Annotated in this window: 44 protein-coding genes and 1 pseudogene; 25 read left to right on the top strand and 20 right to left on the bottom strand. The window is 66.4% G+C overall.

Annotated elements, in window-relative coordinates:
- From LIG30_RS23080 to LIG30_RS23040, 10 genes are all read right to left on the bottom strand, one after another.
- Positions 1-479, bottom strand: a 479-nt coding sequence (locus LIG30_RS23080; protein WP_235510374.1) for a porin, incomplete at its 3' end; no start/stop codon positions are given.
- A 218-nt stretch (positions 480-697) separates the two neighbouring features.
- Positions 698-1,522, bottom strand: coding sequence for an ABC transporter permease (locus tag LIG30_RS23075; RefSeq protein ID WP_038715827.1), 825 nt, complete (start codon positions 1,520-1,522; stop codon positions 698-700).
- A complete protein-coding gene (locus LIG30_RS23070) occupies positions 1,515-2,705 on the bottom strand; it encodes an ABC transporter substrate-binding protein (protein WP_038715826.1) in 1,191 nt (396 codons plus the stop codon). The genes LIG30_RS23075 and LIG30_RS23070 overlap by 8 nt, the downstream gene beginning before the upstream one ends.
- Positions 2,706-2,732: 27 nt before the next feature.
- The gene (locus tag LIG30_RS23065; RefSeq protein ID WP_051995151.1) at positions 2,733-3,527 is read right to left on the bottom strand and encodes an ABC transporter ATP-binding protein; all 795 of its coding nucleotides are present in this window, start codon (positions 3,525-3,527) and stop codon (positions 2,733-2,735) included.
- Entirely contained in the window at positions 3,524-4,648 is a 1,125-nt protein-coding gene (locus LIG30_RS23060; protein WP_083494150.1) for an acyl-CoA dehydrogenase family protein, read from the bottom strand. The genes LIG30_RS23065 and LIG30_RS23060 overlap by 4 nt, the downstream gene beginning before the upstream one ends.
- Positions 4,645-5,211 carry a carboxymuconolactone decarboxylase family protein gene (locus LIG30_RS23055; RefSeq protein WP_038715825.1) on the bottom strand — a complete coding sequence of 189 codons (567 nt, stop codon included), beginning with the start codon at positions 5,209-5,211 and terminating at the stop codon, positions 4,645-4,647. Before LIG30_RS23055 ends, LIG30_RS23060 begins: the two co-directional genes overlap by 4 nt.
- A 127-nt stretch (positions 5,212-5,338) precedes the next feature.
- Positions 5,339-6,292 (bottom strand): AraC family transcriptional regulator, encoded by a 954-nt coding sequence (locus tag LIG30_RS23050; RefSeq protein WP_038715823.1) that lies wholly within the window; start codon positions 6,290-6,292, stop codon positions 5,339-5,341.
- 182 nt (positions 6,293-6,474) lie between these two features.
- Complete coding sequence (locus LIG30_RS23045) at positions 6,475-8,616, bottom strand: Agd3-related carbohydrate deacetylase (RefSeq protein ID WP_235510373.1); 2,142 nt, start codon at positions 8,614-8,616, stop codon at positions 6,475-6,477.
- A gap of 67 nt (positions 8,617-8,683) precedes the next feature.
- Entirely contained in the window at positions 8,684-8,938 is a 255-nt protein-coding gene (locus LIG30_RS26695; protein WP_152986207.1) for a hypothetical protein, read from the bottom strand.
- A 403-nt stretch (positions 8,939-9,341) separates the two neighbouring features.
- Complete coding sequence (locus LIG30_RS23040; protein WP_235510372.1) at positions 9,342-11,078, bottom strand: GGDEF domain-containing protein; 1,737 nt, start codon at positions 11,076-11,078, stop codon at positions 9,342-9,344.
- On the opposite strand from LIG30_RS23040, the gene LIG30_RS26935 reads away from it, so the two are divergent.
- Positions 11,077-11,220, top strand: a complete 144-nt coding sequence (locus LIG30_RS26935) for a hypothetical protein (protein WP_162491952.1) — start codon at positions 11,077-11,079, stop codon at positions 11,218-11,220. The two genes, LIG30_RS23040 and LIG30_RS26935, sit on opposite strands and share 2 nt — an antisense overlap.
- A 134-nt stretch (positions 11,221-11,354) precedes the next feature.
- On the opposite strand, the gene LIG30_RS23035 is transcribed toward LIG30_RS26935, so the two are convergent.
- Entirely contained in the window at positions 11,355-12,101 is a 747-nt protein-coding gene (locus tag LIG30_RS23035; protein ID WP_083494149.1) for a TetR/AcrR family transcriptional regulator, read from the bottom strand.
- A 174-nt stretch (positions 12,102-12,275) separates the two neighbouring features.
- Here LIG30_RS23035 and LIG30_RS23030 point away from each other — a divergent pair, with 174 nt between their 5' ends.
- The 4 genes from LIG30_RS23030 (at position 12,276) to LIG30_RS23015 (ending at position 17,968) form a co-directional block, all read left to right on the top strand.
- Positions 12,276-13,457 (top strand): isovaleryl-CoA dehydrogenase, encoded by a 1,182-nt coding sequence (locus tag LIG30_RS23030; RefSeq protein ID WP_038715819.1) that lies wholly within the window; start codon positions 12,276-12,278, stop codon positions 13,455-13,457.
- A gap of 18 nt (positions 13,458-13,475) precedes the next feature.
- Complete coding sequence (locus LIG30_RS23025) at positions 13,476-15,083, top strand: carboxyl transferase domain-containing protein (protein WP_038715817.1); 1,608 nt, start codon at positions 13,476-13,478, stop codon at positions 15,081-15,083.
- Positions 15,084-15,094: 11 nt separating this feature from the next.
- A complete protein-coding gene (locus tag LIG30_RS23020) occupies positions 15,095-15,880 on the top strand; it encodes an enoyl-CoA hydratase/isomerase family protein (RefSeq protein WP_038715816.1) in 786 nt (261 codons plus the stop codon).
- A gap of 84 nt (positions 15,881-15,964) precedes the next feature.
- The gene (locus LIG30_RS23015) at positions 15,965-17,968 is read left to right on the top strand and encodes an acetyl-CoA carboxylase biotin carboxylase subunit (RefSeq protein WP_038715815.1); all 2,004 of its coding nucleotides are present in this window, start codon (positions 15,965-15,967) and stop codon (positions 17,966-17,968) included.
- A gap of 89 nt (positions 17,969-18,057) precedes the next feature.
- On the opposite strand, the gene LIG30_RS23010 is transcribed toward LIG30_RS23015, so the two are convergent.
- The 3 genes from LIG30_RS23010 to LIG30_RS23000 form a co-directional block, all read right to left on the bottom strand.
- Positions 18,058-18,960 (bottom strand): hypothetical protein, encoded by a 903-nt coding sequence (locus tag LIG30_RS23010; protein ID WP_038715814.1) that lies wholly within the window; start codon positions 18,958-18,960, stop codon positions 18,058-18,060.
- A gap of 111 nt (positions 18,961-19,071) precedes the next feature.
- Positions 19,072-19,287 carry a hypothetical protein gene (locus LIG30_RS23005; protein WP_038715812.1) on the bottom strand — a complete coding sequence of 72 codons (216 nt, stop codon included), beginning with the start codon at positions 19,285-19,287 and terminating at the stop codon, positions 19,072-19,074.
- 207 nt (positions 19,288-19,494) lie between these two features.
- Complete coding sequence (locus tag LIG30_RS23000) at positions 19,495-20,145, bottom strand: NADPH-dependent FMN reductase (RefSeq protein ID WP_038715809.1); 651 nt, start codon at positions 20,143-20,145, stop codon at positions 19,495-19,497.
- A gap of 371 nt (positions 20,146-20,516) precedes the next feature.
- Between LIG30_RS23000 and LIG30_RS22995 the strand changes: the two genes are divergently transcribed.
- The 4 genes from LIG30_RS22995 (at position 20,517) to LIG30_RS22985 (ending at position 23,421) form a co-directional block, all read left to right on the top strand.
- On the top strand, positions 20,517-20,903 hold the full coding sequence (locus LIG30_RS22995) for a hypothetical protein (protein ID WP_235510371.1): 387 nt from the start codon (positions 20,517-20,519) through the stop codon (positions 20,901-20,903).
- 136 nt (positions 20,904-21,039) lie between these two features.
- The gene (locus tag LIG30_RS26690; RefSeq protein ID WP_152986206.1) at positions 21,040-21,711 is read left to right on the top strand and encodes a hypothetical protein; all 672 of its coding nucleotides are present in this window, start codon (positions 21,040-21,042) and stop codon (positions 21,709-21,711) included.
- A gap of 445 nt (positions 21,712-22,156) precedes the next feature.
- Positions 22,157-22,417, top strand: a complete 261-nt coding sequence (locus LIG30_RS27050) for a DUF6228 family protein (protein WP_200929731.1) — start codon at positions 22,157-22,159, stop codon at positions 22,415-22,417.
- Positions 22,417-23,421 (top strand): AraC family transcriptional regulator, encoded by a 1,005-nt coding sequence (locus LIG30_RS22985; protein ID WP_038715805.1) that lies wholly within the window; start codon positions 22,417-22,419, stop codon positions 23,419-23,421. Before LIG30_RS27050 ends, LIG30_RS22985 begins: the two co-directional genes overlap by 1 nt.
- 602 nt (positions 23,422-24,023) lie before the next feature.
- Here the strand turns inward: LIG30_RS22985 and LIG30_RS25710 are convergent.
- A complete protein-coding gene (locus LIG30_RS25710; RefSeq protein ID WP_083494148.1) occupies positions 24,024-24,998 on the bottom strand; it encodes a GlxA family transcriptional regulator in 975 nt (324 codons plus the stop codon).
- Between the two features lie 122 nt (positions 24,999-25,120).
- Here LIG30_RS25710 and LIG30_RS25705 point away from each other — a divergent pair, with 122 nt between their 5' ends.
- Positions 25,121-25,801, top strand: a complete 681-nt coding sequence (locus LIG30_RS25705) for a DJ-1/PfpI family protein (RefSeq protein WP_038715802.1) — start codon at positions 25,121-25,123, stop codon at positions 25,799-25,801.
- A 55-nt stretch (positions 25,802-25,856) separates the two neighbouring features.
- On the opposite strand, the gene LIG30_RS22970 is transcribed toward LIG30_RS25705, so the two are convergent.
- Complete coding sequence (locus LIG30_RS22970; protein WP_038715801.1) at positions 25,857-26,279, bottom strand: hypothetical protein; 423 nt, start codon at positions 26,277-26,279, stop codon at positions 25,857-25,859.
- Positions 26,280-26,528: 249 nt separating this feature from the next.
- Here LIG30_RS22970 and LIG30_RS22965 point away from each other — a divergent pair, with 249 nt between their 5' ends.
- Together LIG30_RS22965 and LIG30_RS22960 are read left to right on the top strand one after the other, a co-directional pair.
- Entirely contained in the window at positions 26,529-28,115 is a 1,587-nt protein-coding gene (locus LIG30_RS22965; protein ID WP_038715798.1) for an alpha/beta hydrolase family protein, read from the top strand.
- 294 nt (positions 28,116-28,409) lie between these two features.
- Entirely contained in the window at positions 28,410-30,155 is a 1,746-nt protein-coding gene (locus LIG30_RS22960) for a tetratricopeptide repeat protein (protein ID WP_038715797.1), read from the top strand.
- Between the two features lie 228 nt (positions 30,156-30,383).
- Here the strand turns inward: LIG30_RS22960 and LIG30_RS22955 are convergent, their stop codons facing one another.
- Positions 30,384-31,340 (bottom strand): LysR substrate-binding domain-containing protein, encoded by a 957-nt coding sequence (locus LIG30_RS22955; RefSeq protein ID WP_051995150.1) that lies wholly within the window; start codon positions 31,338-31,340, stop codon positions 30,384-30,386.
- A 177-nt stretch (positions 31,341-31,517) separates the two neighbouring features.
- Between LIG30_RS22955 and LIG30_RS22950 the strand changes: the two genes are divergently transcribed.
- Positions 31,518-33,296, top strand: coding sequence for an FAD-dependent monooxygenase (locus LIG30_RS22950; protein ID WP_038715796.1), 1,779 nt, complete (start codon positions 31,518-31,520; stop codon positions 33,294-33,296).
- A 65-nt stretch (positions 33,297-33,361) separates the two neighbouring features.
- Here LIG30_RS22950 and LIG30_RS22945 read toward each other — a convergent pair whose 3' ends face one another.
- Positions 33,362-34,702 carry a DUF3999 domain-containing protein gene (locus LIG30_RS22945; RefSeq protein ID WP_038715793.1) on the bottom strand — a complete coding sequence of 447 codons (1,341 nt, stop codon included), beginning with the start codon at positions 34,700-34,702 and terminating at the stop codon, positions 33,362-33,364.
- On the bottom strand, positions 34,699-37,650 hold the full coding sequence (locus LIG30_RS22940; protein ID WP_038715791.1) for a DUF2339 domain-containing protein: 2,952 nt from the start codon (positions 37,648-37,650) through the stop codon (positions 34,699-34,701). Before LIG30_RS22940 ends, LIG30_RS22945 begins: the two co-directional genes overlap by 4 nt.
- A 595-nt stretch (positions 37,651-38,245) precedes the next feature.
- Between LIG30_RS22940 and LIG30_RS22935 the strand changes: the two genes are divergently transcribed.
- From LIG30_RS22935 to LIG30_RS22895, 9 genes and pseudogenes are all read left to right on the top strand, one after another.
- The gene (locus LIG30_RS22935; RefSeq protein ID WP_038715788.1) at positions 38,246-38,686 is read left to right on the top strand and encodes a DcrB-related protein; all 441 of its coding nucleotides are present in this window, start codon (positions 38,246-38,248) and stop codon (positions 38,684-38,686) included.
- A gap of 326 nt (positions 38,687-39,012) precedes the next feature.
- Positions 39,013-40,304, top strand: a pseudogene (locus LIG30_RS22930) (quaternary amine ABC transporter ATP-binding protein); the annotation flags it as partial.
- Positions 40,297-41,193, top strand: coding sequence for a choline ABC transporter permease subunit (gene choW, locus LIG30_RS22925; protein ID WP_038715785.1), 897 nt, complete (start codon positions 40,297-40,299; stop codon positions 41,191-41,193). The pseudogene LIG30_RS22930 and the gene choW, both read left to right, overlap by 8 nt.
- Before the next feature lie 108 nt (positions 41,194-41,301).
- Positions 41,302-42,294 (top strand): GlxA family transcriptional regulator, encoded by a 993-nt coding sequence (locus tag LIG30_RS22920; protein ID WP_038715784.1) that lies wholly within the window; start codon positions 41,302-41,304, stop codon positions 42,292-42,294.
- 106 nt (positions 42,295-42,400) lie between these two features.
- Entirely contained in the window at positions 42,401-43,351 is a 951-nt protein-coding gene (locus tag LIG30_RS22915; RefSeq protein ID WP_038715782.1) for a choline ABC transporter substrate-binding protein, read from the top strand.
- Between the two features lie 662 nt (positions 43,352-44,013).
- Positions 44,014-44,256: a hypothetical protein gene (locus tag LIG30_RS22910; protein ID WP_038715781.1), complete on the top strand. Its 243-nt coding sequence runs from the start codon at positions 44,014-44,016 to the stop codon at positions 44,254-44,256.
- A gap of 91 nt (positions 44,257-44,347) precedes the next feature.
- Positions 44,348-44,809 carry an AMP-binding protein gene (locus tag LIG30_RS22905; protein ID WP_152986205.1) on the top strand — a complete coding sequence of 154 codons (462 nt, stop codon included), beginning with the start codon at positions 44,348-44,350 and terminating at the stop codon, positions 44,807-44,809.
- Between the two features lie 18 nt (positions 44,810-44,827).
- Entirely contained in the window at positions 44,828-45,268 is a 441-nt protein-coding gene (locus tag LIG30_RS22900; RefSeq protein ID WP_051995148.1) for a hypothetical protein, read from the top strand.
- Between the two features lie 117 nt (positions 45,269-45,385).
- Positions 45,386-45,727: a hypothetical protein gene (locus tag LIG30_RS22895; RefSeq protein ID WP_152986204.1), complete on the top strand. Its 342-nt coding sequence runs from the start codon at positions 45,386-45,388 to the stop codon at positions 45,725-45,727.
- 23 nt (positions 45,728-45,750) lie between these two features.
- Here LIG30_RS22895 and LIG30_RS22890 read toward each other — a convergent pair whose 3' ends face one another.
- Positions 45,751-46,281 carry a hypothetical protein gene (locus LIG30_RS22890; RefSeq protein ID WP_038715777.1) on the bottom strand — a complete coding sequence of 177 codons (531 nt, stop codon included), beginning with the start codon at positions 46,279-46,281 and terminating at the stop codon, positions 45,751-45,753.
- A 7-nt stretch (positions 46,282-46,288) separates the two neighbouring features.
- Here LIG30_RS22890 and LIG30_RS27380 point away from each other — a divergent pair, with 7 nt between their 5' ends.
- The 3 genes from LIG30_RS27380 to LIG30_RS22875 all read left to right on the top strand — a co-directional run.
- Positions 46,289-46,621: a hypothetical protein gene (locus LIG30_RS27380; RefSeq protein WP_152986203.1), complete on the top strand. Its 333-nt coding sequence runs from the start codon at positions 46,289-46,291 to the stop codon at positions 46,619-46,621.
- Positions 46,622-46,831: 210 nt separating this feature from the next.
- Complete coding sequence (locus LIG30_RS22880) at positions 46,832-47,557, top strand: response regulator (RefSeq protein ID WP_038715775.1); 726 nt, start codon at positions 46,832-46,834, stop codon at positions 47,555-47,557.
- 7 nt (positions 47,558-47,564) lie between these two features.
- Positions 47,565-48,464, top strand: a 900-nt coding sequence (locus LIG30_RS22875; protein WP_038715772.1) for a HAMP domain-containing protein, incomplete at its 3' end; no start/stop codon positions are given.

Below are 48,464 nucleotides of genomic sequence, written 5' to 3'. Positions count from 1 at the left end.
GAGTCGTCGTTGTCGAACGGGTGCATCGCGAGGTTGCCGCCCCAGCCGGGCCCCGATGCGCCGAGCGGCGTCACGAAGTTGATGATGAAGTCGTACTGGCGGCCGAACGTGACCGCGCCGTACTGCGACGACGAGAGGCCGACGTACGCCTGCCGGCCGAACAGGTCGCCACCGTTGTTGAAGGTGCCGTTGTTCACCGAGAAGCCGTTTTCGAGGGTGAAGACGGCCGCCAGCCCGCCGCCGAGATCCTCGTTGCCGCGAATGCCCCAGCGCGAGCTGCTCAGGTTGCCGGAGTTCATTGCCCAGCCGCTCGAGCCGGGTGCCTTGCCGGTGCTGGTCTGGTTGTTCGCGTAAGTGATCGACGCATCGATCAGCCCGTACAGCGTGACGCTGCTCTGCGCATGACCGGTCCCTGCGTGCAGTGCGCCCGCCAGCAGCACCGCAATGCCCTTCCCCGTATGTTTGATCGTTGGTTTCATTGGTTCTGTTTTCATTTGACGACAAAAAATCAGCTCATCCGGCAGTCGTGCCATCGCAAGCGCATGGCCTTCAATCTAATGGGGTGGGGTGACGGCGGTCAACGAACGGATTCTGTTATCTATATGATCCGTTTGCAGGAACGGAATGCGTTGCGCGTTCGAAGGCCTGCGAGCGAACCCGGCTCGCATCGCCCGCCCGTTATGAGCGTGAACAGGCGCTAAGCCGCATCGCGTTGTGCGCCGACGAGCCGATAGACGCTGCGCGCCGCATGATCGAGCAGGAAGCCGAGCAGGCCGATCACGACGATCACGGCCATCAGCTCCGAATAGGCGAGCCGGTCGCGCGTGTCGAGGATCAGGTAGCCGAGCCCCGAGCTGACGCCCAGCATCTCGGCGGGCACCAGCACGATCCACGACACGCCGATCGCGAGCCGGATTCCGGTCAGCACGTGCGCGGCAATGCCGGGCAGGTACACGTGCCAGAGCATTTCCATGCGCGTGGCGGACAGGCTCGCGCCGAGCTGCAGCCAGCGCCGGTCGATCTGCTGGACACCGCTCGCCGTGCTCATCACGACCGGCCAGACGGCCGCGAACGCGAGCAGGAAATAGACGGGCGGGTCGCCGACGCCGAGCGACATCACGGCGACCGGCATCCACGACATCGGCGAGATCATGCGCAGGAATTGCAGCGCGGGAGACAGCAAGGTGTCGATCGCCTTTACGCTTCCGATCAGGAATCCGAATGGAATGCCGATTGCCATCGCACATGCGAGCCCGACGCCGATGCGCCGCAGGCTGGCGCCGACGTGCACGAGCAGCCGGTCCTCGGTGACGAGCACGGGCAGCGTCGCGAGTGCGCGCGCCGGCGCGAACTGCGCGGCGAGCGCGTTGTGCGGCGCGAGTGCGGCGATGCCGAGCCACCAGAGCGCGACGGCGGCGGCAAGCCCCGCCGCACCGAGCGCCAGGCCGGCGGCGCGACCCCGCCGGGTGCGGCCGTCGCCGGTGGCGGGCGGGACGGATGAGCGGGCGGACAGGTCAGACAACGATGGTCTCCGTGCGCACATACGTGTCGGGCAGGCCGAAGGCCTTCATGCCGCCGACCGCGGCGATGCTGGCCTTCACGAAGCGGTCGTCGACGAGGTCGCGCGCGACGAACGCCGGGTCGAGCGCGGCCAGGAACGGCGCACTGCCGTCCACCTGCGTGGCCTTCAGGCGGGTCACGAGCGCCTCGGTGTAGGACGGGTACGGATACGGCTGGAAGTCGATCCGCTTCGCATGCCACTGCGGATGCAGGACCGCGCGGTCGCCGAGGTAACGCGCATCGTCGGCCGGCGACGGCGCGAGCACGCTCGACAGCAGCGCGCCCGCATGCGGCGTGTAATGCTGCTCGCCGGTTTTCGACAGCAATTGCGCGGCGTCCTGCGGATGCGTGCGTGTCCACAGCTGGGCCTTGACGATCGCATCGACCACCTTTTGCGACCATGCCGGGCGCTGGGTCAGGTCACGCTCGTGCATGAACACGACGCAGCAGGCGTGATTGCGCCACACATCGCCGGTGAAGCGGAAGATCCTGCCGACCTTCAGCGCTTCGGCCGCCGCGTTGAACGGCTCCGCGACGATATAGCCCGCGATCTGCTTCGCGGCCAGCGCGGGCGGCATGTCGGCGGGCGGCATCACGATGAGGCGCACCTCGTTCGCGCCGAGCGCGCCCTCCTTCTTCAGCACGGGCGTGAGACCCTGCGCGCGCAGCATGTCCTGCACGACGACGTTGTGAATCGAATACCAGAACGGCACGGCGACGGTCTTGCCGCCGAGATCGGCGAGCTTCGCGATCTCCGGCGCGACGGTCAGCGCGGAGCCGTTCACGTGATTCCAGGCGACCACCCTGGCCGGCGCGCGGCTGCCGTAGCGTGCCCAGATCGTCATCGGCGCGAGCAGGTGGACGACGTTGACCTGCCCGGACAGGAACGCCTCGACGAGTTGCGCCCAGCTGCGAAGCAGCGCCGGTTTCTCGACCGCGAGGCCGGCCTCCTGGAAGTAGCCGTTGTGATGGGCGACGAGCAGCGGCGCCGCGTCGGTGATCGGCAGATAGCCGATCCGCACCGGCGCGTCGGGCTCGTTCGCGGCGCGGGCATTCAGCGCGCCGAGCAGCGGCGCCGCGCCCGCGGCAGTGAAAATCGACGCGAGTTTCAGCCACTCGCGTCGGGTCATGGGGAGCTGGCACATGGGGCGGGCATCCTGGTGGGTTGAACTTCAGGCGGAAGGCGGCGTGCGCGCCATCGAATCGTGGAGCGCCGTCGCGACGCGCACGCGCAGCGCGCCGAGGCGTTCGAGCTGCGTGTCCCGTGGCGCCGGCACGTCGACGGTCAGCTCGGCCGCGAGCCGGCCGCCGTGGCCGAGCACGACGACCCGGTCGGAGACGAGCAGCGCCTCGTCGATGTCGTGCGTGACGAGCAGGGTCGCGGCCTGCGTGTCGCGCACGATCCGGACGAGCAGGCGCTGCATGTCGGCGCGGGTCACTTCGTCGAGCGCGCCGAACGGCTCGTCGAGCAGCAGCGTGCGGGGCTGGCGGGCGAGGCAGCGCGACAGCGCCGCGCGCTGCGCCATGCCACCCGACAGCTGGCGCGGAAACAGATGGCCCGCATGCGCGAGGCCGACGGCGGCCAGCGCCGACGCGACGCGCGCCTGGCGTTCGTGCCGCGGCAGTTTCGGCTGGCGCGCGAACCCGAGGCCGAACGCCGCATTGCGTTCGACCGACAGCCACGGCAGCAGGCACGGGTCCTGGAACGCGAGCGCGACATCGGGCCGGGGCCCGGCGAGCGGCGTGCCGTCGACGTGAATAGCGCCGGCGGACGGCCGCTGCAGCCCGGCGACGATGCGCAGGAGCGTCGATTTGCCCGCGCCGCTCGCGCCGAGCAGCGACACGATCTCGCCCGGCCGCACCGCGAGGTTCACGCCGTCGAGCACCGTGCGTTGCGGCCAGCGCAGGCCGACGCCGCGCAGCAGCACGCGCGGCGCGGCCGCATCGGGGCGGGCGTCGGCACTCATGCTGATTTGCCGCGCCGGTATTGCGCGAGCTGATGGTTGAGCTGCACGACGATCGGCACGAAGGCTGCCTCGCGCGCGCGCCGGGCCACGTCGTCGCGGCCCGCGCCGCGCAGGTAGCCAAGGCCGCCCGCAGCCTGCACGTCGAGCTGCGACGCGGCCGCGACGATGCGCGCCAGCCCGATCCGGATATCGAACTGTGCCGCGGGCGACGCGACGAACGCGCCGCTTGCGACGCCTTCATAGAGCTGCCCTGTCAGCGTGTCGAGCGCGCGCCGCAGCGCGTTCGCGTCGCCGGCGAGCGCGTCGCGTATCGACGCGCTGCCGGTGTCGACCGAATCCAGCGCGCGGCGCGCGAGGCCGATCGACATCCCGCATTGCAGGCCGAGAAACGCGGGGCGTGCGTGTGCAAGGAACGCGCGCGCATCGGGCGCGATCTGCCAGCCGGCGTCGAGCACCGTGCCGTCGAGGTTCAGCGCCGCCGTGCTGCTCGCGCGCAGCGCGATCAGGTCGAGGTCGTCGCCGCGCGTCACGCCCGCGGCGTCGTGCGGAATCGCGAAGATCGCCGGCGGCGCGGCGTCGCCCTGATCGAATGCCGCCGCGACGACGAATCCTTCGCGGCGCAGATTGGTGATCCACGGCAACGCGCCGCTCAGCGCGAAGCGGGTGCGAGCCGCGTCGAGAGGCTCGGCGCGCATCTGCAGCGATTCGATGTTCGACAGGTACTTCATCGCGTTCGACAGGCCGGTCGCGCCGGCGCACGCGCCGCTCAGCAATGCGGGCAGCCAGCGTGCGCGCAACGCGTCGTTCGTGCTTTGCAGCAGGTATTCGATGAACGCGCGGTGGCCCCACAGCACGAACGCGGCCGTGAGCGAATGGCGCGCGACGGCGGCGATCGTCTCGATCGCATCGACCGTCGTGCCGCCTGCGCCGCCCAGCGCGCCGGGCACGCCGATACGCGGCAGGCCCGCTTGCGCGAGCCGGGGCAGGATCGCGGAGGCGAGCGCCGGCGTCGTGTCGAGCGCGTCGGCATGGGCATCCAGCCACAAGACGAGATCGGGCGCGAGCCCGGCGGGACGGGGGCGCACGGTTGCGCCGGGTGCGAGGGGCGTGGCGGGCGTCATGCGGCGTGCGCGCCGGCGTCCCAGCGATAGGCGGCCAGTTGCGGATTCAGTTCGTTCTGCGCGAGGTTGTTCGCGAAATTGCACAGCGTCGCGAGACTCACGCCGAGCACCACGTCGAGCGCGTTCGCATCGCTGAAGCCCGCTGCATGCCAGGCGTCGAGTGCGGCGTCGGCGACTGCGCCGCGCGTTGCGATCACCGCACGCGTGAAGGCGGCCACTGCGTCGAGGCGAGCGTCGCCCGTCGCGCGGCCGTCGCGCAACGCGTCGACGACCGGCGCCGGCAGTTGCGCCTTCTTGAGCGCGACCGCGGTATGCCCGGCGACGCAAAAGCCGCAGCCGTGGATGGCCGCCGCCGTGATCTGCACGACCTCGCGCTCCGCGAGCGTGAGACCGCCGCGGCCGTTGATCTCGCCGACGGTCAGATACGCTTCGAGCGCGGTCGGCGCGTTCGCGAGCGACGCGACGAGATTCGGCAGGAAGCCGTTGGCGGCCAGCGAGCGCTCGAGCAACGGGCGGCTCGCGGCGGGGGCGCTTTCGACGGAGTGCAAAGGTAGACGGCTCATGACGTTTTCGGGCGTGTGCGTGGAAGATGAGTACCGATTGTCGGCGACCGCATCCGGGCCGGGCAATGCGCGCCTGTCTGCGATTTCTGCGGATTTGTCTCGCGCGGGAGCGATGCCCGGCGACGGATCAATGCAGTGCGTCCGCGCATTCCGCCGCGCGGCGCCATGCGCCGGGCTGCACGCCGGTCACGCGCTTGAAGGCCTGCGCGAACGCCGATTCGGACTGGTAGCCGACGCGCCCGGCCGCGTCGGGCGTGCTGGCGCCCGCGCGCATGATCGACGCCGCGAGCTTCATCCGCACCAGCGTCACGAATTGCGCGGGCGACTGCCCGGAAATTTCAGCGAAGCGCTTGCAGAACCGCGCACGCGACATGTGGACGAACGCGGCCATCCGTTCGGTGGTCCAGCGCTCGCCCGGCGTTTCGACGATGGCGGCGGCGAGCGGCGCGAACTCCGGGCGGCGCAGCAGCGCCCAGAAGCACGGCGCGCGTTCGGCATCCGTATCGAGCGCGCGCAGCACATAGACGAACAGCAGCGCGGTGAGCCGCGCAATCAGCGGCGACGGCGCGTGGGCGTTGCGCCGCGCCTCCGCCAGCACGAGATCGAACACGGCGCGCGCGCCGTCCAGCGACGGCTGGTCGCGACGCGCGACGACGTGCTCGGGCAGCAGCCCGAGCAGCAGCCCGTCGAGACTGGACTGGAATTCGAAGAAGCCGCACGCGAGGCCGACGCTGCCGGCCGGCTCGCACCCGGCCGGATCGAGCGGCAGCATCGTCCCCGCGCGCGCATCGGCGCGCGCCGGGGCCGGCGGTTGCGGATCGGGCGACAGGCAATGCGACAGATCGGACAGCAGAAAGACCGCATCGCCGGCCGACAGCCGGATGCTTTGCGCGGGATGGTCCGGGCGTGCGGGCAGGTGAAGCCAGCAATGGCCATGCAGCACCACGTGGAAGCTGGCGCGCCGGTGTCCGGCCGTCGAGGCTTGCCAGGCGCCGCAATATTGGCCGACGTGGAACAGCGTGCTCTTCAGTTCGAGACCGTTGAGCAGCCAGTCGGCGAAGGTATCGGTGTTGGACTGCATGGGTGTAACGGGATCGAATGAGCGGTGCGGACTGCGCGCGATCCTCAACCGTAGCGGATTGCCCGGCCGTTACAACCAATGATTTGTCGAATGCTTATCCGGATCGGACATATCCGGTCGACCGCGCGGCCGGTCCGGCCGCGCGGTCGCCATCGGCGTGGCGCGACGATCGCGCAGCCGCGCTACTGCCACGCGGGTGCCGGCGTGATCTGCGTCGTATACGCGGTCGCGGGAAGCAACGTGATGTACGAGATCGACTGCCCGCCGTAGGTTTCCGTCGTCGAGCCGGATTTGATCCCCGTCACCGGCACGACGACGGACAGCCCGTCGCTGCGGGCGGCGCCGAGCACGATCGACTTGCCGGGCGTCAGCGTGGCCGCCACGCCCGACGTGCTGTAGATGCTCCGTTGCAATGCCAGCGTTCCGAGATCGGTCAGATACGGGCTGAGGATCGGCAGTCCTTTGTAGAACTGGTTGTATTTGGTCAGCACCGCATTGAGCAGGTCGCCCAGCAGGGAGTTCGAGCTGCTGTAGCTTCTCAGGTTCGACTGATGGAACATCAGCGGACGATGGTCGTAGGTGAGCAGGTACGAGACCAGCGTGTCCGATACCTTGTCGAGCACCTGCGCGTAGGTCAGGTCGTATCCCCACCGCGTCGGGTCGATGCCGTTCGCGCCATAGAAGTAGTTGTACTCGGCGACCCATTCCGACGGCTGCGACACGTTGTAGAACAGCGCGGTCGCGTAGCGCGGAATCTCGAAGATGCTCTGGTTGACGCAGTTGTACTTGCCGGTGTTGAACGCCGGCAGCGGCCACGGCGTGCCGTTGTTGTTCGTCGGGCAGTTCGCCGTGCCGACCGGCGGCGTCGGCTTCGACGAATCGGACACCAGCACCCGCGAGCCGAACGACACCAGCGCGCCAAGCGTCGTTGCGTTGTAGAGCCCGGAGATTTCCGGTGTCACGAGCGCTTGCGTCGAGTAGGCCGTGAAGCCGAATTTCCGTGCGACGGTGTTGTTGCTCGTCATCTCGTCGGAGACCTGGCTCGCCGTCGTGGTGAACGGCGGGTCCAGAAGCAGATGGTCATACGTGTGGCTGATCCACTTGAAGCTGGCCTGGCTCGATCGAACCTGGGTCGTCAGCGTGTCGGTGCCGGTCGTCGGGTAGTCGCCCTGGCCGCCGTACGCGGTGCTGTAACCGCTGCCGTTGAACGCGAAGCTCAGCTTCAGCGCGGCCGCGTTGGCCGTCTTGCTGTTGACGTTCGACTGCCACTTGAGCACGTTGCCGAGGTCGCTGCCGGTGATCCGGTATTCGCACGACGTGGTGCCCGTGTATGACGCGATCGATCCCGGCGGATTGCCGAGCGGACACAGTCCCTGCGGGCTCGTGCTCGTCACCGCGCCGCTTCTCACGTCGTACCAGAGGCCGGTGTACTCGGACTGCGCGTACGGGAAGATCTCGTCCGGAATGCCGACGTCGTCCACTTGCGGATCGATGTAGACGTGCCGGTTGCCGAGAAACAGCCCTCTGGTGAGCCAGTTGACGATGCCGTACGAGAGCGTCATCGAATGGACCAGGAACGGGTTGTTGTCGAACGTGACCGCCATGATTTCGCGCGACGTGCTGTCGCCCGCAAGCGGCGCGGAATTGCTGAACAGGCAGGTCGCGGCGATCGGGCTCGTGACGTTGTTCGTACCTGTCGCCTGCAGCACCGGCGTCACCGTCGTGCCGGCCGGCAGCGGACTGGCCGCCGCAGCGAAATAGGTCCATGCGTTCTGGATCGTCAGCGGGCTTTTCGTGCTCGTGCCCGCGTTCATGTACGGAAACAGCGTCATGCCGGCCGACGTGAACGTCGACGGCAGCGGCGACGCGGTCGTGTCGCGATAGCCGACGGATTGCAGGCACGCGGTGTCGCCCGGCCACGTGTAGAGGCTCGCGAGCCGCACGTTGTACTTGAATTGATAGCGCGCGAGCGCTTGCGCGAGCGTGCCGCCGCTGAACGGATTCATGTACCGGTAGTCGCTGACCGGCATGATGATCCCCTGATACATCGCGTGGTCGCCCGTTTCGAGCATGGGCAGCGTCGGATTGTTCGTGTCGTAGCTGTAGACCGTATACGGGACGCCGATGCGGTCGAGCGCCGTTTGCGTGGCCTGCAGCTCAGGCCCGTTGCCCGTCTGCTGGCTCGCGAGGATCAGGACCTTCAGGTCGATCTGCGCATCGGCCGGAACGGCGTGGCCGACATGGGCCGTCGTGGAGAGTGTCGCGATGGCGGCGACGCGCGCCAGCCGTCCGCGATCGCGGAAAAATGCTCGTACTGCGCTCATGAGGAACCTCACGCATCGGTGGTCGAACGGACAGGTCTTTTCCCCGGTATGGAAGCGAGCTCGGCGCTCAAAGTTTTTGCGGTGCGATCTTCTGCTTGTTCTGCACCTCGCCCGGATGGGGGCCGGTCGGCAGCGAAGGCGCCCTGGCGGGAACCCGCGCGCCCGGCTGGGGCGCATGGCGAGCCGGGCGGCCGATGTGGCGACTGTCGGCAGCAAACGTCGCGGACGGATCCAGGGCCGCGGCGGCGGCCAGCGCAAAGCACATGCCGGGCAACACCGTGCGCCATGCACGTGAGGTCCGCTTGATTCTGCTGGGATTCATGATTTCCTCGTTACTCGCAGGCTCGGTCGGATATGTTTCAAATGTGACCACGCGCCCTGCGGCTCGACCTGCGTTTCAAGCGCGCCGGCATGCCCCCTGCGGATCGCGGGAGGGCGATGAAGCATGGTCCGTTGTGCGAGCTGGAATGCCGCTGCGTGGACGTGACGCGGCGTGGCCGCGTTCCGGGCCGTCATGTGAACCGGATGCCGTCGCGGTGTGATTTCCAGCCTGCCCGCGGTGGCAAGCGACTCGCGTGCCATTCCTGTCAGACCCTTGATGGGACTGATGTCCGTGTAGCAGCGATGTCAGATGGGTGTCTGCGAGACGTAAGAAATGTTTCTGGTTTGATACGCCGGTGCCGGGGAGGCGGGGGATTCGCCGAAGCGGGCGCGCGCGAGCCGCGTCACGCGCCCGTCGCGCGGCGCGCGACATGATCCGGCGTAGCGGCATCGCTGTCGGTCAGCACGCGATTGCGCCCGGCCAGCTTGGCCCGGTAGAGCAACGCATCGGCGCGCCTGAGCAGCGAAGTCAGATCGGCCGCTCCGGCGCCGGACGCCAGCGCGACACCGAAACTGGCGGTCATGCGGCAGCCGGCTCCGTCCGCGGTGGGTACGACCGCCCCGGCGATCGCGGCACGCAAGCGCTCGGCCAGCGCGCGCGCCTCGTCGGGTGTGCCGACTTGCGCCATGATCGCGAATTCCTCGCCACCGATGCGCGCGACGATGTCCGACTGACGGACATGCGTGCGGCACAGCTCGCCGACGCACCGCAGCGCGTCGTCGCCGACTGCGTGGCCGCACGTGTCGTTGATCAGCTTGAAGTGATCGACGTCGAACATGATCAGCGCGATCGGCTGCGTATCCGCGCGTGTCTGCTGACACGTCGCGCGCGCACGGTGCTCGAACGCGCGCCGGTTCAGCAGGTGGGTCAGCGAATCCGTCTCCGCCATCGTCGCGAGCTCCTGAATCAGGAGCGCACGCTCGTGCTCGAGCCGGGTGCGTTCGAGGCTGTTGGCGCGCAGCACCCGGATCGCGTCGAACATCGCATGGATTTCCCGGTGCAGAAAGCGCGTCGGGATCGGGTGGCTCAAGTCGTCCCTGGCGATCGCGTCGATGAGGCGGGTCGCATCGGCGAATGGTCGGACGATATGCATGCGGAACCAGCGGATCATCCACACCAGCGCCGCCAGCAGCACCGCTTCGGCCACGGCGGTGCCGATCAGCGCGAACAGCATGGTCTGCCGGTGCTGGCGGATGTCGTCCTCGGCCAGGTGCAGCACGTCGTCGCGGAAATCGGTGATGGCGCGCATGGTCGGCACGTAGCGCTCGGCAAACTGCGCGGGGGAGGTGTCCGCGCCGCCCGGCCGGCTGGCCAGCGTCCGCATCGTCTCGACATAGTGCAATCCGTCGCCGAAATACGCGGACTTGAGCTGCCCCAGCGGCGCGGTGGCAAGGCCGGGGCGGGCGGCGACGCGCAAGTCGATCATCGCGCGCAGCTGGTCGATCCGCCCGCGCGTGCGTTCGATGGAAAGGCGCTCGTCCTCGGTCAGCGCGCGGCGCATCGACAGCGCCGCGGTGAAATGCGAGCCGAGCTGCCCGGCGTGCTCGCGCAAGTCGGCTGCGAGCCGCGCGAGGATCAGGCAGTTGAGGGCGTCCGGGTCGCCGTGGACGACGTCGGACATGCGCTCGGCAACGATCGACTGGAGCCCGGGGATCACCGCGATCATCCGGGTCACCGCGTCCTGCACCGCGAGATCGCCGCGTTGCGAGAGCGGCAGCGCGATCAGGCGGTCGACGTTGCCGCGCGCCGCCGTCAGGTCGGCGCGCACGCGCCGGGCGCCGTCGACATCCCTGGCGCAATGCGCGCAATGCGCGGCGCGCAGCGTGTCGGCCAGTTGTTCGATGCGGCGGTCGCTCTCTTCGCGAAAGCGCCGCAGCGCGCTCTGGCGGGCGGCGGGAATCGGGATGTCCTCGCCCAGCGCCCCGTTGGTCGGCCCGCGTTCGGCCGAGACCTTTTCCATCGTCAGCAGGGCGGCCCGCAGCGACCGGAAGCTGCGCGTCGCGTCGTCCGCCCGGACGTATCCGAGCCACTCATAGGCCAGCAGCCAGCACGACAGCAGCAGGATGGGGATCAGGGTCATGGCGACGCCGACGCCAAAACGCCTGTCCATCGATGTTTCTGAGGACATGGTCCGGAATATGAGGGGATTGTTGAGTGATCCTGCGCGGCCGGCCGTCACGTTCGGCGCGCGCGTACTGGCCGGCGCCATCAACGATGACTAACGGCAAAACGCTGAGGATCTTTAACGACTCGAGCCTGTGCGCGCCCTCCGGATGGTGCGGCGTGCAGGCGTCAATCTACCATGCGTCGCGCCGCGAAGGGGGGCGACGCGCCGGCGGCGGCCGCCGAACCGCCTTTACGCTTGCGGTCGGTCGTGCTCCAGCCGGCTCATCGCTTCCATCACCTCGTTCCTGAACCGCACGAGCGCCGCGCTCTCCGGCGCGGGCGGCTGCAGCGCGGCCCACAGCATGTCGATCAACTGCTCGGCCGTCGTTTCCGTGTCGAGCTTCCGGCGCCCGAGGATCGCATCCCACAGCACGTGCTCGATCGGCCCGAACACCAGCGACCGGAGCAGGCTCAGCGGCATGTCCGTGCGGATCTGACCGGCCGCCTGCCCGCGCGCGAGCACGTCCATCAGCGGCGCCGTGTAGCGCCGTTGCTGCGCCGTCAGCTCGTCGCTCAGCACGTGCTGCTTGGCGCGCCCCTCCGACAGCACCAGCGCGCACAGGCCGGTGCCGTTCACCAGCATCAGCCGCAGGTGGGTGCGCACGATGAACGCGAACTGCTGGCGAACCGGCGCGTCGTGCGGCATGCCGCTCTCGAATGCCGCGATGTTCTCGTCGTACCAATCCGCGATGACCCGCGCGCACAGCTCGCGCTTGCCGCGAAAGTAGCTGAACACCGTCGCCTCCGACACGCCCACCCGCTGCGCGATCTCCGACGCGGTCGCTTGCTCGTACCCCTTTTCTGCAAACACGTCGCGGCTGGCGCGCAGGATGTCCTGCACGCGCTGCTGGGATTTGCGGCTGGCGGGGGCGCGGGGTGGGTCGGCGCGGTCGGCCTTGGGGGCGGCTGTCATGGTGTCGCAATCGGCGTCTGTCATGGCGACATGATATCTGAGTGTCACTCAAAAAACTATTGACGAGCGTGCCGGCGAAGCGCGACACTACACAAAAATTTCCGCGGTATTTCTCAACGAATCGGCGTTCGAACCGGTTCTGAGCAAAACTCAGAAATCGGTGCGAACGCAAACGCATTTTCTGGAGACGGAGGAGACATGAGCAACCTGCCCGGCGTGCAATTCATGCTCGGTGAAGACATCGAGATGCTGCGCGACGCTGTCGCGACATTCGCGGCGAAGGAAATCGCGCCGCGCGCGGCGGAGATCGATCGCACCGATCAGTTCCCGATGGACCTGTGGCGCAAGTTCGGCGAACTGGGCGTGCTCGGCATGACGGTCGCCGAGGAATACGGCGGCTCGAGCCTCGGCTACACCGCGCACATGGTCGCGATGGAGGAAATCTCGCGCGCGTCGGCGTCGGTGGGCCTGTCGTATGGCGCGCACTCGAACCTGTGCGTGAACCAGATCCATCGCAACGGCACCGAAGCGCAGAAGCGGAAATACCTGCCGAAGCTGGTCTCCGGCGAGCACATCGGCGCGCTCGCGATGAGCGAGCCGAACGCCGGCTCGGACGTCGTCAGCATGAAGCTGCGCGCGGACAAGCGCGGCGACCGCTACGTGCTGAACGGCACCAAGATGTGGATCACCAACGGTCCGGACTGCGACACGCTCGTCGTCTACGCGAAGACCGATCTGGAAGCCGGCGCGCGCGGCATCACCGCGTTCATCGTCGAGAAGGGCATGAAGGGCTTCTCGGTCGCGCAGAAGCTCGACAAGCTCGGCATGCGCGGTTCGCACACCGGCGAACTGGTGTTCCAGGACGTCGAAGTGCCGGAAGAGAACATCCTCGGCGAGCTGAACGGCGGCGTGAAGGTGCTGATGAGCGGCCTCGACTACGAGCGCGCGGTGCTCGCGGGCGGCCCGACCGGCATCATGGCCGCGTGTCTCGACGCGGTCGTGCCGTACATCCACGACCGCAAGCAGTTCGGCCAGGCGATCGGCGAATTCCAGCTGATCCAGGGCAAGGTCGCCGACATGTACACGACGTTCCAGGCGTGCCGCGCGTACCTGTACGCAGTCGGCCGCCACCTCGATTCAGCGGGCAGCGGCCACGTGCGCCAGGTCCGCAAGGATTGCGCGGGCGTGATCCTCTATACCGCGGAGAAGGCGACGTGGATGGCGGGCGAGGCGATCCAGATCCTCGGCGGCAACGGCTACATCAACGAGTATCCGGTCGGCCGTCTGTGGCGCGACGCGAAGCTCTACGAGATCGGCGCGGGCACGAGCGAGATCCGCCGGATGCTGATCGGCCGCGAGCTGTTCGCGGAAACGATGTAACGGAAACGGAGCGAGCCGATGCCGATCATCGAATCCAAGCTGAACCCGCGTTCGGAGGAATTCCGCGCGAACGCCGCGGCGCTCGAGGCGGTCGTCGCCGACCTGCGCGCGAAGATCGAACAGCTCGCGCAGGGCGGCGGGGCCGCCGCGCGCGACAAGCACCTGTCGCGCGGCAAGCTGCTGCCGCGCGACCGGATCGCGCAGCTGCTCGATCCGGGCACGCCGTTCCTCGAGCTGTCGCAGCTCGCGGCGAACGGGATGTACAACGACGACGCGCCGGGTGCGGGCGTCATCACCGGCATCGGCCGGATCGCCGGCCGCGAGTGCGTGATCGTCTGCAACGACGCGACGGTCAAGGGCGGCACCTACTACCCGATCACGGTCAAGAAGCACGTGCGCGCGCAGGAGATCGCCGCGGAGAACCGTCTGCCGTGCGTGTATCTCGTCGATTCGGGCGGCGCGAACCTGCCGAACCAGGACGACGTGTTCCCCGACCGCGATCACTTCGGCCGCATCTTCTTCAACCAGGCCCAGATGTCGGCGGCGGGGATCGCGCAGATCGCCGTCGTGATGGGCTCGTGCACGGCGGGCGGCGCGTACGTGCCGGCGATGAGCGACGAATCGATCATCGTCAAGAACCAGGGGACGATTTTCCTCGGCGGCCCGCCGCTCGTGAAGGCGGCGACCGGCGAGGAAGTGAGCGCCGAGGATCTCGGCGGCGGCGACGTGCATACGCGCCTGTCGGGCGTTGCCGACCATCTCGCGCAGAACGACGCGCATGCGCTGTCGATCGCGCGCGGCGTCGTCGGCCATCTCGCGCCGAAGATCGCCACGCCGGTCGCGCTGCGCGAAGCGAAGCCGCCGCGCTACGACGCGCAGAGCCTCTACGGCGTGATTCCGGCCGACACGCGCAAGCCGTTCGACGTGCGCGAAGTGATCGCGCGGATCGTCGACGATTCGGAGTTCGATGAATTCAAGGCGCGCTACGGCACGACGCTCGTGACGGGCTTCGCGCACATCTGGGGCCATCCGGTCGGGATCGTCGCGAACAACGGCATCCTGTTCTCCGAATCGGCGGTGAAGGGCGCGCATTTCATCGAGCTGTGCTGCCAGCGCAAGATCCCGCTCGTGTTCCTGCAGAACATCACCGGCTTCATGGTCGGCCGCAAGTACGAGAACGAAGGCATCGCGCGCCACGGTGCGAAGATGGTGACCGCGGTGTCGAACGCGAAGGTGCCGAAGTTCACGGTGATCATCGGCGGCTCGTTCGGTGCGGGCAACTACGGGATGTGCGGCCGTGCGTTCGCGCCGCGCTTCCTGTGGATGTGGCCGAACGCGCGCATCTCGGTGATGGGCGGCGAGCAGGCCGCGTCGGTGCTCGCGACGGTGCGCCGCGACGGCATCGAGGCGAAGGGCGGCACGTGGCCGCTCGAAGAGGAAGAAGCGTTCAAGCAGCCGATCCGCGACCAGTACGAGCGGCAGGGGCACCCGTACTACGCGAGCGCGCGCCTGTGGGACGACGGCGTGATCGATCCCGCACAGACCCGCGACGTGCTGGGCCTCGGGCTTGCCGCGTCGATGAACGCGCCGATCGACGACACGCGCTTCGGCGTGTTCCGGATGTAAGGGGGCGCAGCATGAGATACGAGACGCTGAAGGTGTTCGACGACGGCCGCGTCGCGACCGTCACGCTCGCGCGGCCGGACGTGCGCAACGCGTTCAACGAGACGATGATCGCGGAGCTGACGGCCGCGTTCGTCGCGCTCGACGCGCGCGCCGACCTCCGCGCGGTCGTGCTGGCGGCCGAAGGCCCGGCATTCTGCGCGGGCGCGGACCTGAACTGGATGAAGAAGATGGCCGGCTACTCGGACGACGAGAACCGCGCCGACGCGCGGCTGCTCGCGCGCATGCTCGAGGCGATCCATCGCTGCGGCAAGCCGGTGATCGCGCGCGTGCACGGCGACGCGTATGCGGGCGGCGTCGGGCTCGTTGCCGCGTGCGACATCGCGATCGCGGCGGACACGGTCAAGTTCTGCCTGTCCGAAGCGCGGCTCGGCCTGATTCCCGCGACGATCGCGCCGTACGTGGTGCGCGCGATGGGCGAGCGCGCGGCACGCCGCTATTTCACGACGGCTGAGGTGTTCGACAGCGCGCGCGCGGCGGCGCTCGGCTTCGTCCACGAGACGGTCGCGGCCGATGCGCTCGACGAGACGGTCGCGAAGCTCGCCGCCACGCTCGTCTCGAACGGGCCGGATGCGGTGCGCGCGTGCAAGACGCTCGTGCGCGACGTCGCCGGCCACCCGCTCGACGCGGCGCTGATCGAGCAGACCGCGGAGTGGATCGCGCGTACCCGCGCGGGCGCGGAGGCGCGCGAAGGCATCGCGGCGTTTCTGGAGAAGCGCACGCCGGCGTGGCGCGCGTGACGCAGCCGACGACGCTTCGCCGCCGCGCCGGAGCGCGCATCGGCGAAGCGTGAACAACATCGATTACCGGACGACATCGAAGCCATGTTCGACAAGATTCTGATCGCCAATCGTGGCGAAATCGCCTGCCGGGTCGCCGCGACGTGCAAACGTCTCGGGATCGCGAGCGTTGCCGTGTATTCGGACGCGGATGCGCATGCGAAACACGTGGCCGCCTGCGACGAGGCGGTGCATATCGGCGGCTCGGCTGCCGCCGACAGCTATCTGCGCATCGAGCGCATCATCGACGCCGCGCGCGCGACCGGCGCACAGGCGATTCACCCGGGCTACGGGTTCCTGTCCGAGAACGAGGACTTCGCGCGCGCGTGCGAGGCGGCGGGGATCGCGTTCATCGGGCCGCCGGTCGACGCGATCGCCGCGATGGGCTCGAAGGCCGCCGCGAAGGCGCTGATGCAGGCCGCGGCGGTGCCGCTCGTGCCGGGCTATCACGGCGACGCGCAGGAGGCCGCGCTGCTGCATCGCGAAGCCGACGCGATCGGCTACCCGGTGCTGCTCAAGGCCAGCGCGGGCGGCGGCGGCAAGGGGATGCGCGTCGTCGAGCGCTCGGACGACTTCCCGGCCGCGCTCGCGTCGTGCCAGCGCGAGGCGGCGAGCAGCTTCGGCAACGACCGCGTGCTGATCGAGAAGTATCTGCTGCGCCCGCGTCACGTCGAGGTGCAGGTGTTCGGCGACCGGCACGGCAACACGGTCTATCTGTTCGACCGCGACTGCTCGGTGCAGCGCCGTCACCAGAAGGTGCTCGAGGAAGCGCCGGCGCCGGGCCTGCCGGACGGCGTGCGCCGCTCGATGGGCGAGGCGGCCGTCGCGGCCGCGCAGGCGGTCGGCTACGTCGGCGCGGGCACGGTCGAATTCATCATGACGGGCGACGCGTTCTATTTCATGGAAATGAACACCCGCCTGCAGGTCGAGCATCCGGTCACCGAAATGGTCACGGGGCTGGATCTCGTCGAATGGCAATTGCGCGTCGCGGCCGGCGAGCCGCTGCCGTTGCGTCAGGAGCAGCTGCACGTGCACGGCCATGCGATCGAGGCGCGCCTGTATGCGGAGAACCCCGCGCGCGGCTTCCTGCCGTCGACCGGCACGCTCAAGCACCTGCGCCTGCCGGACGGCGTCGAGTTCGACATCGGCGCGCCGGTGCGCGTCGACAGCGGCGTGCGCGAGGGCGATGCGATCACGCCGTTCTACGATCCGATGATCGCGAAGCTGATCGTCCATGGCGCGGACCGCGAGGAAGCGCTCGGCCGGATGGCGCGCGCGCTGCGCGACTGCGAGGCGGTCGGGCTCCACACCAATGCGGCGTTCCTGCAGCGGATCGTCGCGTGCAAGCCGTTCGCCGAGGCCGATCTCGACACCGGGCTGATCGAGCGGCATCACGATACGCTGTTCGCGCCGCAGGCGTCGCCGCGTGCCGCGCTCGCGCTGGCCTGCGCGGCGTTGCTTGCCCGCGAGCGCGACATGCAGGCGGGCGGCGCGTCGCCGTGGGCGGCGCTGCCGAACTGGCGGCTGAACGCCGGTTATCGGCGCACGATCGAATGGCGCGCGCTCGAGCGCGAGACGGACGTGACGGTCGCGTACGAGGACGGCGCCGCCGGCCAGCGCCTCGCGGCTGGCGACGCGGCGGCGCAGCCGTTCGCGTGGTCGCGCGGCGCGACGCCGCTCGATTTCGACGTCACGCTCGACGGTGTGCGCAGCAGCGGGCGCGTGTACGCGGACGGCGATACGTTCCACGTCTTCACGCAAGGCGCGGCCGAGGCGTTCGAATGGCGCAACCTGATCGCGCATGCGGGCGACACCGAGCACGGCGGCGGCCGCTTGACCGCGCCGATGCCGGGCAAGGTCATCGCGGTGCTGGTGGAGCCGGGGCAGGCGGTCGAGGCGGGCACGCCGCTGATCGTGATGGAAGCGATGAAGATGGAGCACACGATCGGCGCGCCGGCCGCCGGTGTCGTCGCCGAGATCCTCTATGCGGTCGGCGATCAGGTGGCCGATGGCGCGCAATTGCTCGTGATGGAGCAGGAGGCGGCGTAACGGAGGGACGGCACGGCGCGCAACGCACCGTGCCGCATGTGCGACAGGGCGGCACCGCATTGCCGGCGCCGCCCTGTCGCGCGATGCGCTTACTTCTTCTTCATGAAGCGCAACGCGAGGCGCGCCATGCGCGGCATGAACATCGGCCGCAGCAGACGCTTGTCGTAGCCCGCCATCCGGCGGTCGTTCTCGGTGAGGCACAGCGCGACCAGCTCGCGCGGATCGAGCGCATCGCCGACGCTTGCCGCGCCGGTGGCCGAGAAGTTCGCGTCGTGCGCGACGCCGTCGGTGTCGATGCCGCGCGCGATGCCGATCCGTTCCCAGATCAGGAACGCCCACACCGCGGCGACCTTCGCGAAGAACCACGGCCGGCGCCACCACGCCATGTTGCGCCAGTACCATGCGTACCAGTTGACGAAGAACAGGATGTGCCGGCCTTCCTCCTGGATCACCGGCTCGAAGGTCTCGACCAGCTCGGCGGGGAAGTAGCCCGAACGTTGCGCGGAGCGGAACAGCCCGAACGCGAAGAAGCTGTCGATGCACTCGCTGAAGCCCGTGACCATCCACGCCCATTCGGCGTCCTTCGGCGCGGGGTAGGCCGGCTCCGGCGCGAGCCTGATGCCGTACGCGTCGACGAGCTTCGACAGCACGATCTTGTGGCGGGCCTCTTCTCCGCCGTCCATGTCGAGCGTCTCGCGCAGCAGCGTGTCCTTGATGGTCGCGGCGAACGTCGCGACGCGGATCGACGCGCGCCCTTCCGTCTGCACTGCGATGTCCCAGATCGGCAGCGACGTGAGCCGCTCCAGCGCGTCCGGCTCGAGCGGCGGCCAGTCGATCACGGCCGGCTTGTACGGGTTGTGAGTCTCGAGCAGCATGCGGCAGAACATTTCTTTATGCGCGTCGGATCCGATCTTGACCGGGCCTTGACGCTCGTAGTCCCAGTTGCGCATTGCTTGATCTGCTGCTTGTTCGCGCTGCAGCGCGTCAGTCATGGCTATTGTTATTGCGAGATTACGGGGTGAAAGATTTTCACATGGCTCCCGAATCCGCGTATTTTGCTTGTCTCGCCTGCACGATTGCCTGATTCACGTCAATGATGCAGGTCAAGCATGCGTGTCGACCCAGAGGCGACCCCAACGCGACGCGTAGGCGAGCGCGTGTTCCTCCTCGAAGAAGAAATCGATCGCATCGAACGAATAGGCCCGCGATGCGCCGGTGCTGGCCTTGGCGATCGTCAGGTTGGCGGCGAACAGGCCGTTCGGCTGCCGCGCGGCGGCGGCGGCGACTTCGTAGCCTTTGTAACGGATCGTGCGGTTCATGGCGGACGCGGAAGAAGGAAGAGCTTTCAGCGTACGGAAACCTTCGGCAAAAAAGAACCAATCTTTCGGCCAATGCTAATGACGCGACGGATTGAATCGTCATTGCCGGGCGGTGGTTTCAGGCTGGCCGCGACGCGGGCAGGCAAACGCCGGTCGCGCGCCACCGAGGCGTGGCGCGCGACCGGCGCGTGGGAACGGAGGCGGCGCTCAGTGGCTCGCAAGCTTCAGCACCGGTGCAAGCGTGTTGGCCGACGCGACCTGCGTGGCCGCGCGATGCGACGCGAACGCGAGCGCGAACTCGGCGGCTTGCGCGCCGACCGTTTCGAGCTGTGCGGCGACTTTCGGGTCCGAGCAGCTATCGGCGCTTTCGAAGCGGGTTTCGAGCGTGTTGACGGCCGCGCCGAACGGCGTCGGCCAGCCGCGCAGCGCGTGCACGATCGAGCGCAGCGACGTTAGCACGGTGCCGGCCGCCTGCCAGCCGTAGGCGGTGACGATGCAGCCGACTGCCCGACCGTCCAGATAGGGGCGCTCGTCGGCGCGCAGCTCCTCGAGCGTATCGAGCGCGTTCTTCACGAGGCCCGATACGCCGCCGTGGTAGCCCGGCGTCGCGATGACGATCGCATCCGCCTGCCGCACGGTGTCGATCAGTTCGCGCTGCGCGTCGGTCAGCGTTTTCTGCTCGGGCGCGTAGTGCGGCAGCGTGTGCAGGAACGGGCCGTCGAACAGGCGGGTGCGTGCGCCGGCTGCCTGCGCGCCGCGCAGTGCGAAGCTCAGCGCGCGCTCGGTCGACGAGGATGCGCGGGTGGTGCCGCCGATGCCGACGACGAACGGGCGGCGATGCTGGTCGAATGCGGTCAAGGGGTGCTCCTCTCTGGGGTGCGTTGCCCGGCTAAGCGCAGGCTTAAAACTGCATGGTAGCGATCCTGGTTCTGGTCGGGAAACGACTTTTCGTTCTATCGATATGCGATGTGAGCGGGGGAGTGGCGCACGGTGGCGGCGCAGATGGATAGCAGAATTGCTTGGTTGGGTGGCTGCGGCGCGCTCGATAAGATGGGCACCGTCTCTTCCAGGACGTCTCTTCTGACATGGGTTGGCCCCGCCAGGCGGATGCAGGCGGGGCCTTTTTTCGGGTTTGGCGGGGATTGGCGGGGTTCGGCCATGAAGCGACGCTCGACCGATGGGTCTGAATCGTCGACAATGCTTTTCCCGTTTGCTGACGATTCCCACGCATGTCGAGAAGAAAAGTACTCGTCGCGTTTCTCTGCGCTGCTTTTTCCGCGGGCAGCGTAGCGTCCAGCCAAACCGACGCCCCCCCGGGGCCGGTCATGATGGTGCATTTCGACTACTATCCGCGGGACCGCGCGCAAATTCACACGCTGGAGCGTCGCCTGGACAGCGCGATAAGACGTGCGGGCGTTGGCGAACTCGGCGAGACGGAATATCACATCGACGGCAACGACGGCTATCTGTACATATACGGGCCCGATCCCGACCGGCTGTATGCGGCGGTAAGCCCGATTCTGAAATCGTCCAGATTGATGGCCAATGCCGAAGTGACGAAGCGCTATGGGGCACGCACGAGTACGTTCCTGATACATCGTGACGGTGTGCGATAGCGGCGCGACGCCATTCGTCGCGATTCGGATCGTTCCACTGGACTTAGTGGGCGCGCCGTGACGTCCTGAATGTCCGGTCTCCGCGATCGCCAACGGCGGCAACGGGGGGATTCAACTGGTCGATCGGGGCGGGCAGGTGTCGGCCACTACCAGCCATTCGACATCGCGACCCGAATCGTCGACAATCCGCCAAGGATGGTTCTACGGTTCTAGCCGTATTTTTGGATTGATTGAATATCGCTCTATGACTGTGACAGAAGGCGGCATCTGTACCCGCGCCATCGCTTACTTGAAGCCCATGGCGCAAGACTCAACGCCAGCAATATCGTTGTCACGGGAGGACTCGCCTGTTCTCCGTCCCCTCACCGACGATCTAATGGTTTCGTACGTCGCGGTTGCAGCTGATCATTTGGCCTTTGTTCAGCACCGGCATCTGGAACAGGAAGGTGCCTCGGTTGACCATCTTCATTCAATGGCCGTTTCAAATTTGCAAGCTCTTGCGGAAGAAAAGCTGGCTGTTCGCGAGTACGGTTCGATATATGTTGCACTCATGGGAGGCAACTTCGAGGCGAGTCTTCTCACGCTTGATGCCATGTGGAATCACTGGTACGCCCATCTCGCCCCGCAGGGCTTTGTCGCGGTTGCTCCAGCGCGTGACCTCCTTGCATTCTGCGACTCATCTTCCGCACAAGGGCTAGTGGAGCTTCGGCACGTCGTAGAGCGGTCCGGGGATTGCGACCATCGGCTGCTTCCTCACTTGTACCGACGCACAGGCGCCGAATGGAAGCAACTGCCTGTCACGCCGTGATTAGGGACGACGATTCAGGCGTTCTGAGAATTTAGGCAAGATAGTCGCCAAGTTCAACAGGACTCGCCTCTAACGACGATGCGAATGTCCGCTTTTGCTTTCCGCGACTGTCCCTTCAGGGTCGGTGGCTGTCGTTCGCGTGTCGCCGGATCGCCCGCAAGGCGCCACCTGCATCATTGGGCCGGGGTCGGCCACCAAGAGACGCTCACAATTGCGTATCCAAAGCGGACGAACGACCTGCGCGCTTTTGCTACAAAGACAGCTACGTCCGTTAAGATTGCTCAACGAACGCCAGCGGAGCGAAAATGGATCGTGTCGATGTGAATTCCTGTCATGGCCGGGCTTCATTGAGTATCCGAGTCACGTCTCGTGCCTCGGACGAAACACTGTTTATCGCCACGCTTACGGATCCACCATTTCACGGCGAGGTGGGGCTTCAACCTATGTGATCGGACCGGTTTCAGCTTTTTTTCGCGAGATGGCGGAAGCATGGACCGGGTGGGATGGCGCCAAAAGGTGGACCTCCCTCGACGGAGAGTTAAACCTCTCTGCGACGATTTCCAAGCTTGGACAAGTTGAACTTACAGTCGAACTGGTTGCCTTCAACGAGCGGAAGCTGCAGATTATGCTCGATTGGATTGTTCCACTGCTGCCACGCAAAGCGGTTCTGAAGATCTCGCGACAGGCGATGGAAAAGGCAGCTTGATGAAGCAAGCAACGCGCTTTACCCTGCATCCCGGCTGGAAACTGATCATCTTCGACCTGGGGGTCGCGCCCGGGGATCTGCTGGCGCTGGCCGAGCTGCCCGCCGATCTGTTCGGCCGCAAGGATGCCTCGCTGACGCCTGTCGAGTACTTTCGCTTCGTTCACGGCCTCGAAAAGATGGTCGGTGAAGCGCAGTTGCCGGTGCGGCTCGGCAGCGGCATCTCAGTCGAGGCCTTCGATCCGGCGCTCTTTGCCTGCCTGTGCAGCCCGAACCTCAATGTTGCGTTTGCCCGGCTCGCCGAATACAAGCGTCTGTGTGGACCCTTAGCGCTGGACGTTTTCGTCGGGAAGGACTACACGGAGACATTTATCGAATGCTACGGCTATGATCGTCCGCTACCGTGCAGCCTATGCGCCACGGAACTGGTTTTTTTCACGCAGCTGGCACGCCTTGCCACGCGGCAAACGATTAACCCGATTGAAGCGGAATTGGCGGTGCTGCCGAGCCAGGTCGGCCCGTGCGAAGACTTTCTCGGCTGCCGTCTGCGGCAAGGCAGCCACAATCGCATTCGCTTCTCGGCAGAAGATGCCGCGCGACCGTTCCTGACCGAGAACCTCGCCATGTGGCAGTTCTTCGAGCCGGAACTTCAGGCGCGTCTCTCGAAGCTCGATGCCGAGGCCAGCACGCGTGAGCGAGTACACAGCGCACTGCTCGACATGCTGCCGAGCGGCCAAAGCAGCATCGAGGATATCGCGAACCGTCTGGCGATGAGCAAGCGATCGCTACAGCGCCATCTCGCAGACGAGTCGGTCAGCTATCAGGACGTGCTTAACGACACGCGGCAGGAGCTGGCCTGCTATTACCTGGCCCGCTCCGCTATCTCGCCGGGCGAGATTTCTTTCCTGATCGGTTTTCAAGACACCAACTCATTCCTGCGCGCCTTCAAGGGCTGGACGGGGGTTACGCCAGGGGAATACCGTAAGTTGAACGCTCATCCGGCGTGACGCAGACGCTGCCTAAATAACTGAATCGGCCGGCATACAGCCCGTGAGCCGTGCGACTGCTTAGTTCCGTAAACCGCCATCGAATCTCTGGAGGCTCAACCGGCTGCTTTGGGTCGAGCGTGTGTAAAAACGCACGCCAAACGCTCCATTGGAAAAACACCACGCTCCAGATCGTCGTGCATTGGCTTGGAAGCGGTCTGGGAAGGGTGAAGCGACACCCGAAAACCGAGTGGTTTCGCGTTTTCACACGCCCTCGGTCGGGAACGGCCGACCCCGAAAGACCTTAGCGTAGTTTTGGTGTAGCTTTCCGATTCGTGTCCTGTCAGATAAGGCGCGAAGACCTATGCATCATTGGAGTGACGTTTGCAGGTACGTCCGTGGGTTTGAGTGCTCATGTGACCCGGAAAAGTTGCTTTGGCTGCCCGAGTTTACCGGCGGTCCCGACAGGCAAGTGCGAAGTATGCCTTTCGGCCAGTTGCCGGAGACCACGACCGGCGGCCGCCTGCCGGCCAAGAACGGCCGCTTGACCGGGCGGTCGACCGGACGCTCCCGCGGCCGATTCGCATTCCAAATCGGTTGTTCGTACCTGATGGACATGCGCGTCAAGAAAATGAGAACCGCTCCCTATACGCTTGAGGAGCGACCCGTAGTAGACGAACAAAACTGCGGCGCATGCTTTCTTCGCTACCGAACCCGCAACGCGTTGCGATGCGTTTGATTGACCATGAGGTTTCGCCGAGTAGTCGCTGTGCGGCCTCGATCCGGAATTGTTCAACCGCGCGCGCAGGTGTCCGGCCCGTCTCTGCCTTGTAGTGACGCATGAAGCTGCGTTCGCTCATGTGGAGTCGTCTGGCCAGCGTAGGGACGGAAAGATCAGCCGCAAGGTGAGCCACTATCCATGCATGCAGTTCGCCGAACCGGTCATCCGCTTTTTGCATCGACAGCATGGCACTAAACTGGGACTGGCCGCCCGGCCGCTTCAAAAAGACCACGAGCTCACGAGCAACGTCCAGTGCTATCGAACGGCCGAGATCTTCTTCCACGAGCGCAAGCGCAAGATCGATTCCCGCGGTTACACCAGCGGAGGACCAGATTTGGCCGTCGCGAACGAAAATTGGATCGACTTCCACGCGCAGCTTGGGATAGCGGTTCGCGAGTTCGTCACAACGAGCCCAATGCGTGACCACGCGTCGCCCATCCAGCAATCCGGCCTCTGCCAGCAGAAATGCCCCCGAACACACGGACGCGATGCGTCTTGATCGGCTGGCTTGCCGCTGTACCCAACGGGTCAAGCGTGCATCCGCCGATGCCGCGGAAACGCCGCGGCCGCCCGGAACGATGAGCGTGTCGATGAGCCCTGTCACTGAACGTATGGACCGTGTCAACAGGGCCAGTCCGGAGGACGAGGTGACGAGCCCGGCTTCGACTGCAACGACCTGAGGTGCATAGGGCTCTGCGAGCCCTCGCTGTACCGCCAGTTCATTGGCGGAAGCAAAAACCTGCAAAGGCCCGGTGACGTCAAGGAGTTGAACGTCCGGAAAGGCAACCAGCAAAATGGATCGTGCTTCGGCTGTCATTGCATGGCAGAAAGAGAGGGGTATTTGGCAATTTCGCCAAAGGCTATCTGCATAGAATCGGTTCGTCCAGCGCGGAAACCGCCGCTGCTGCGAATCGCTTCCACATTTGACAAGGTACCCCCATGACTATCCAGATCGGATTTTTGGTATTTCCACAAGTACAGCAACTGGACTTGACTGGTCCCCACGACGTACTCGCATCGCTCCCCGGCGCAATGCCACAACTGATCTGGAAAACACGCGAGCCCGTGACATCCAGCAGCGGATTGCTCCTTACGCCTACCACCACGTACGAGGACTGCCCGCCACTCGACGTGATTTGTGTTCCCGGTGGAAGTGGCGTGACAGACCTGCTGCAGGACGACCAAACGATCGAGTTCGTTCGCAAACAGGCCGCTCGTGCCCGTTACGTCACTTCTGTCTGTACCGGGGCGTTATTGCTTGGTGCCGCAGGGTTGCTTCGCGGGCGGCGTGCCACCACTCACTGGGCCTTCCACACATTGCTTGAGCCCCTTGGTGCCATTCCTGCCCGTGGTCGGGTAGTCCGTGACGGCAACCTCATCACGGGCGGAGGTGTGACCGCGGGCATCGATTTTGGACTGGCGTTGGCTGCTGAATTGGCGGGGGTCGAGGAAGCACAGGCGATTCAACTCGAACTCGAATATGCTCCGGCGCCGCCATTCAATGCAGGGAGGCCAGATGTCGCGCCACAAGCGATCGTGGAACTCGTGAAGCAACGTTCCGAACAGGGGTTTGCGGTTCGGCGTCGAATCGTGATGGAAATCGCCGCAGATCGAACCTGACCCAGGAATCCACCTCCGCAGCCTTGCGGGATTCTGTCTCGCTATTGGGGCGGACTTACTGCCATTCACCGGGATGACAGATCACCCAGCCCGGATGGTAGCTATCCATGTCCGTATGACCCCAGCACCAGCCGTACTGGTGAATCGTCTTCATCAGCTGTTCGCGTTGTGCGCAGGCGCTTCCCTGGGCATATTGCCCGTCAGGCAACATTTTCGGTGGCGGGCCGTTCCGGCATGTGTCATTGAGCGCTTCTTCCCGATGCATCAGCGCCTGGACGGCGGGCGGAATGGTGCGGGCCAACATGGCCTTGTATTCGATGCAGGCGGGCGCCTTGGGATCGTTGGACTTGTAGGCGCATTTGGACTGGAGTCCGTCGATTTTTCTTGATACTTCTGGCGGGTACGTCTCGGCGTGTGCTGTAGCAATATATCCGGCTAGCAGCACGCAGGCGGCAGCAAGTGATCTGATCGAAATCATTTCGCGTATGACATGATGCGTTCGGTGGCTCAGGAACTGGCGAATTATGGCATGTGCGCGTTGTACATGTCGCCGGGACGTGACGTCGCGGACCACGCCGCATCCATTGCGCAGGCCAATCCCTGTCGCACATCTCATCGCGAGATTCGCATGCCCTGAAGCAGGCGTTCCGTCAAGCCGTTTACCTATACTCAACTGCATCCGGTAGACAGCCCAATCGACCGTGTTCCAAGGAAACGGAGCCTGACCATGTCGACAACAATACGAAACGCGAGCCTGTCATTGTTGACGTGTCTTACCTTGTGCGCCAGTGTCAATGTGCAGGCCGGCTCGGCATGCGACGAGTCGGAGTGCGCCTCCCGTGGCCGGCTTGTCGAACAGCAGACGACATTACGGCTCAGCGCGGCTGCGCTCACGAAGTTGCTGGATTCAAGCGCATCTGGACGACAGCTCGAGCAAATCGCCGGTGTTCCGAGCTGCAACGTGCAGATCGTGTATTTTCGCTATCGGACCATCGGCGGTGCGGGAGAACCTGCCACATCCGGCGCCGCGCTGATGATTCCTGGCGGAGGTCCGGCCTGCACTGGGCGACGCCCGGTTTTGCTTTATGCGCACGCAACCACCGCGTATCGCAACTACAACATCGCCGACGTGACGCAAACGGATCCTGCGAACGTGGATGGCGCGTCCGAGGGTATCGGCATCGCTGCGATATATGCGGCCCACGGCTACATCGTGGTGGCGAGCAACTACGCCGGTTACGCCGGATCCGATCTGACGTATCACCCGTACCTGAACGCCGACCAGCAATCCGCCGACATGATCGACTCGCTTCGTGCGATGCCCGCTGTGCTGCGCAGAGCGAATCCGGAACACACGACACGAGGGAGCGGCAAGCTTTTCGTCACCGGATATTCGCAGGGCGGCCACGTTGCACTCGCGACGCAGCGTGCGCTGCAAAGATCGGGCTTTCTGGTCACGGCTTCCGCGCCGGGATCCGGTCCCTATGCGCTCGCCGCCTCAGGCGACGCGATCATCGAAGGCGAGGTCAGCCTCGGCGCGCCCGTCTTCGTGACGTTGGTTGCGACGAGCTACCAGCGCGCGTACCGGAATATCTATCAGACGCCCGGCGACATGTATGAGGCATCCTACGCACCTGGCATCGAGAATCTCCTGCCGAACCTGAATCCCCTCGGCGTGCTGTTTGCAAGCGGGAAGCTGCCTCCGACGCAACTTTTCAGCAGCACCCCCCCTGCGCCGCAGTTCGCGTCCCTGACGCCGCCGATTGTGCCCCCGCTCGTGCCTGCGGCCCTGACCCCACTGTTCACCCTCGGATTCGGCACTGCCAATCTCGTGCGCAACGCCTATCGTCTCAGCGCTCTCGAAGACGCGTTCGCCAATCCGGATGGCGCGTTCCCGAATCCGACGGCTGCGATGGCGCCGGCGACCCATCCGACCCATCCCCTGCGTCGGGCATTCAGGCGAAACGATCTGCGAAACTGGGTTCCGCGTTCGCCCGTTCTACTTTGCGGAGGCAACGCCGATCCCACGGTTTTCTTCTTCAATACGCTCGTCGAGCAGGCGTATTGGTTGAACGCCAACGTGCGGCCCGGGCTCACGACCGTCCTGGACGTCGACTCGTCGATCTCGGGTCCCCACGACGCGTACGCCGCCGTCAAGCAAGGCTTTGCGCTCGCAAAGGTCACGCTCGCCGCTCAGGCCGTTGCCGCAGGGGCGAAGGATGGCGGTGCCGCTGCGGTGCTGCAGGCCTACCATGCCGACCTCGTCGCGCCGTTCTGCATGTCTGCGGCGCGCGCTTTCTTCTCGCACTTCTGAGTGGGAGAACAGGAAAGGTGCGGCCAGGCGCCGACGGCTCGGCGGCACAGTCGCGCGCCGCGCTTGCTTCCCATGCGGAACCATTGCTTGCGCGTTCCCGTCGCGTACGCAATTTCCGTCGCGTGAAAGATTTCCGCCCCACTTATCCGTCTGTCCGAATTTGCGCGGCCACCTCTCACCGGAACGGCCCAACCGTATTCAATAGAATAAGTACACGCGACGCCATTGCGGCGTTCCACGCGAAGCGATGCGCCGCGCAACGCTGTACCGGTAATTCTGCAGACGTGACTGGCAATGAGTGCGGGCAACATTCTGTCCGGCATCGCGATCGCCGCGCTATCCACGGCATGCGCCGCTGCGGCGGCGGCCGGTGCGTGTTTGCCGTCGTTCTCCGAAATCGACGTGAAGGATGGACTCGCAGTGCGGACCCGCTGCGCCGTCTCCGCGCCCGCGCTCGCGCGCGTCACTGAGCGCCTGAACCGCACGGTGAAGGGTGACGGGCTCTCCGCCGCGCAACGCGTCGCGCTGGCGACAGCGGCCAACGTGATGCTGCACGCGGTACTCTCGCAGACGGACCTTGGCGAACCTCGAATCGATGCCACGTTCATCAACTTCGAACCGATCCTCGAAAGCCTTGCATCGCAGATCAGGACGCGCACCGATATCGACGTCGCAGCCGAAGCGTCGAAATGGAGCGCACGTTACGAAGAACTGCTGCACAGGTTGTCGATCGCACGCAGCGCGGATCCCGCCGAACGGCAGCTCGACGAAGCCGCGGCGCGCCTCGATCTGGACAACGCATCTGCGCTGCTTGCGCGGCTCGTTGCCAAAGCCCCCGGTCCCGCCCAGCTATCCGCAGCGCGCAACTACGAAGCGGCAACCATCGAACTGCTTCGCTTCATGCCGTGGAACGCGCTGCCGTACCTGGAGAAGGCCCATGCGCTGCAACCCGACGATATGGACATCGCCACCGCATTCGCCGACACGCTGCTCGTGCACCGCGAGCCCGAGCGCGCGGAGCCGGTATATCGGGCGCTGCTGATCCAGTATCGGACGCTTGCGCAACAGAAGCCTGCCGCGTGGCAGCCGTCCATCGCGCATACGCTCGACAAGCTTGGCGGTCTGTATGCGATGCGGCAGCAGCAGAAGGAAGCCGAAGCCGCATGGCTGCGCGCGCTCGAAATCTACTGGGCGCTCGCACGGGTGAAACCTTCGGCCTATAGCCCTGCAGTGGCCAACACCCTCGATAACCTCGCAACGTTGTACCGCGACACGCAACGTCTTCCGGACGCGGCAGACGCATGGCGTGAAGCCCTCGCGCTCGACCGCGCACTGGCCCGACAGGACCCGGCCACGTACCGGCCCGCGGTCGCGATGACGCTCAACGACCTCGGCATCCTCTACAGCGCGACACAGCGCACGCGCGACGCGGAACGCGCCTATCTCGAAGCGCTCGGCATCCAGCGCGCACTCGCACATGACAATCCCGCCGCCTGGCGTCCGGCGCTTGCGCGCACGCTGAATAACCTCGGGAACCTCTACAGCGCAAGCGAGCGATTGCCGGAAGCGGAGCGCGCCTACCGGGAAGCGCTGAAGATCCGTCAACAGCTCGCCCGCGAAAGCCCGGCGCTTTATCAGCCCGACCTGGCGCGCACGCTGGGCAATCTGGGCGTGCTGTACCGTCTCGAACGGCAGCCGGCCAAGGCATTGCAGGTGTATCGGCAGGCGCTGCAGATCGTTCACGCCCTCTCGAGCAATACGCCTGCCGAGTACCAGCCTGCCGAAGCGCGGATATTGAACAATCTGGGCGTGCTCTACAGCCGCACGGGCAGGCCGCGCGAGGCGGAGGACGCGTGGCGCCGTGCGCTGGATCTGTACCGCACACTCGCACACGACGATCCGTTGACCTGGCGGCAGGATGAAGCACGCGCCTTGCGGAATCTGGCCACGCTCCTCAGCCGCACGCAACGTTCGGCCGAAGCCGACGCATTGAAACGCGAGGCCGACGAGCTGATCGATTCGACGCGGGCGCCGCAATAGATCGTGACGCGAGCCGCCGAACGCGGCCAAGCGGCGCTGCCATCGCGCGGATTGGCGCGAGGCGCGATGATGATTGCCATCCCGCCATCCCGCCATCCCGCCATCCCGCCGAACCGCCGAACCGCCGAACCGCCGAACCGCCGAACCGCAAAGCGCCGCCAGCATTCGCGCGACGACGGGCGCCTCGCTGACGCGTGGCAGGCCCGCGCAGTCCTTTGGCTGATCCAGTCAGCTGGCTGGCGCCGCCTTGAAAGCAGCAGGAGAAGAGGGAAGCAGTTCCGCACCCAGCCACGACCCGTTCGCGACGATCGTTTCGACGACCTCGACGATCAGGCGCCGCCCTTCCCGCACCGCCGGCGAATGCGAGCGCGCGGTGTTCTCGCACAACGCCCACGTGATGTACATGCCGCGGATCGGGCTCCACGAGACGTCGTGCGCCCAGTCCGGGTGCCCGCTCACCGCGCAGCACGGCGTGACGGTATGGCCGATGCCCTCGCGGGCAAGCGCCATCGACAGGTTCATCGCATCGATCTCGAATACGGTCTTGAACGCATGGCCCTTGCGCGACAACGCGTTCTCGATCTGCGTGCGGATCGCGTTGGGTTTGCCCGGCAACGCCAGCGCGAGGTTGTCCAGGTGCGAAAGCGGCACCGGCTGGCCGGGAACCAGCCCGCCGTCCTTGTGGGAGACGAGCACGAGCGGCTCGCGCACGAGCGGCGTATGCCGGTAGCCGGCCGGCGGCGTGCCTTCGAACGGAATGATGGCCAGATCCAGCATGCCGGCATGCATGTCTTCCCGCAGTGCGTGGCTGACGCCCTCGTGAACGCGCAGCGACACGCCCGGATAGCGCGTGACCAGCGCCGGGATGTAGCGAAGCGTGAACAGCTGTTGCCACGACGGCGGGAAGCCGACCGACAGTCGTCCGGCCGCGCGCTCGCCGACCTGTTCGACCAGCGTGGCCAGTTGCCGAAGAATCGGGCGGGCCCGGTCGTGCAGAAGCTGCCCGGCCTCGGTGGGCGCGACGCCGCTCTTGCCGCGCGTGAAAAGCTTCGCGCCGATCTGCCGTTCCAGCAGCGCGATGTGGCGCGACAGGGCCGGCTGCGACAGCTGCAGGTCCGCGGCGGCGCGATTGATGCTGCCGAGTTCAACGACGCGCAGGAAGTACTCGATCAGTTGCGAATCCATGTTCCGTATCGACCGGTCTGGCTATCCATTTAGTGGATAAGCGGTATTTGATTATCGCATTATTCGCATAGGGTGCGTCTCGCTATCATTTCCCTCTCGTCACGCACTGCATCGGCCGCCCGCCGTTCGGACGCCGATGCAGCGCGGATCGTCACAACAATCTGATGGAGACAGGAAATGAGCGTGATTTCCCCGGACAATGCCGCGGCGGCACGCGGCTTCGATACCGACGTGCTCGTGGTCGGCTCGGGCCCGATGGGCGCCACCACCGCGCTTGCGCTGGCCACCTATGGCGTCGGCGCACACATGGTGTCGCGCCCGAACTGGCTGGCCGACACGCCGCGCGCGCACATCACCAACCAGCGCGCAATGGAGGTGTACCGCGATCTCGGCATCGAGGAAGAAACGCATCGCTACGCGACGCCGTGGGAATCGATGGGCGACTGCATGTTTACGACCAGTCTTGCCGGAGAAGAGCTCGTGCGCCTGCGCTCGTGGGGCACCGGCGATGCCCGCAAGGGCGACTATCTGCAGGGCAGTCCCTGCCCGCTGGTGGACCTGATCCAGCCGAACATCGAGCCGATCCTGTTCAAGAACGCAGCGGCGCGCGGCGCCACGTTCGCGACCAACACCGAATACCTGTCGCACGAGCAGGACGCGCAGGGCGTGACGGTTCGGCTGCGCGACCGCCTGTCGGGCCGCGAGTATGCGATGCGCTCGCGGTATCTGGTGGGGGCGGACGGCGCGCGCTCGCAGATCGCCGAGGACATCGGCCTGCCGATCACCGGCGAGATGGGCCGTGCCGGCACGCTGTACACGATCTTCAACGCCGACCTGTCGCGTTACGTGCAGCACCGCCCCAGCATCCTGCACTGGATCGTCAGCCCGGACGCCAGCTTCGGCGAGATCGGCATGGGCCTGCTGCGCGCGATCAAGCCGTGGACGCAGTGGATCGCGGGGTGGGGCTTCGACATCTCGAAGGGCGACCCGGATCAGCGCGACGAAACCGTGCTGCAGAAGATCCGCGTGCTGGTGGGCGATCCCGATCTCGAGATCGACATCGCGCGCAAGTCGGTCTGGTACGTGAACCAGTCGTACGCGACCGCCTATTCGAAAGGGCGCGTGTTCTGCGGTGGCGACGCGGTGCACCGGCATCCGCCTTCGAGCGGCCTCGGCCTGAATACCTGCGTGCAGGACGCGTTCAACCTCGCGTGGAAGCTCGCATTCGTGATCCACGGGCATGCGGCGCCGCGCTTGCTCGACACCTATTCGGACGAGCGCGCGCCCGTCGGCAAGCAGATCGTGCTGCGCGCGAACCAGTCGCGCGTCGACTATGCGCCGCTCAAGAAGGTGTTCAGCGTGGAGGGGGCCGCGAACCCGATCGCGGCCGGCATCGCGCGCTTCAAGGACCCCGGCCCGGAAGGGGCCCGCGCGCGCCAGGCCGCGCTCGATGCGCTGGAACTGAAGAATCGCGAGTTCAATGCGCAAGGCGTGGAGATGAACCAGCGTTATGCGTCGTCGGCCGTGCTGTCCGATGCGAACGCCGAGCCGGAAGTGTGGGCGCGCGATCCCGAACTCCACCTGCAGCCGACCACGCGGCCGGGCGCGAAGATCCCGCATGCGTGGCTGATCGACCGGCACGGGAGGCGCGTGTCGACGCTCGACGTGGTCGGCAAGGGCAAGTTCTCGCTCGTCACCGGGCTGTCCGGCCAGGCCTGGAGAGAGGCTGCGCGAGCGCTGGGCTTGCCGTTCCTGCGTACCGTCGTGATCGGCGAACCCGCCTGTCAGGACGTGTACTGCGACTGGCAGCGACTGCGCGAGATCGACGAGGCGGGTGCGTTGCTCGTGCGGCCGGACGGGTATGTCGCGTGGCGGCACTGTGCCGGCGTGTTCGATGCCGATACCGCCAGGGTCTCGCTTCAGCACGCGCTTGCCGCCATTCTCGGCAGGGATTGAGCGGGGAGGGCTCGGAGCGTGGGCGACGCCGGTGTCGCCCACGCATTCATCGCGCGCCGCTTCGCTCAGCGGCTTTCGCGATCCTGCGTTCCGCCGCCGCGCGACAGGCGCCAGGCGATCGTCCCGAGCGCACCGACCGCGACGACGAGTGCCGCCCACAGCACGTGGCGGCGCGTCGCGTCGGCATCTTCGGTCGCGGCGGCCGCGCGGGCTTCCTGCGGCGAGACCGGCAGCGCATGACCGACGCGCGCGGACGAGATCGCGGTTCCCGCGCCGATCAGCAATTCGTCGCGGCGCACGGCCGCCGACACGAGCCGCGCATTGCCGACGGCAAGCGTGAACGGCGGCGCGCCGCGCGCGAGGAAGGTCAGCGACGCGGGACGCCAGCCGACCACGACCGACGGCATGCCGCCGCCCAGGCCGCCGTTGCGCGTATCGACGACGATGCGCCACGCCCGATCCCGGTCCGGCTGCAGTTCCAGCGGCCGGTTGCGCTGATCGCCGGACTGGCCGCGCAACCGGAACAGCACGCCGTTCGCCACGTCGCGCCACGGCGCCTGCGCGTTCGCGCGAGACTGGGCCGTGGCGTGTGCGACGGTGTTCGGCTGCGGCAGATCCAGACGCAGACGATCGACCGGATAGGCGCCATCCGTTTCGAACAGATACTCGCCAGGAGACTGGCCGGCTCGCACCCGCGCGCCGTCGCGCCACTGCCGCGGCGTGGCCGCGCTTGCGTCGTCCGTTCGCAGTTCGACTTCGGCGGACGCGATCTCCGGCGCGCCGTCCGGCCAGTTCAACCGCAGGTAGCGCCCGCGCGCGCCGTCGAGCTCGATGCGCTCCTGGGTCAGCGTGTTGCCGTCGTAGCTGACCTTGAGCAGTTGCGTGTCGGTCAGCGGCTGCCAGCTGCGCAAGTCGTTGCTCGTCTCGACGCTCACGCGGCCCTGATAGCTGTCGTTGCGCAGATGGATCAGCAATGCTTCGACCTGACCGTCGACGCGCGCGAGATCGACGAGGTCCGCGCTGCGTCCCGCGCGTGGCGGCGTCGCCGTCGCGTGGAGCGACCCGTCCGCCGCGACCGACACGCCGAGCGGCGCATTGCGCGTGCCGCCGTCGGCCGCCGGAAGCGGGAACCAATGGACTGGCCGGCGTTGCGGCGGAGGCCCCGCGGGCGCCGGCGCGTCGAGCGAATACGGAACGGGTTCGCCCGCGCCGTTGAGCACGCGCAGGTCGCCGAGGTCGCCGTGCAGGCTTGCCGCATAGACCGCCTGCGGCACCGTGACCGCGTAGTACGGGGCATTGCCGTCGAGATCGAGCGCGAACCGTTGCGCGAAATGCGCGTCGCCCGTGCCGGCGCCCGCGAGCGACGACCATGCACTCAATCCGATCGCTGCAAGAACGCGTTTCATGGGCTGCCTTCGGTGAGGTCTTTCGCCTTCGGCGGCAGCGGCGAAAAATAGCCGATCAACAGCAGCAGCGTGCCGATGCCGATGAAGGACACGATCCGTTCGAGGCCCTGCAGGTGCGACAGGTCGAACAGGAACAGCTTGACGACGGTGATCGCGAGCAACGCGGCGCCCGCGAACCAGAGCGGACGCAGCACGCGGCGTGTCGCCCAGATCATCGTCGCGAGCGCCCACACGGTCCAGAACACGGACATCGACGCCTGCGCGAGCGTCGAGCGGGCCATGTCGTCGATGGCATACGGCACGTCTGCCCAGTAGTGCAGCGTACGCAGCAGCAACGCGTTGAACCACAGGAACACGGTCGCGAGCGCGGCGTAATCGACGGCGCGGGTATGCCACGGGACACCGAGTGCCTTCAGGCGCCGCAGCCATGTCGCGACCGCGAGGAACGCGAGCAGCTGCGCGACATCGAGCGGATTCAGCAACGGCAGCCAGACGAGCGGCGACGCATCGCCGTCGCTTTGCGTGCTGGCGACGCTCCATGCCCACAGCAACGCGGCGAGCGGCGTCGCGCCCCAGACCTGATACGCGTGCGCGAAGCGCGCGACGGGCCACCGCAGGCGCGCGCCCGCGCCGGACACCAGCAGAAGCAGCAGGCCGAAGCCGTAGGCCCAGGCGCTCCAGCTCCACGCGCCTTCCGGCACGAACGCGCGCAGACGCCAGAAGCCCTCCAGCGCGAGCAGGCCGCAGAGGTTCCAGAACATCAGCGCATGCAGCGGCGCGATCGCGCGTTCGCCGGTGTCGCGTTGCTGGCGCCACAGCAGCGCGTAAACCGACGCGACGACGATCGGCCAGGCGAGCGCGCCGAGCCCGGTGAGCGGGGCTTCGTCGAGCTCGAACGCGCGGACCGCGAGCAGCGTCAGCGCCGGCACGAGCGCGAGCGCCGGCCATTCGGCGAGCGGCCACGCGAGCGTTCTGCGCGCGGCGTGGGCGAGCCATGCGGTCGAGGCCGCGAACAGCGCGATCGCGTCCAGCATGAAGCGCGCGCGGTTCGCGTCGACGTGCGCGTCGGCATACGCGACGATTTCGTGCAGCCCGCCGCCGATCCACCATAGCAATCCCCAACCGGCGGCCGCGAGGCCGATCTCCGGCATCCACGCGTGCCATGCGCGCGCGTCGCCTCGCCCATGCAGCCACCAGCCCGTGAAGAGTCCTGCGAGCGCAACCATCAGCGTGGCGATGTACGCGCCGTTGAGCACCGGCGGCGTCGCCGCTGCTTCGGGATGCGCGAGCATGCCCGAGAGGAACGCGCCGGCGGCGGCGAGCTGCATCAGCAGGCCGAAGCCGAACGGCGCGAGGCGGCGTTCGCGCACCGCGACCCAGACGATCGCGGCGCCTTCGATCGCCCATGCGGCACTGGTCGTCGGTCCGGTGAACGCGAGCGGCATCGCGAGCGTCGCGAAGATCACCGCGAGCGCGAGCATCGCGTCGAACAGCAGGCCGAGGCGGTCGCGGCGGCGCGCGAGCCAGGCCGCGACGGCGAGGTAGAACGCCGCGAGCGCGACGGCGCTCCATGCGAGGCCGAACGCGACGTGCTTCATCAGCGCGGCCTGCAGTGCGATCGCGACGATCGGCGTGCCGAATACGAGCGTGCCGTCGACGTAGTGTTTGAGCGCGATCTCGCGATGCACGGCATAAAGCAGCGCGATGCCGACGTACATCAGGAAGAACAGGATCAGGAACGGCTCGGTGCTGGCGAGCAGCGCCGGCCGGTATGCGGTGACGCCCCACGCCGAGCCGAGCGTGAACGTGAACACGAAGCCGAGCAGGTTGAGGGGGCGCCAGGCCTTGAACCACGCGATGGCGAGAATGCCGGTGTTCAGCAGCGCGTAGTACGTGAACAGCACGACGTGGCTGCCGCCGCCGCTCGCGAGCAGCACCGGCGCGAGAAAGCCGCCCGCGCTGCCCATGAAGGCGAGCGGCGACGCGTTCTGGCGCACGGCGAGGAACGCGCTCAACGCGCAGATCGCGACCATCAGCGGAAACGCTGCGCCGGCGGGCAGCAGGTGATACAGCCGGGTGGCGGCGAACACGGTCAGATACAGCATGCCGACGCCGCCGCCCTGCAGCACGAGGCCGTACGCGGCACGGCGCGCGCCGATGCGCCAGCCGGCCGCGAGCAGCGCCGTCGCGCCCAGCGCCGCGCCGGCGAGACGGAATTCGATCGGCAGCATGCTGCTGTCGGCGGCGTACTTGAGCAGGAACGCCACCCCGAAGAACAGCACGATCATCCCGACCCGCACCACGGTATTGCCGCCGAGCAGCCAGTCGCGCGCCGCACGGAACAGGCGCTCGGCGAGGTCGGGTTCGCGTGGCGCGGGGGCTTCGCCGGTGTTGCGCGCGCCGGTTGTCGCAGAGGCGGCCGTGGCGGGCGTAACAGGTATGGAGGGCGTGGCAGGCGTGGCCGCGGCGTTGCCGCTGCCGGCCGGTGCGACGGGAGGTGCGATCGGTTCGGCAGGCGGCGCGGACGTGACCGTCCGGGAAACGGATGCGGGGATGGCGCCCTGCGGGGGGATCGCGTACGCGTCGCGCGTGGCGGCGGGTTGCACCGCCGGCTGTAGCGGCTCGGGCTGCGGTTGCGCCGGAAGTGCGGGCGGCGGGGCGGCTGCCGATGCGTTCGCGGACGGGCCCCGCAGCTGGGCGACTTCCCGCGTTAGCGCTTCGACCGTCGCTTCGAGTCGTGCGACGCGCTCGGCCAGCGTGCCGGGAGGCTCGTCGCGACGCGTGGCGGGTGCCTTTGTCCCGGCCGGGTGCTTGCCGCGATCCAGCGTGCGGCCGATCAGGAACCCGAGCACCCAGCCCAGCAACGCACCATACACAGGAGAAAAGTCATGCATCAGGCCGGCAATGCCGCCTGCGACGAAACCGATCGCGCCCAGGACCCACATCATGGAATGCGTTCCCTCTCGTTATGGATTTTCGGATCCCACGTGATTCAAAAGGCAGAGGTGCACGATGGCCCGCTTTGTCGGGCGCATGTCTCGGAAATATGGCCGGCGCAGGGTAGCCGGGAATCGTTTCCGTGAATCTAGCATAGCCGGTCGATCGCACCTGTCGTTTCTCGCGTTTCGTCATCCGACACGCCGGTTCGATGCGCGTCGTTGCGTCGTTTCGGTGTGCGGAGGCCAAGGTCGATCGGCCGCTTGGCGGAGTCCGGAGCGGGATTCGGGTATCGCAGACACGGCGGGAAAATAATCGCCGGTTAATCTCGTTATATTGATTTTCAGTGCGAATTGTTGTGATAGGTAGAGAGTTGAATTTTAAAGAAAATGACAAGAAGTGTAAAAATAAAGCAGATTCATCGGTTGGGTATTTTTTGAGATGAATTTGGCGGATACCATTTGAATCGTGAGGTCGATTTTTTCGAGAACGACGCGATTCAGCCGGAAGGTGTGCAGATCAACGAAATCGCATCCGGCACCCTCGAGATGAAGGGCGCGCATCGACCTGAACACATCGCCCTGGTAAACAACATTGGGAAATCACATGAATTCACACTACACGTTCGAGGAAGGCAGTATTGCGCTGCCGGACGGATTTGAAGATCGCACAACCAACGTTTTCGTGCTGACCAACGCTGCCCTGTCGCCAATCAACTTCAATATCACCCGCGACACGCTGTTGCCGGACGAAGGGCTGACCGCATATCTCGATCGTCAGCTCGTGTTGCTCAGAAAGAACCTGCCGGGCTATGCGCTGACGCGGCGCGAGCCCGTGACGCTGGGCAATGGCGAGATCACCGGCGAACAGTTCAGTGCGACACAGAAGCACGGCGCCCAGACGATTCACCAGAGACAAGCCGCGTTCATTCATCAGCCCGGCCGCGTGCTGGTTTTTTCCTGCACCGGCGTTCGCTCGTTCGGCGAAAAGCAGGATGCGATGTGGCACGACTGGCTCGCGAGTTTTCGAGCGTCGTCGGCACGCTGACGCGGCGGGGCGCGACATGAGGGCATGGCGCGGATGCCGCATGCCCTCATGAGTGACGAGCCGTCCGAAAGCGCGCCGCTGCAATCGCCATCCTCGCGTCGCGCCGCGCGAGCGCATGCGGGATTTCACGAACGGACGCCGATTTGTCGGAAAGCGACGCACCCTCACGCGCATTCTTCAGCCTTCTGCCGTACCGCGCCGGCCACCTCGCGCCGCACAACGATCGGCGGCAACCCCCACCTGTACTGGCCGTGCGCCTGATGCACCGCCGCAAGCCGCGCGCATCGCGCGCCCCGTCCCGCCCGGCGCCGCCGCCGGCCGCCATCCACCCGTGTCGCATTTCCTCAAGCGACTGTCGCAATTCGTCGGCAGCCCGGGGTTTTTTCTGGCAACCATGTAGGCACGCTGTGTGACGCGTGTGTCCCCGCTACACGAGGAGATGGTTTCGATGGATGCCCCCAAGGTCGTGGTCGAAGGTCTGTGCAAGGTGTTTGGCAACAATCCGCAGCAGGCGCTCGACATGCTCGCAGCCGGTGCGACGAAGGACGAAGTGTTCAAGCGCACGGGCCAGGTCGTCGGTGTGCACGACGTCTCGTTCGACGTGCGCGAAGGCGAGATTTTTGTGCTGATGGGCCTGTCCGGCTCCGGCAAGTCGACGTTGATCCGCCTCGTCAACCGGCTCGTCGAGCCGACGGCGGGCAAGGTGCTGATCGGCGGCCGCGACGTCGCCGCCGTGCGTCGCTCGGAACTGACCGCGCTGCGCCGCAAGGACATGAGCATGGTGTTCCAGTCGTTCGCGCTGATGCCGCAGCGCAGCGTCGTGTCGAACGCGGCGTTCGGCCTCGAAGTGGCCGGCGTCGGCAAGAAGGAGCGCGAGCGCCGCGCGATGGAGGTGCTCGAGCAGGTCGGCCTCGCGACGTTCGCGCAGAAGCTGCCGTCGGAACTGTCCGGCGGCATGCAGCAGCGCGTCGGCCTTGCCCGCGCGCTGGCCGTCAACCCGTCGCTGATGATCATGGACGAAGCGTTCTCCGCGCTCGATCCGCTCAAGCGCAAGGAAATGCAGAACGTGCTGCTGCAACTGCAGAAGGAGCAGCGCCGCACGATCATGTTCGTGTCCCACGACCTGGAGGAGGCGCTGCGGATCGGCAACCGGATCGCGATCATGGAGGGCGGCCGCCTCGTGCAGGTCGGCACGCCGCAGGACATCATCGCGAACCCGGCCGACGATTACGTCCGCGCGTTCTTCGACGGCATCGACACGAGCCGCTACCTGACGGCCGGCGACCTGATGCAGACGGGCGCGGTGCCGCTCGTCTCGAAGCTCGATCCCGCGAACGTCGCAGCGACGCTCAACGGCAGCGCCGAATACGCGTTCGTCCTCGATGCCGAACGCAAGATACGCGGCTTCGTTACCCGCGACGCGATCGGCAGCGCCGCGCCGCGCGTGCGGCCCGTCGAGAGCATCCGCCGCGACGCGTCGCTCGACCACGTCGTCGCGCGCGTGGTCGCCAGCCCGAACGCGCTGCCTGTCGTCGACGACGACGGCTGTTACTGCGGCTCGGTCGACCGTGCCGTCATCCTGAAGGCCATCACGCGCTCGCGAGGCTCCCATGTCTGAAATCATTCCGCTCGGCAGCTGGGTCGACCAGTCCGTCCATTACCTCCTCGATCACGACGCGAAGACCTTCGACGCGATCGGCCGCACGATCGAAGGGTTTGCCGCGTTCGTCGAGCACAGCCTGCAGGCCGTGCCCATGTGGGCGATGATGGCGCTGTTCATCGGCGTCGGTCTCTGGCGCGTGGGCTGGCGCTTCGCGCTGTTCACGACCGCGTCGCTGCTGCTGATCTTCGCGACGGGCTTCTGGGACCAGACCGTCGTGACGCTCGGCCTCACGCTGTCGTCGACGATCATCAGCCTCGTGCTCGGCATCCCGCTCGGCATCTGGGCGGCGAAGAGCAAGTGGGTCGCCGCGATCGTGCGGCCGATCCTCGACCTGATGCAGACGATGCCCGCATTCGTCTACCTGATTCCCGCCGCGATGCTGTTCGGCCTCGGCCGCGTGCCCGGCATCCTGTCGACGGTGATCTTCGCGATGCCGCCCGCGGTGCGCCTGACGAGCCTCGGTATCCGCCACGTGAACCTCGAGATCGTCGAGGCGGGCCAGGCGTTCGGCTGCACGCCGTGGCAGCTGCTCTACAAGGTACAGTTCCCGAACGCGCTGCCGTCGATCATGCAGGGCGTGAACCAGACGATCATGATGGCGCTGTCGATGGTGATCATCGCGTCGATGGTCGGCGCGGGCGGTCTCGGCAACGACGTGCTCGCCAGCATCCAGCGCCTCGACATCGGCCTCGGTTTCGAGAGCGGCCTGTCGGTCGTGCTGCTCGCGATCATCCTCGACCGTCTCACCGAGAGCTTCGGCCGCGCGCCGGGCACCGCGAAGGCGCCGCTGTTCTCGGGTCTCAAGCAACTGTTCCGCGTCAAGGCCGCGACCGTGCAGGCCTGATCGCCCGGCCGGCGCGTGCCGCCGGCCGCTTCCGCAGAGTTCACGTCGGCTTCCGCGGCCTGCCGCCGCGGGGCTGGCGTCGTGCAACCCGATCGTCAGGAGACCGATGTGAGGTCAGTCGTCGCTGCGCCCGCCTGCGTTTCACCGGCTTCGTCGCTTGCACACTTCGGCTTTCTGACGCTGCCGAATTTTTCGATGATTGCGTTTTCGAGCGCGGTCGAAGTCCTGCGCATGGCCAACTACGTCGGGCGCGCCGACCATTACCGCTGGTCGATCCATTCGCCCGGCGGCGTGCCGGCGCAGGCGAGCAACGGCATCGTCGTGCGGCCGACGCAGGCGCTCGATGCGGCGTGCCTGCCCGACGTGATGATCGTCTGCGGCGGCACCCGCATCCGCGACGTGATGGACGACGGCACCCGGGCGCTGCTGGCCGGGCTGGCCGAGCGCGGCGTGCCGCTCGGCGGGATCTGCACCGGCGCGTATGCGCTGATGTCGAGCGGCTTGCTCGACGGCTACCGGTGCGCCGTGCATTGGGAAAACCTGTCGATGCTGCACGCGGAGTTCCCGCAGGTGCACTTCGCCGACGAGCTGTTCGTCGTGGATCGCGACCGGCTGACCTGCACCGGCGGCACCGCGCCGCTCGACCTGATGCTGAACCTCGTCGGCGCGCGCTTCGGCCAGCAGCTCGCCGCGCAGGTGTCGGAGCAGTTCATCCTCGAACGGATCCGCAGCGCGACCGATCCGCAGCCGATACCGGTGGATGCGCGGGTGGGATTTTCTCGTGCGGAACTGATCGAGGTCGTGCGGCTGATGGAGGCGAACATCGAGGAGCCGCTGTCGCTGGATGAGCTGGCGCGGCTCGTGCGGCTGTCGCAGCGGCATCTGCAGCGCATGTTCAAGGTGTACCTGAACGTGTCGCCGACGCACTACTACCTGACGTTGCGCCTGAAGCGCGCGCGCGACCTGCTGCGCACGAGCGACGCATCGATCGCCCGCGTGACGACGATCTGCGGGTTCCATTCGCCATGCCATTTCAGCAAGGCGTATCGCGCGCAGTTCGGCCATGCGCCGAGCTACGAGCGCCGGTTGCCAGGGCGATGACCGGCTACGCAACGAACGGCCCGCGTCGCCGCCGGGATCGCGGCGCACGCGCTCCATCGACGATCCCTTTACCGATTCGAACGACATCACTTTGAGGAGAACACAGATGAAGCGACTTCTGATCGCAGCGGCGTGCGGGCTCGGGATGGCCGCCGCACCGGTCTCGACCGCGTTCGCGGCCGATCCGCCGGTCTGCAGGAGCGTGCGGTTCGCCGACGTCGGCTGGTCCGACATCGCGGCGACGACCGGGCTCGCGTCGACAATGCTCGCGGGCCTCGGCTACGCGCCGACCAAGACGATCGCGTCGGTGCCGATCACGTTCGCCGGCATCAAGAGCAAGCAGATCGACGTGTTTCTCGGCTACTGGTCGCCGACGATGGACCCGATCATCGCGCCGTTCGTGAAGGCGAACACGATCAAGGTGCTGGCGACGCCGAACCTGACCGGCGCGAAATACACGCTCGCGGTGCCCGACTACGTGTACCAGGGCGGCCTGAAGTCGTTCGCCGACATCCAGAAATTCGCGGACAAGCTGAACGGCAGGATCTACGGGATCGAGCCGGGCAACGACGGCAACCTGCTGATCAAGAAGATGATCGACGGCAACCAGTTCGGGCTCGGCAAGTTCAGGATGGTCGAGTCGAGCGAGGCGGGGATGCTGGTCGAGGTGAACCGCGCGATCCGCGACAAGCAGTGGATCGTGTTTCTTGGGTGGGAGCCGCATCCGATGAACGTGCAGATGAAAATCGACTATCTGAGCGGCGGCGACGACGTGTTCGGTCCGAACTACGGCGAAGCGAAGGTGCTGACGGCGACGCCGCCGGATTATGCGTCGCGTTGCCCGAACGTCGCGAAGTTCGTGTCGAACCTGCAGTTCTCGACGTCGATCGAGAACCACGTGATGATGCCGATCATGAACAAGGAGGACCCGAACAAGGCCGCCGCCGAGTGGCTGAAGGCGAATCCGCAGGTGCTCGACAAGTGGCTCGCGGGCGTGACGACGCTCGACGGCAAGCCGGGGCTGCCGGCGGTGAAGGCGTATCTCGGCGTGCATTGAGGGGTTGCGCGCAAGGTATGCGGTGTGAAGCGCTCGCGTCCCGGGTTCGGGCGCGAGCGTTTTTTTTGAGGTGCGCCCGGCAGGGCGCACCTACCTGGAGGTGAAAATCCTCTACACACCCGGCAAGGGGAAGTGTTAGCCGAACGGCAAGGGTGTCGCGGGCGACTGCAAATCTGGAGGAAGCCGAAGGCAAAGCGCTGGCCTGACGAACAGGAAGCGGATACGAGGCGGCGTAGCGGGGCGAGGTGGTCCATATCATTGAAGCCCTGTACTTGCACGGAAAGCTACGACGTATATCCGACAGGCATGGGACTGCGTGAAGCTGGGGGGAGGTTTACTAGACGGGATCAGGCGCGAAAGCACCCCCTCCCCAAACAGCGAGGCCAATCACATCTCTATCTCTCTGGACTTCGCCTCTAGATGACCCCGCGTGGTGGCGCCCCTTGGAAAAGAATGGTTTTCAGATAACTAGGCGCTGCTTCAGTGCGCTACAAATAACAATAAGAAAAATCTGAGAAATTCTTTGCGAATACCTAAGTAATTTTCGAAAAACGTACTAATTGATTGATTACTTCTTGCGCATCTCCGCGCGCTGTTGGACATTATGTCTTTATCTCTTTCGATCAACCTCGGTGCGTCTACGAGTCCGTGGGAAATGCCATATGCGCCAGAACCTTGTCTTCTTCCTTGCGGAGCTGATGATCTCGCAATCTCAGCACTATTTCTCTGCGGAGCGGCCGGTTGGGCGGAAGGGTTTGGAGCACTACGCGGAGGGTGTGAGCATTCGCATGCCCGCTGTTCTTGGATTCCTCATTCTCTACACAAACCATCACGCCGCTCACCATGCGAAGGCATCCTTGGAATGCTATCAGGCCCTGCGCAGAGCCGGCGCGACGCTGCACTAGTCCGCGAGATCGGGCTGCTGCAGTTTGCTGGCGTATGCCTGCATGAGTGTGGGAAAAAGTGACCGACCTCAACAACGACGGTGGAGGTAACATGAAGAAGTTCTATGAAGCGTTTATGGACATAGCGACCAGATTCCCCGACGCTATTGCGTACCAAGGTCGAGCCGGCTTTCGCACATATGCGCAGATGGCCGCAGATGTGGACGCATGCGCCAACGATCTGAATACTTGGCCGATCGGGTTGCAGCAGCGAGTGGCAGTCAGCTCGGGTCCCGCCTATCCGGTCTTCGTTCTTGAGTTGACATGCTCGAAGCATGGCGCCACCGTGGTCTTCCTGGACGGTTTCAGGGCACTGAATAGCGCTGTTCACGATGGCCTTCGGTCGGCCTTGGTCTCCGAGATCAGGTCACGGCTACAAGCGCAGCTCGATGCCACGCGCAGGCCGACGCACCTCGTGCTGAGGTCGACTCCGCTGCCCAAGGGCAGCAATGGAAAGATCCATCGTACTGCGTTGCGAGCGAGTGTGCTGGCAGACGAAATGGTTGCGCTCTGAGGCGAGGGCTTGCTCGAAATGGACCAGACTGTTCACACACTGAATCCTTGGCTGTTGGCCGGCATGATGGCGAGCGCAGCCGCAGGTATTCTGCACCTGGCGTGCATCGCCTTCGGTGCCTCTTGGTATCGGTTCCTGGGCGCCGGAGAGGACATGGCGCGGATGGTGGAGGCCGGGTGGCTGCAGCCCCACCTCATCACGCTGGCGATCGCGCTGATTCTGTTCGGATGGGCTGCCTATGCGCTGGCTGGCGCGGGCCGGCCGTTGCCGCTGCCCGGGATTCGCTGGGTCATCTTCGCGATCACGGCGATCTACCTGCTGCGCGGCGTCGCGGGCTTTCTCATCGACGCGCCGAGTTCCGGCCGCAGTCAGGCGTTCTGGTGGTGGAGCTCATCCATATGCATTGTTATCGCAGCCGTGCATGCGATCGGCTTGCGGCAAGTCTGGCACAGCCTGTAGGCATTCCAAATCAACTTCGCAACGGTGAACACCAACTCGTCATCTCGATCGGTCGCTAGCCCGTGGAGCAAGGAGCTCGTGGTCCTGTATGGAGTGGCTCTGCTCGCCGGAACCGCAGTGGGGCTCTACAACGCGGGGATCTCGCTCAGGATGAAAGAGGCCGGGTTCTCCGACACGGTGCTCGGCGCCGCATCGAGCCTGTTCTTCCTGGGCGTCGTCATCGTCGCTCCAATGGCTGGCTACGTCGCGTGTCGCCAGAGCCAGTGGGGCGTACTTGCCATCGGACTTGCGCTGATCGAGGTCGGGGTGACTCGGTTTCCCATGGCTCAGTCGCTGGAGCACTGGAGCTTGTTTCGCCTGGTCTTTGTCGCAGGGATAGGCATCTGCCTGATGCACGTCTCTCGCCCCCGCTCCTGTGCGCCGCCTTACCCCCCCAGGAAAGTTTTGGTAAGGCAATGAAGCCCGCCGCGCTATTCACTCCGTCATGCACGCCGCCGTAATATCGCTTGCGCTTCGGCCATGGTGGCTGATGCATCTGGCATGTCGCCACACTCACGGAGACCATCCATGTCAATTTCGGCATTGACCGGAACGAGCGCCAGCGCACAAATCTGGCAAGCGAGCGCATTGAAGCGTGCAGAATCCCAGACGAGCACCGATTCGTCGTCGAGCAGCAGCTCGAGCACGAACCCGCTGGCGGCCGCGATCGCGGCCGCGCTGGCCCAGCTTGGGCTGACGTCGTCGAGCAGCACGAGCACGTCGTCGACGGATACGAGCGCATCCACGTCGTCGATCGATTCGACCGGCAGCACGTCGTCGACGTCGTCGAGCTCGGTCGGCAGCGCGCTCCAGCAATTCCTCGGGGACCTGTTCCAGACCGTCGCGCAGCAGTCCGGCAGCACGCCGCCCCCGCCGCCGCCGGCGAGCGCGTCGACCAGCGCATCGTCGACCAGCACGTCTACGGCCAGCACGTCGTCGACCGACACCTCGTCGTCCAGCACCTCGTCGTCCACCGCGTCGATGCCGCCGCCCCCGCCGCCGCCCCAGGGGCAGGGCTATGGCAACGATCTCGCGTCGGCAATCGCGAGTCTCGCGCAGTCGCTGACGTCGGGCACGAGCTCGACCGACGCGTCGACGTCGTCCACGACGAGCGCTTCGACTTCGACGGGCACGTCGTCGAGCACGAGCAAGCTGACGAGCGACTTCCAGAACCTGCTGTCCGCGCTGGGCGCATCGAGCAGCTCGTCGAGCTCGACGACCGCCACGCTGCAGCAATTCCTGACGACGCTGGCGAGCAACCTGCAAGGCAGCGGATCCGCCTCGAGCGGCACGTTCGTCAGCACGGCGGCCTGATAGCCGGCAGCGCGTCGCATCGCGCATGCTCGCCGGCACGGTCCTGTGCCGCGAACGATGTGCGTGCCCGCACTGGGGTGCCGGATGGCCTCCGGTGCGATCCCGCGATCCCGCACCTGAAAGCCGTTTGCAAACCGCGCCATGCGATGATGACGGCCGATTGCGCCGGCGCCGTCAGGCGGCCGGCGCTGCCCGCACTCACGTTCCACGATGAATCCCCAGGTCCTGATAGTCGACGACGATCCCGTCGTGCGCGATTTGCTGTGCCGCTTTCTCCAGTCCAACGGCGTCGACACGTCCGTGCTGCACGACGGCACCCATCTGCAACGCCGGCTCGAGCGCGAGCGTCCGTCGGCGATCGTGCTGGACATCATGATGCCGAACACGGACGGGCTGACCGCGCTCGCGGCGCTGCGCGCGTCCGGCGACGACATCCCGGTGATCTTCGTGACCGCGCGCGGCACGATTCCCGAGCGCATCGCCGGCTTGTCGCTCGGCGCGGACGACTACCTGACCAAGCCGTTCGATCCGGGCGAGCTGCTGGCGCGGATCCAGGCCGTGCTGCGGCGGCGCGGGCCGGCGCTGGCGAGCGCGCCGGAGGCGCGGCCGCGGTTCCGGTTCGGCCCGTTCGAGCTCGACTTCGGCTCGCGGGTGCTGCTCCGCGACGCCGAGCCGCTGCCGCTTCGCAACAGTGAATTCGGTCTGCTGAGGATTTTTGCGAGTCACCCGTACAAGGTGCTGTCGCGGGTGCTGATCCACGACCTGATGCACCGCGACGAGATGGCGTTTCACGACCGCGGCCTCGACGTGCCGATCTGGCGGCTGCGCCGCACGATCGAGGCCGATCCGTCGAATCCGCGCTACATCCAGACCGTGCGCGGCAAGGGCTACGTGTTCGTGCCCGACGCGGGCGATGACCCCGCGCGCGTCTGTTGAGTGTCCGATGAAGAATCCGTTGAATACGCTGTTCGGCCGGATGGCCTTGCTGTCGACCGTGGTGCTGCTCGTGATCCAGTCGAGCTGGTTCGTGATGCTCGCGATCCGCCAGCCGCGCCACGACGCCGATGGCTTCGCGCGCGGCATGCTGCTGGTGCTGCAGGCCGCGAACGGCAGGACCGCGAGCGAGCCGGACGTCGCGCCGGAGTGGCGCGTGCGCACGGTGCCTGCCGGCGCGGTGCCGGGCGACGTCCGCCTGCACGAGCCGACTGATCATCCGCTGGTTCATCTGGCGCGCTATCTGCGTGCGCACCTGCCGCCGGGCAGCGACATCGCCGTCGACGATACCCGGCCGCCGCACATCTGGGTCCGCTACGCGGGCGCGCCCGCATGGACCGTCGTGCCGATGGACATGCCGCCGCCGCCACGCTTCGTCGTCGAGACGGTGTCGATCCTGGTGGCGGCGATCATCCTGTCGGTGCTGGTCGCGTGGCAGATGCAGCGGCCGCTGTCCCGCGTCGCGCTGGCGGCGCGCGTGTTCGGCGCGGGCGGGCGGCCGACCCCGGTCGGCGAGCAGGGGCCGCGCGAGTTGCGCGACCTGATCAACGCGTTCAACGACATGATGCGCCGCCTGAACGAAGCGGACGACGACCAGGCGGTGATGCTCGCCGGCGTCGCGCACGACCTGAAGGCGCCGCTCACGCGCCTGAAGCTGCGCGCGAGCCTGCTGCCGGCCGATGACGACCGCGCGGGCTTCCTGCACGACGTGGATTCGCTGTCGAACATCGTGCAGCAGTTCCTCGAGTTTGCCGGACAGTCCGCCGCCGAGGGCGCGTTGGTCGAGGCCGATGCGTTCCTGCGCGCACAGTTTCCGGCCGCGGAGGCCGCGGAAGGATCGGAAGGATCG

The sequence above is a fragment of the Burkholderia sp. lig30 genome, from assembly GCF_000687455.2.
Lineage (GTDB): Bacteria > Pseudomonadota > Gammaproteobacteria > Burkholderiales > Burkholderiaceae > Burkholderia.
The sequence above is the reverse complement of the archived record's forward strand: the minus strand, read 5'-3'. Positions and strand labels throughout refer to the sequence as shown.

Bases quoted from the DNA above. Each gene is read 5' to 3' on its own strand.
- LIG30_RS23040 (WP_235510372.1), bottom strand. From the start codon at position 11,078: ATGACCCTGATCCCCATCCTGCTGCTGTCGTGCTGGCTGCTGGCCTAT.
- LIG30_RS25705 (WP_038715802.1), top strand. From the start codon at position 25,121: ATGACTATCCAGATCGGATTTTTGGTATTTCCACAAGTACAGCAACTG.
- LIG30_RS22970 (WP_038715801.1), bottom strand. From the start codon at position 26,279: ATGATTTCGATCAGATCACTTGCTGCCGCCTGCGTGCTGCTAGCCGGA.
- LIG30_RS22915 (WP_038715782.1), top strand. From the start codon at position 42,401: ATGAAGCGACTTCTGATCGCAGCGGCGTGCGGGCTCGGGATGGCCGCC.
- LIG30_RS22940 (WP_038715791.1), bottom strand. From the start codon at position 37,650: ATGATGTGGGTCCTGGGCGCGATCGGTTTCGTCGCAGGCGGCATTGCC.
- LIG30_RS26695 (WP_152986207.1), bottom strand. From the start codon at position 8,938: ATGAATCCCAGCAGAATCAAGCGGACCTCACGTGCATGGCGCACGGTG.
- LIG30_RS23035 (WP_083494149.1), bottom strand. From the start codon at position 12,101: ATGACAGACGCCGATTGCGACACCATGACAGCCGCCCCCAAGGCCGAC.
- LIG30_RS23025 (WP_038715817.1), top strand. From the start codon at position 13,476: ATGCCGATCATCGAATCCAAGCTGAACCCGCGTTCGGAGGAATTCCGC.
- LIG30_RS23010 (WP_038715814.1), bottom strand. From the start codon at position 18,960: ATGACTGACGCGCTGCAGCGCGAACAAGCAGCAGATCAAGCAATGCGC.
- LIG30_RS22935 (WP_038715788.1), top strand. From the start codon at position 38,246: ATGAATTCACACTACACGTTCGAGGAAGGCAGTATTGCGCTGCCGGAC.
- LIG30_RS23050 (WP_038715823.1), bottom strand. From the start codon at position 6,292: ATGCAGTCCAACACCGATACCTTCGCCGACTGGCTGCTCAACGGTCTC.
- LIG30_RS23015 (WP_038715815.1), top strand. From the start codon at position 15,965: ATGTTCGACAAGATTCTGATCGCCAATCGTGGCGAAATCGCCTGCCGG.
- LIG30_RS23070 (WP_038715826.1), bottom strand. From the start codon at position 2,705: ATGTGCCAGCTCCCCATGACCCGACGCGAGTGGCTGAAACTCGCGTCG.
- LIG30_RS22995 (WP_235510371.1), top strand. From the start codon at position 20,517: ATGTCGAGAAGAAAAGTACTCGTCGCGTTTCTCTGCGCTGCTTTTTCC.
- LIG30_RS22985 (WP_038715805.1), top strand. From the start codon at position 22,417: ATGAAGCAAGCAACGCGCTTTACCCTGCATCCCGGCTGGAAACTGATC.
- LIG30_RS23020 (WP_038715816.1), top strand. From the start codon at position 15,095: ATGAGATACGAGACGCTGAAGGTGTTCGACGACGGCCGCGTCGCGACC.
- LIG30_RS22900 (WP_051995148.1), top strand. From the start codon at position 44,828: ATGGACCAGACTGTTCACACACTGAATCCTTGGCTGTTGGCCGGCATG.
- LIG30_RS22960 (WP_038715797.1), top strand. From the start codon at position 28,410: ATGAGTGCGGGCAACATTCTGTCCGGCATCGCGATCGCCGCGCTATCC.
- LIG30_RS25710 (WP_083494148.1), bottom strand. From the start codon at position 24,998: ATGACAGCCGAAGCACGATCCATTTTGCTGGTTGCCTTTCCGGACGTT.
- LIG30_RS23055 (WP_038715825.1), bottom strand. From the start codon at position 5,211: ATGAGCCGTCTACCTTTGCACTCCGTCGAAAGCGCCCCCGCCGCGAGC.
- LIG30_RS22910 (WP_038715781.1), top strand. From the start codon at position 44,014: ATGCGCCAGAACCTTGTCTTCTTCCTTGCGGAGCTGATGATCTCGCAA.
- LIG30_RS22965 (WP_038715798.1), top strand. From the start codon at position 26,529: ATGTCGACAACAATACGAAACGCGAGCCTGTCATTGTTGACGTGTCTT.
- LIG30_RS23030 (WP_038715819.1), top strand. From the start codon at position 12,276: ATGAGCAACCTGCCCGGCGTGCAATTCATGCTCGGTGAAGACATCGAG.
- LIG30_RS23065 (WP_051995151.1), bottom strand. From the start codon at position 3,527: ATGAGTGCCGACGCCCGCCCCGATGCGGCCGCGCCGCGCGTGCTGCTG.
- LIG30_RS27380 (WP_152986203.1), top strand. From the start codon at position 46,289: ATGCCGCCGCCCCCGCCGCCGCCCCAGGGGCAGGGCTATGGCAACGAT.
- choW (WP_038715785.1), top strand. From the start codon at position 40,297: ATGTCTGAAATCATTCCGCTCGGCAGCTGGGTCGACCAGTCCGTCCAT.
- LIG30_RS22955 (WP_051995150.1), bottom strand. From the start codon at position 31,340: ATGGATTCGCAACTGATCGAGTACTTCCTGCGCGTCGTTGAACTCGGC.
- LIG30_RS22945 (WP_038715793.1), bottom strand. From the start codon at position 34,702: ATGAAACGCGTTCTTGCAGCGATCGGATTGAGTGCATGGTCGTCGCTC.
- LIG30_RS22950 (WP_038715796.1), top strand. From the start codon at position 31,518: ATGAGCGTGATTTCCCCGGACAATGCCGCGGCGGCACGCGGCTTCGAT.
- LIG30_RS23005 (WP_038715812.1), bottom strand. From the start codon at position 19,287: ATGAACCGCACGATCCGTTACAAAGGCTACGAAGTCGCCGCCGCCGCC.
- LIG30_RS23045 (WP_235510373.1), bottom strand. From the start codon at position 8,616: ATGAGCGCAGTACGAGCATTTTTCCGCGATCGCGGACGGCTGGCGCGC.
- LIG30_RS23060 (WP_083494150.1), bottom strand. From the start codon at position 4,648: ATGACGCCCGCCACGCCCCTCGCACCCGGCGCAACCGTGCGCCCCCGT.
- LIG30_RS22905 (WP_152986205.1), top strand. From the start codon at position 44,348: ATGAAGAAGTTCTATGAAGCGTTTATGGACATAGCGACCAGATTCCCC.
- LIG30_RS22880 (WP_038715775.1), top strand. From the start codon at position 46,832: ATGAATCCCCAGGTCCTGATAGTCGACGACGATCCCGTCGTGCGCGAT.
- LIG30_RS26935 (WP_162491952.1), top strand. From the start codon at position 11,077: ATGGCGACGCCGACGCCAAAACGCCTGTCCATCGATGTTTCTGAGGAC.